The sequence below is a fragment of the Arthrobacter sp. P4_F11 genome, from assembly GCF_056401395.1.
In genome coordinates this window covers 112845-169272 of sequence record NZ_JBFUJK010000008.1, presented here as the reverse complement: position 1 = coordinate 169272, position 56428 = coordinate 112845, and the positions used below count along the sequence as shown (strand labels likewise).

Annotated in this window: 52 protein-coding genes and 1 tRNA gene (1 of these 53 running past the window's edge); 23 read left to right on the top strand and 30 right to left on the bottom strand. The window is 67.8% G+C overall.

All coding sequences use genetic code 11. The features are described 5' to 3' along the window. Positions 1-348 precede the first annotated feature (348 nt). The 3 genes from AC1DRO_RS11325 to AC1DRO_RS11315 all read left to right on the top strand — a co-directional run bounded on the left by AC1DRO_RS11325 (position 349) and on the right by AC1DRO_RS11315 (position 1999). The gene (locus AC1DRO_RS11325; protein ID WP_028275465.1) at positions 349-900 is read left to right on the top strand and encodes a YceI family protein; all 552 of its coding nucleotides are present in this window, start codon (positions 349-351) and stop codon (positions 898-900) included. A 142-nt stretch (positions 901-1042) separates the two neighbouring features. Further along, the gene (locus AC1DRO_RS11320) at positions 1043-1456 is read left to right on the top strand and encodes a YccF domain-containing protein (RefSeq protein ID WP_028275466.1); all 414 of its coding nucleotides are present in this window, start codon (positions 1043-1045) and stop codon (positions 1454-1456) included. 69 nt (positions 1457-1525) lie between these two features. Beyond that, positions 1526-1999 (top strand): SRPBCC family protein, encoded by a 474-nt coding sequence (locus AC1DRO_RS11315; RefSeq protein WP_476950868.1) that lies wholly within the window; start codon positions 1526-1528, stop codon positions 1997-1999. Positions 2000-2033: 34 nt separating this feature from the next. Here the strand turns inward: AC1DRO_RS11315 and AC1DRO_RS11310 are convergent, their stop codons facing one another. The 8 genes from AC1DRO_RS11310 to AC1DRO_RS11275 all read right to left on the bottom strand — a co-directional run bounded on the left by AC1DRO_RS11310 (position 2034) and on the right by AC1DRO_RS11275 (position 11087). After that, complete coding sequence (locus AC1DRO_RS11310) at positions 2034-2903, bottom strand: DUF4031 domain-containing protein (protein ID WP_476950867.1); 870 nt, start codon at positions 2901-2903, stop codon at positions 2034-2036. 73 nt (positions 2904-2976) lie between these two features. Further along, positions 2977-4314: an FAD-binding oxidoreductase gene (locus AC1DRO_RS11305; protein WP_476950866.1), complete on the bottom strand. Its 1338-nt coding sequence runs from the start codon at positions 4312-4314 to the stop codon at positions 2977-2979. 176 nt (positions 4315-4490) lie between these two features. Continuing rightward, positions 4491-4982 (bottom strand): carboxymuconolactone decarboxylase family protein, encoded by a 492-nt coding sequence (locus AC1DRO_RS11300; protein WP_476950865.1) that lies wholly within the window; start codon positions 4980-4982, stop codon positions 4491-4493. Between the two features lie 652 nt (positions 4983-5634). Further along, complete coding sequence (locus AC1DRO_RS11295; protein ID WP_476950864.1) at positions 5635-6660, bottom strand: glycerate kinase; 1026 nt, start codon at positions 6658-6660, stop codon at positions 5635-5637. A gap of 4 nt (positions 6661-6664) precedes the next feature. Then, positions 6665-7597, bottom strand: coding sequence for a 3,5-dioxohexanoate:acetyl-CoA acetone transferase (kce, locus tag AC1DRO_RS11290; protein ID WP_476950863.1), 933 nt, complete (start codon positions 7595-7597; stop codon positions 6665-6667). Between the two features lie 94 nt (positions 7598-7691). Then, positions 7692-8456: an SDR family oxidoreductase gene (locus AC1DRO_RS11285; protein WP_028275472.1), complete on the bottom strand. Its 765-nt coding sequence runs from the start codon at positions 8454-8456 to the stop codon at positions 7692-7694. 85 nt (positions 8457-8541) lie between these two features. Beyond that, positions 8542-9861: an MFS transporter gene (locus AC1DRO_RS11280; protein ID WP_476849780.1), complete on the bottom strand. Its 1320-nt coding sequence runs from the start codon at positions 9859-9861 to the stop codon at positions 8542-8544. A gap of 167 nt (positions 9862-10028) precedes the next feature. Continuing rightward, positions 10029-11087: a LacI family DNA-binding transcriptional regulator gene (locus tag AC1DRO_RS11275; protein WP_223913413.1), complete on the bottom strand. Its 1059-nt coding sequence runs from the start codon at positions 11085-11087 to the stop codon at positions 10029-10031. A gap of 429 nt (positions 11088-11516) precedes the next feature. On the opposite strand from AC1DRO_RS11275, the gene clpB reads away from it, so the two are divergent. Then, a complete protein-coding gene (clpB, locus tag AC1DRO_RS11270) occupies positions 11517-14186 on the top strand; it encodes an ATP-dependent chaperone ClpB (protein WP_476950862.1) in 2670 nt (889 codons plus the stop codon). Positions 14187-14202: 16 nt separating this feature from the next. Here the strand turns inward: clpB and AC1DRO_RS11265 are convergent, their stop codons facing one another. Continuing rightward, positions 14203-14973 (bottom strand): septum formation family protein, encoded by a 771-nt coding sequence (locus tag AC1DRO_RS11265; protein WP_476950861.1) that lies wholly within the window; start codon positions 14971-14973, stop codon positions 14203-14205. A gap of 293 nt (positions 14974-15266) precedes the next feature. Between AC1DRO_RS11265 and AC1DRO_RS11260 the strand changes: the two genes are divergently transcribed. Both AC1DRO_RS11260 and AC1DRO_RS11255 read left to right on the top strand, forming a co-directional pair. Next, a complete protein-coding gene (locus tag AC1DRO_RS11260) occupies positions 15267-15500 on the top strand; it encodes a DUF3073 domain-containing protein (RefSeq protein WP_018774150.1) in 234 nt (77 codons plus the stop codon). Positions 15501-15771: 271 nt separating this feature from the next. Beyond that, positions 15772-16554: a VOC family protein gene (locus tag AC1DRO_RS11255; RefSeq protein ID WP_476950860.1), complete on the top strand. Its 783-nt coding sequence runs from the start codon at positions 15772-15774 to the stop codon at positions 16552-16554. A gap of 51 nt (positions 16555-16605) precedes the next feature. Here AC1DRO_RS11255 and purM read toward each other — a convergent pair whose 3' ends face one another. The 3 genes from purM to AC1DRO_RS11240 form a co-directional block, all read right to left on the bottom strand. Next, positions 16606-17775, bottom strand: coding sequence for a phosphoribosylformylglycinamidine cyclo-ligase (gene purM / locus AC1DRO_RS11250; protein WP_476950859.1), 1170 nt, complete (start codon positions 17773-17775; stop codon positions 16606-16608). After that, positions 17772-19451 (bottom strand): amidophosphoribosyltransferase, encoded by a 1680-nt coding sequence (gene purF, locus AC1DRO_RS11245; protein WP_476950858.1) that lies wholly within the window; start codon positions 19449-19451, stop codon positions 17772-17774. Before purF ends, purM begins: the two co-directional genes overlap by 4 nt. Positions 19452-19515: 64 nt before the next feature. Beyond that, on the bottom strand, positions 19516-19899 hold the full coding sequence (locus AC1DRO_RS11240; protein WP_476950857.1) for a hypothetical protein: 384 nt from the start codon (positions 19897-19899) through the stop codon (positions 19516-19518). Positions 19900-19988: 89 nt separating this feature from the next. Between AC1DRO_RS11240 and AC1DRO_RS11235 the strand changes: the two genes are divergently transcribed. Further along, complete coding sequence (locus tag AC1DRO_RS11235) at positions 19989-20837, top strand: class I SAM-dependent methyltransferase (protein WP_476950856.1); 849 nt, start codon at positions 19989-19991, stop codon at positions 20835-20837. Positions 20838-20886: 49 nt separating this feature from the next. On the opposite strand, the gene bcp is transcribed toward AC1DRO_RS11235, so the two are convergent. Beyond that, positions 20887-21366, bottom strand: a complete 480-nt coding sequence (bcp, locus tag AC1DRO_RS11230) for a thioredoxin-dependent thiol peroxidase (protein ID WP_028275479.1) — start codon at positions 21364-21366, stop codon at positions 20887-20889. 264 nt (positions 21367-21630) lie between these two features. Between bcp and AC1DRO_RS11225 the strand changes: the two genes are divergently transcribed. Next, a complete protein-coding gene (locus AC1DRO_RS11225; protein WP_476950855.1) occupies positions 21631-22527 on the top strand; it encodes a serine hydrolase in 897 nt (298 codons plus the stop codon). A gap of 51 nt (positions 22528-22578) precedes the next feature. Here AC1DRO_RS11225 and AC1DRO_RS11220 read toward each other — a convergent pair whose 3' ends face one another. From AC1DRO_RS11220 to AC1DRO_RS11165, 12 genes are all read right to left on the bottom strand, one after another. Then, positions 22579-23076, bottom strand: a complete 498-nt coding sequence (locus AC1DRO_RS11220; RefSeq protein ID WP_243180658.1) for a peroxiredoxin — start codon at positions 23074-23076, stop codon at positions 22579-22581. 44 nt (positions 23077-23120) lie between these two features. Then, the gene (locus tag AC1DRO_RS11215) at positions 23121-23783 is read right to left on the bottom strand and encodes a winged helix-turn-helix domain-containing protein (RefSeq protein ID WP_476950854.1); all 663 of its coding nucleotides are present in this window, start codon (positions 23781-23783) and stop codon (positions 23121-23123) included. Between the two features lie 11 nt (positions 23784-23794). Next, a complete protein-coding gene (gene allB / locus AC1DRO_RS11210; protein ID WP_476950853.1) occupies positions 23795-25138 on the bottom strand; it encodes an allantoinase AllB in 1344 nt (447 codons plus the stop codon). Further along, a complete protein-coding gene (locus AC1DRO_RS11205; RefSeq protein WP_476950852.1) occupies positions 25131-26360 on the bottom strand; it encodes a glycerate kinase in 1230 nt (409 codons plus the stop codon). The genes allB and AC1DRO_RS11205 overlap by 8 nt, the downstream gene beginning before the upstream one ends. A gap of 1 nt (position 26361) precedes the next feature. Further along, entirely contained in the window at positions 26362-28152 is a 1791-nt protein-coding gene (gene gcl, locus AC1DRO_RS11200) for a glyoxylate carboligase (RefSeq protein WP_476950851.1), read from the bottom strand. A gap of 160 nt (positions 28153-28312) precedes the next feature. Continuing rightward, positions 28313-29191: a 2-hydroxy-3-oxopropionate reductase gene (locus tag AC1DRO_RS11195; protein ID WP_476950850.1), complete on the bottom strand. Its 879-nt coding sequence runs from the start codon at positions 29189-29191 to the stop codon at positions 28313-28315. A gap of 86 nt (positions 29192-29277) precedes the next feature. Then, complete coding sequence (locus AC1DRO_RS11190) at positions 29278-30078, bottom strand: hydroxypyruvate isomerase family protein (RefSeq protein ID WP_476950849.1); 801 nt, start codon at positions 30076-30078, stop codon at positions 29278-29280. Positions 30079-30357: 279 nt separating this feature from the next. Beyond that, positions 30358-30519, bottom strand: coding sequence for a glycine zipper domain-containing protein (locus tag AC1DRO_RS11185; RefSeq protein WP_162159054.1), 162 nt, complete (start codon positions 30517-30519; stop codon positions 30358-30360). A gap of 180 nt (positions 30520-30699) precedes the next feature. After that, entirely contained in the window at positions 30700-31512 is an 813-nt protein-coding gene (locus AC1DRO_RS11180) for a bifunctional allantoicase/(S)-ureidoglycine aminohydrolase (RefSeq protein WP_028275486.1), read from the bottom strand. Further along, positions 31509-32858: a DUF6986 family protein gene (locus AC1DRO_RS11175; protein ID WP_476950848.1), complete on the bottom strand. Its 1350-nt coding sequence runs from the start codon at positions 32856-32858 to the stop codon at positions 31509-31511. Before AC1DRO_RS11175 ends, AC1DRO_RS11180 begins: the two co-directional genes overlap by 4 nt. 3 nt (positions 32859-32861) lie before the next feature. Then, positions 32862-34460, bottom strand: coding sequence for a malate synthase A (gene aceB, locus AC1DRO_RS11170; protein WP_476950847.1), 1599 nt, complete (start codon positions 34458-34460; stop codon positions 32862-32864). A gap of 35 nt (positions 34461-34495) precedes the next feature. Next, positions 34496-35908: an NAD-dependent malic enzyme gene (locus AC1DRO_RS11165; RefSeq protein WP_476950846.1), complete on the bottom strand. Its 1413-nt coding sequence runs from the start codon at positions 35906-35908 to the stop codon at positions 34496-34498. 206 nt (positions 35909-36114) lie between these two features. Between AC1DRO_RS11165 and AC1DRO_RS11160 the strand changes: the two genes are divergently transcribed. Continuing rightward, entirely contained in the window at positions 36115-36870 is a 756-nt protein-coding gene (locus tag AC1DRO_RS11160; RefSeq protein ID WP_028275490.1) for an IclR family transcriptional regulator, read from the top strand. Positions 36871-36968: 98 nt separating this feature from the next. Here the strand turns inward: AC1DRO_RS11160 and AC1DRO_RS11155 are convergent, their stop codons facing one another. Together AC1DRO_RS11155 and pucL are read right to left on the bottom strand one after the other, a co-directional pair. Further along, positions 36969-38486 (bottom strand): nucleobase:cation symporter-2 family protein, encoded by a 1518-nt coding sequence (locus AC1DRO_RS11155; RefSeq protein WP_476950845.1) that lies wholly within the window; start codon positions 38484-38486, stop codon positions 36969-36971. A gap of 108 nt (positions 38487-38594) precedes the next feature. Beyond that, positions 38595-39503 (bottom strand): factor-independent urate hydroxylase, encoded by a 909-nt coding sequence (pucL, locus tag AC1DRO_RS11150; protein ID WP_476950844.1) that lies wholly within the window; start codon positions 39501-39503, stop codon positions 38595-38597. A gap of 382 nt (positions 39504-39885) precedes the next feature. Here pucL and AC1DRO_RS11145 point away from each other — a divergent pair, with 382 nt between their 5' ends. From AC1DRO_RS11145 to AC1DRO_RS11120, 6 genes are all read left to right on the top strand, one after another. Continuing rightward, on the top strand, positions 39886-40068 hold the full coding sequence (locus AC1DRO_RS11145; RefSeq protein ID WP_476950843.1) for a hypothetical protein: 183 nt from the start codon (positions 39886-39888) through the stop codon (positions 40066-40068). Between the two features lie 283 nt (positions 40069-40351). Further along, the gene (locus AC1DRO_RS11140) at positions 40352-40846 is read left to right on the top strand and encodes a nucleoside deaminase (RefSeq protein ID WP_476950842.1); all 495 of its coding nucleotides are present in this window, start codon (positions 40352-40354) and stop codon (positions 40844-40846) included. 17 nt (positions 40847-40863) lie between these two features. Continuing rightward, entirely contained in the window at positions 40864-42114 is a 1251-nt protein-coding gene (locus tag AC1DRO_RS11135; protein WP_476950841.1) for an XdhC family protein, read from the top strand. Beyond that, on the top strand, positions 42105-43067 hold the full coding sequence (locus AC1DRO_RS11130) for an FAD binding domain-containing protein (protein ID WP_476950840.1): 963 nt from the start codon (positions 42105-42107) through the stop codon (positions 43065-43067). The genes AC1DRO_RS11135 and AC1DRO_RS11130 overlap by 10 nt, the downstream gene beginning before the upstream one ends. 2 nt (positions 43068-43069) lie before the next feature. Beyond that, entirely contained in the window at positions 43070-45916 is a 2847-nt protein-coding gene (locus AC1DRO_RS11125; protein WP_476950839.1) for a molybdopterin-dependent oxidoreductase, read from the top strand. A 26-nt stretch (positions 45917-45942) separates the two neighbouring features. Continuing rightward, a complete protein-coding gene (locus AC1DRO_RS11120) occupies positions 45943-46926 on the top strand; it encodes an aldo/keto reductase (protein WP_476950838.1) in 984 nt (327 codons plus the stop codon). Positions 46927-47019: 93 nt separating this feature from the next. Here AC1DRO_RS11120 and AC1DRO_RS11115 read toward each other — a convergent pair whose 3' ends face one another. Next, positions 47020-47544, bottom strand: coding sequence for a DUF488 domain-containing protein (locus tag AC1DRO_RS11115; protein WP_243180674.1), 525 nt, complete (start codon positions 47542-47544; stop codon positions 47020-47022). A 91-nt stretch (positions 47545-47635) separates the two neighbouring features. Here AC1DRO_RS11115 and AC1DRO_RS11110 point away from each other — a divergent pair, with 91 nt between their 5' ends. Beyond that, positions 47636-48280: a uracil-DNA glycosylase gene (locus AC1DRO_RS11110; RefSeq protein ID WP_476950837.1), complete on the top strand. Its 645-nt coding sequence runs from the start codon at positions 47636-47638 to the stop codon at positions 48278-48280. An 8-nt stretch (positions 48281-48288) separates the two neighbouring features. Here AC1DRO_RS11110 and nboR read toward each other — a convergent pair whose 3' ends face one another. Together nboR and aceE are read right to left on the bottom strand one after the other, a co-directional pair. Continuing rightward, entirely contained in the window at positions 48289-48912 is a 624-nt protein-coding gene (gene nboR / locus AC1DRO_RS11105) for a nicotine blue oxidoreductase (protein ID WP_459385709.1), read from the bottom strand. 21 nt (positions 48913-48933) lie between these two features. Beyond that, on the bottom strand, positions 48934-51702 hold the full coding sequence (gene aceE, locus AC1DRO_RS11100; protein WP_476950836.1) for a pyruvate dehydrogenase (acetyl-transferring), homodimeric type: 2769 nt from the start codon (positions 51700-51702) through the stop codon (positions 48934-48936). A 436-nt stretch (positions 51703-52138) separates the two neighbouring features. Between aceE and AC1DRO_RS11095 the strand changes: the two genes are divergently transcribed. The 7 genes from AC1DRO_RS11095 to AC1DRO_RS11065 form a co-directional block, all read left to right on the top strand. Further along, a complete protein-coding gene (locus AC1DRO_RS11095; RefSeq protein ID WP_018773429.1) occupies positions 52139-52558 on the top strand; it encodes a DUF3052 domain-containing protein in 420 nt (139 codons plus the stop codon). Continuing rightward, the gene (locus AC1DRO_RS11090) at positions 52555-53070 is read left to right on the top strand and encodes a peroxiredoxin (protein WP_476950835.1); all 516 of its coding nucleotides are present in this window, start codon (positions 52555-52557) and stop codon (positions 53068-53070) included. The genes AC1DRO_RS11095 and AC1DRO_RS11090 overlap by 4 nt, the downstream gene beginning before the upstream one ends. 4 nt (positions 53071-53074) lie before the next feature. After that, positions 53075-54007, top strand: coding sequence for an NAD-dependent protein deacetylase (locus AC1DRO_RS11085; RefSeq protein ID WP_476950834.1), 933 nt, complete (start codon positions 53075-53077; stop codon positions 54005-54007). A 90-nt stretch (positions 54008-54097) separates the two neighbouring features. Continuing rightward, positions 54098-54173: transfer RNA gene (locus tag AC1DRO_RS11080), tRNA-Val, on the top strand. Between the two features lie 113 nt (positions 54174-54286). Then, on the top strand, positions 54287-54577 hold the full coding sequence (locus AC1DRO_RS11075) for a hypothetical protein (protein WP_476950833.1): 291 nt from the start codon (positions 54287-54289) through the stop codon (positions 54575-54577). A gap of 247 nt (positions 54578-54824) precedes the next feature. Further along, positions 54825-55655 carry a fumarylacetoacetate hydrolase family protein gene (locus AC1DRO_RS11070; RefSeq protein ID WP_476950832.1) on the top strand — a complete coding sequence of 277 codons (831 nt, stop codon included), beginning with the start codon at positions 54825-54827 and terminating at the stop codon, positions 55653-55655. Between the two features lie 167 nt (positions 55656-55822). After that, positions 55823-56428, top strand: partial view of an IclR family transcriptional regulator gene (locus AC1DRO_RS11065; protein WP_476950831.1) — the 5' portion only. 192 nt of this gene lie beyond the right edge of the window; 606 of the gene's 798 nt are visible here — the first part of the coding sequence; it begins with the start codon at positions 55823-55825; its stop codon lies off the right edge, out of view.

Sequence of the window (56428 nt, the reverse complement as noted above, 5' to 3'; positions counted from 1 at the left end):
CCCCAGGGACCTGGCCACGATTCCTCACATCATTTGGTTGATCAGGACTGTGTGAATAGTTCTGCGAAATTCGGTGATTGCCCGGCATTTATAGGCCAGAGTAACCCGCCCGTGGAGCGAAGGCCAGAGAACGCGTCGGCCCCGGACCGCTGGATCCGCCGCCGGAAATCCCGCCGCCGCCGCGCGACGCAGCCGCCCGGCGTGGCCGCTGGCGTGTCGCGTGCCGCGTGTCCCGCCTCAGGGCCGGTGGGACCTAGCCCGGGACGGGCTTCCTCGTTAGCATGCAGAGTGGGGAATACCCCGACCGCCCCGGCGGGACAGGCCCGCCACCGCTCGAAGGAGACCGTTGTGACTCTGCCCGAAGGTTTGACCCCCGGAGTGTGGACATTGGACATGTCCCACAGCGAAATAGGTTTCAGCGTCCGCCACGCGGGCATCAGCAAGGTCCGCGGCCGGTTCAACGAGGCCTCCGCCGAGGCAAGGGTGCGCGAGTCGCTGGCGGACGCAAGCCTGCACGCCACGGTCAAGACCGCCAGCTTCGATTCGGGCGACGCCAACCGCGACGGCCACGTCCGCGGCCCGGACTTCTTCGACGTTGAGCAGTTCCCCGACATGACTTTTCGGGCCACCGGGATCCGGGGTGAGGGGGAAGACTATGTGCTGACCGGCGAGCTCACAATCCGTGGCGTCACCAAGCCGGTGGAGCTCGAAGTCGAGTACACCGGCGTAGCGGTGGACCCCTTCGGCGCCACCCGGGCCGGATTCAGTGCCGAGGCGGACATCAGCCGGAAGGAGTTCGGCCTGACGTGGAACGCCGCCCTTGAAGCGGGCGGCCTGCTGGTCAGCGACAAGGTCAAGATCAACGTTGAGGCCGCCATGGTCAAACAGGCCGATACCTAAGCACCGACGAGGCGGGCCCAACCCGGCCGGGCACCCGTGGACCGGGCTCGTGGAAACCTGTCCGGGGTTGGGCGCGAAAGTCAGGGATCTTTCCGGGTAAACCACTGATCCGAATGTCACTCCTACGGGCGAGAATTAATCCATGAAGACACTCTTGAACATCATCTGGCTGCTCTTCGGCGGCCTGTGGCTTGCCTTGGGATATTTCCTGGCCGGCGTCGTCTGCTGCCTGCTGGTCGTCACCATTCCGTGGGGCCTGGCCTCGTTCCGCATCGCGTCCTATGCCTTGTGGCCGTTCGGCCGAATGGTGGTGGACAAGCCCGGCGGCAACGGCATATTCACCCTGGTGGGAAATGTCATCTGGCTGCTTGTGGCCGGGATCTGGATCGCGATCGCACACGTCGTTACGGCCTTCGCCATGGCCATCACGATTATCGGCATTCCGCTGGCGATCGCCAATCTCAAGCTCATACCCATCTCGCTGATGCCGCTCGGCAAACAAATCATCCCGAGCAACACCCCGTATGTGACCGCCTACAGCCCCGGCCGGCGCTAGGCGGCGGCAGCGCAGCCAGCAGGCCGGGGCACTTCGCCCGTCAGTTCAAGCAATCCGAAGGAGAGGACCATGAGCCAACCGGCATCCGGCGACACGGACCTCATGCTGGTCATTGTCCGCGAGTTCAGGGCGCCGATCCAGGGTGTGTGGTCGGCTCTGACGGACCCGGACCAGGCTCCGCAGTGGTGGGGTCCGCGCGGCTTCCACGTCCCGCGCGAGAGCGTCGACGCGGACCTCGAAGTTGGCGGCCTGTACCGCGCCTGCATGATCCAGGACAGTACCGGGCAGCAATTCTGGTGGAGCGGGGTGCATACCGATGTCGAGCCGCCGCACCTGTTCGTGTTCACCCATGCCTGGGACAGGCCGGACGGCACCCGCGGCTTCGAGACCGAGGTGACGATCCGGTTGGAGGAGATCGACGGCGGCACGCAGATGACCTTCACCCAGGGGCCGTTCGACTCCGCGGAAAGCCGCGACCGCCATGGGGAAGGGTGGCGCGAGTCCTTCGACCGGCTGGCGAATCACCTCAGCGTGGCTGCCTGAGCCGCCGGCCTCCGGCGGGAGGCCGGGACACGGCTCACGCGAGTTCGCCCTGCAGGTTCCGGCGGGCCGCGTCCAGCCACAGTGTCCGGCCACGGTCGGTGTGGAAGAGCGGATCGAGCTGCAGCAGCTGGCGGACGACGGCGGCGCGGCCGGCGGCGAAGTCGGCGTCGCCGATGTGGGCGAAATCTTCCCTCACGGCGGCGAGGTAGCGGGCGTAGGCCTCCGGTTCCCCTCCGAGGACGGAGAGGTCGGCGTCGCTGAGCAGGGCGCCGTCGTCGTCTCCGGGCTCCGGGCAGTGGTCGGCCGTCAGCAGCACCAGCCGCACCACTTCGTCCACCTCGGCGGCCGGGAGACCGGCATGCCTGAGCCGGTCGTCGGCCAGCCGCGCCGACTCTTCCTCGTCCTGGCCCGCAACGCCGCGGTACACGGCGTCGTGGAACCAGGCGGCCAGCAGCACGGTGCGGGGCGGATCGGCCGGATCGCACAGCAGGTCCAGGGCTTCCAGCACCGCCAGCAGATGGGTGCGGCCATGGTACTTCCGGTGTTCCTCGCCCCAGCGGTCCAGCAGGTCCAGGAAGAGGGCGTCGTGGCCCGGCAACGCCTCGTTCCAGCGGTTCAGGAGCGGGACCCGGAGGGCCTTGCCGCGCCGTCGTGCCGGGATCCGCAACCCGCTGGCGATCAGCTTTCGGACGAGGACCCGGCCCTCCACAGCAATGGCGCCGGCCGCCACCAGGGCCTCGTACCGGGCCTCGGCGACGTCGTAGTGGTCGCCGTCGAACGCTCGCCCGGGGATGCCGGCGGCTGCGGCGAAGGCGTGCAGTTCCGCCAGCGACGTGTCCGAGACCAGGTGGGAAAAGTGGGTTCCGTGGGCAGGCCAGAGTGGCGGATCGACGTAGACGGCCATGGTGGCAGTCTAGCCCCGACCCCGGACACGCGCGGCCCGGACTGCGGGCACCGGGCCGGCGCCGCCGTCGGGGTCATGCCGCGACGGCGGGTCGGATGTTCTGGTTGCCGCGGAACACGTTCCCGGGATCAAACTCGCGTTTCACTTCTGCCAGCCGGTTGTAGTTTTCGTCGCCGTAGGCCGCGCGGATCCGGGCCTGGCCTTCGTCGCCGATGAAGTTCAGCCAGACGCCCCCGGTCGCGTAGGGGGAGATGTCCTTGCGGAAGCGTTTGACCCATGCCTTCGCGTCCTGCCCGCCCTGCGGGGTGTCGCCCAGGCCGAACGGGTGACTCACCCAGTTGGCGGTCCGGTTCAGCAGCGGGGTGGCCGCGGCGGCCGGCCCGTTCACCGCCCCGCCCCAATGGGCGATCAGTTGCTGGGAGCTTGGTCCCGGGAGGTTCCGGGCCGAGTCGATGATGACGTCCAGGGCGTCGTCGGAGAGATCGTCGTGATAGTCCGCGCTCCAGTAGTTGTACTTGCCCGGCGGGTCGTCCAGGGAGCACTGGAAGTCCGCGTAGCCGGTATCTTCCACCAGGTCCACAACAGGGCCCAGTTCCCGGTATGCCTTGGCATGTTCTTTGCCTTCCCCGGCATCCCCGGCGAAGACATACACGACGTACACCGCCATCTTGCCCACCATGGCCGCGGGCACGAAGGGTTCCGCCGGTGCAATCCCGTAGATGAGGGTGGCGGACTCTTCGTTGGGAGCCGCGGAGGCCAGATCCCGGTATCCGCGGCTGAGTTCCGGGGCTGCGTCCCCGGGCCACATCAGCACCCCGGCATGCACGCTTGGCCCCAGCTGATGTAGGCCGAACGTAAACGAGGTGGCGACGCCGAAGTTCCCGCCGCCGCCGTGCAGGGCCCAGAAGAGTTCGGGATTCTCCTGGGCGCTGGCCGTCACCTGCTCGCCGGTGGCGGTGACCAGATCCACGGAGACGAGGTCGTCGCAGGCGAAGCCGAAGGCGCGCTCGAGCCAGCCGGACCCACCCCCGAGCGTGAAACCCGCGAGCCCGGTCGTGGAGACCCGCCCGCCCGTGATGGCGAGGCCGTACTCCTGGGTGGCTCGGTCAAACTCGCCGCAGGTAAGGCCCGCGCCCACCGTGGCAGTGCGGGCCTCCGGGTCCACCCGCACGGATTTCATCGGACGAACGTCGATCACGAGGCCGCCGTCGTTCATGGACATGCCGGCTACGGAATGGCCGCCGGCCCGGACGGCGACTTCGAAGCCGTGTGTCCGCGCGTACGCCAACGCCTCCGCCACCCCTTCCGGGTTGGCGCACGGGGCAATGACGGCCGGATGGCGGTCGATCATCGCGTTGAAGAGTCTTCGTGTTTCGTCGTACTCCGGGTGACCCGGCCTGACCCACCTCATGGCAGTGCTCCCTCGGTGACCGCGGCTCCGCCCCACTTTTCGAGCTTACGACTGCACGCCAGTTGTGGCTACGGCTCATTGCTTGGCCGTCCACGCACCGCCGGCGCGTTAGCCGCGGACACCTGTCCGCCGACCGGGTGTTCTGGTACCGGCGGCTGGCGGGAGTGGACGGTGGGTTAGCCGCGGGCGCCGCGGACCGGGTGCTGGCTGACGATGGAAACCCGGTTGAACGCGTTCATCGTAATCGCCAGCCAGCTGACGGCGGAAAATTCTTCGGCCGTCAGGTGCCGCCTGGCCTGTGCGCCTTCGTGGTCGCGGGTATAGGCGTCAGAGATGGTGGTGATGGCCTCGGCCAGCGTCAGGGCTGCACGTTCCTTTTCGGAGAACAGAGTGGTGTCTCGCCATGCGGGGAGGACGGCCAGGCGCTGGGCCGACTCGCCGTTCTTGACGGCATCGCCCACGTGCATGTCCAGGCAGAAGGCGCAGCCGTTGATCTGCGAAATGCGGACATTGAGCAACTCGATGAGTGTGTCGTCCAGCCCGGCCTCGGTGGCGGCTTCCTTGGCTTTCAGGCCCAGCCCGTTGAGTGCGCGCCAGGCAGCGGGGTGCGTCTTGTCAAGGAATATGCTCCGGTGCCCGGGATCCTGCGGTGCCGTCGTGTCATTCATGGATTCCACAATACCGACGGGCCTCGGCACGGCCCGGAGCGGCGTGTGACAATTTTGTCAAACCTGTGACAAGCTTTGGGGGTGGGAGTGTTTGGTTCGGCGGCCGGCTCCTTGGGGGACCCGGCCGCCGGACCGCTCCTCCTGAGCCCGGACTTTCGGGCAGCTACTTTCGAGCCGGCCTCACGAGCCGGGTCACCTTAACTGGGCCTCACTAACCCGGCCACTCCTTCTGAGCCGTGCCATCCGAGCCGGTCCAGGCTTCGCGCCACCGAGCTCCGCTAGGCCGGGCTTCACGAGTTGGTTTTCACCAGTTCCCGCTTGGGGACATGTCCAGTTTCCAGCCAATCGTGCGGCTGCGGGAGGACATGTCCAGTGGTCACGTCCGGCAGCGGGGGACATGTCCAGTCTTCAGGTCCGGGGATGAGCACAACGGGCCTATGTCCACTGGCAGAGGGCAGCGGAGGGCATGCCCGGTGGTCACACGTGGCGGGATGGGCATGTCCAGCTTTTGGGCAATTTTGCGGAGACGAGGGAGGGCATGTCCCATGGTCACGTCCGGCTGCGGGGGACATGTCCAGTATTCGGGCCCGGGGATGGACATAAAGGGAGTATGTCCACTGGCACGGGGCAGCAGAGGACATGTCCCGCGGACTCACAGGTGAGCAGGAGCAGCAGGAGCAGCACCAGCAGCATGGGAAGCCGCCGCAGCCGCACGGGCCAGTTCCGCCCCCGCCGCCTGCATGGCTGCCGGATCTCCGGCCACGATGATGCGGGCAAAGCTGTCTGCGTAGTCGCCGAGGTCCGCATCCACCGATCCCACCACCGCGTACACCGGAGTGGTGCCGGCACGGGCCAGGATGGCACCGACGATCTTCCCCTGGCCGGTCTGGGAATCCAGCCGGCCCTCGCCGACCACCACCGCGCTGCTGGCAACCAGCTGCGCGTCGAAGCCCAGCAAATCCAGGACATAGTCCGCCCCTGACACCAGGCGGGCGCCGTAACGGGCCCACATTCCGCCGGAGAAGCCACCCGCCGCGCCGGTCCGGTCCACCAAGCGGGGATCGCGGCCGTAGTCCCGGGCGAACTCCGCCGCGAGCAGCTCGAGTCTGTGTGTCAGCAGCTCAACCGCGGCCGGCCCGGCTCCCTTCTGCGGCGCGAACACGCGTGCGGCGTCGGAGAAACGCGTCGTGACATCACTCAGGATCACCAGTTCGGCGCCGCGGAGCCCGCCGCGTTCCTCGATCCCGGCGATGGCGCCGGCCCCGCCGTCGGTGGTGGCCGAGCCCCCTGCCGCCACCACGATGCGGCGTGCGCCGTGCCGGGCGGCCTCCGCGATCAGGACGCCGGTGCCGTACGTGCTCGCCGTCAGCGGGTCACGACCGCCGGCGGACGGCAGGTTGAGGCCGCTCGCGACGGCCAGTTCGACGACGGCGGTCCCGTCGGCGGTGAGCCCGACCGCTGCCTCGACGGGTTCGCCCCACGGCCCGACCGTGGTGAGAAGGACGGGCCGGGCGTCCAGACCGCGGGCCAGGGCATCGGTGGTGCCCTCGCCGCCGTCGGCCACGGGCAGCTCGCGTGCCGCCGCGCCGGCCGAGCGGATGCCAGCCGCGATGTGCCCGGCCACCTCGGCCGCCGTGAAGGTGCCCTTGAAACTGTCCGGGGCCACCAGGATGCTCATCGGCTCAGAACCCTACGTTTTCCCGGCCCTTGAGCTGCAGCATCTGCCGCGCCTCGTCGGGGGTGGCGACCTCAAAGTTGAGGGCTTCCAGGATGGTGCGGATCCTGGTGACCTGTTCGGCGTTGGACGCGGCGAGCTGGCCGGGACCGATCCACAGGGAATCCTCCAGGCCCACCCGGACGTGGGAGCCCATGGCGGCGCCGATCGTGGCGAGCGGCATCTGGTTCTTGCCGGCGCCCAGGATGGACCACTCGTAGTCCTCGCCGAGCAGGCGGTCCGCCGTGCGGCGCATGTGCATGAGGTCCTCGGGGTGCGCGCCGATGCCGCCGAGCAGGCCGAAGACCGACTGGACGAACAGCGGGCCCCTGGCCAGCCCGCGGCCGTGGAAGTGCGCGAGGTTGTTCAGGTGCGAGATGTCGTAGCACTCGAACTCGAAGCGGGTGCCGTTCTGGTTGCCGATGCCCAGGATGGTCTCGATGTCCTGGAAGGTGTTCTTGAAGACGAGGTCGCGGCTCTTTTCGAGCCCTTCGCGCTCCCAGTCGTGGCCGAACTCGGTGAAGCGGTCCAGCATCGGGTACAGCCCGAAGTTCATTGAGCCCATGTTGAGGGAGGCAAGCTCCGGCTTGAACAGCGCCGCCGGCTGCATCCGCTCCTCGACGCTCATGTGCGGCGAGCCGCCCGTGGTGATGTTGATGACGGCGTCGGTGTTGCGCTTGAGCTTGTCCAGGATCGGGGCGAAGTGCTCGGGGTCCTGGGAGGGGCGGCCGTCTCTGGGGTCGCGGGCGTGCATGTGCACGATCGCGGCGCCTGCCTCGGCGGCGCCGATCGCGGCGTCGGCGATCTCCTCGGGGGAGACGGGCAGGTGCGGGGACATGGACGGTGTGTGGATGGCGCCGGTGACGGCGCTGGTGATGATGACCTTGCGGGCAGCAGCCATGGGAATATCTCCTTGGTGGGCAGGGCGGGGCAGTGTGGGGGCGGGGCGGGCGGCGGGCTGGGGCGGACCGGCTCCCCAGGCAGTTCAGTTCAGGTCAGTAGAGCTTTTCGGTGTTGCCGTCCACGGCGAGAGCCTGGCCGTTGACGTTGCGGGCCATATCGCTGGCCACGAAGGCGGCCATGTTGGCGATGTCCTCGGCCTCGATCAGCCGACCCAGCGAGGACTGGTTGTGGTACAGCGCGGACACCTCGTCCGCCGGCAGCTCGAGCATCCGGGCTTTGGCGGCGATGACGGAGTCGATGCGTGGGCCGTTGACGGCGCCGGGGCAGATGGCGTTGACGCGGATGCCGTCCGGGCCAAGTTCGATCGCGAGGGTTTTGGTCAGCCCGACGACGGCCCACTTCGACGCCGAATAGGCGCTGCGGCCGGCCATGCCCAGCCGCCCGGCGGCCGAGGACAGGTTCACGATAGAGGCGCCGCTGCCCTCGCGCAGCAGGGGCAGGGCATGCTTGATGCAGAAGAACTGACCATGGATGTTGACGTCGAAGGTTGCCTTCCACGCCGCGGCGTCGAGGGATTCCAGGGGCCCGGTGGGCCCGGCGATGCCGGCGTTGTTGACGAGGACGTCGAGGCCGCCCATTTCGACCCGGACGGTGTCCATGAGTTCGCGGACCTGGCCCTCGTCCGAGACGTCGCTGACCGCGGCGAGGAGCCCGTTGACGCGGGCCTTGTCGACGGCGTCGGGGTCGATGTCGGTGACGAAGACGGTGGCGCCGAGTTCCCGGAACTTGCTGGCGATGGCCAGGCCGATGCCGTTGGCTCCGGCCGTGACGAGGATGCGCTTGGCGGTGAAATCCATGAGTAGTCCTTGCAGTGAGATGGCTTGCGGACCCGCTCCGAACGCGCGGCGGGGCGCGTCCGGAACGGGCGGTGGGAGCAGTGCGTCAGTGGGCGGCCGGAACAATCGCGGGCTTCTCCGTGCCGCGCTTGAGCAGCAGGGACAGCAGCGCGCCGATGACGCACATGCCCACGATGAACCACAGGCCGGAGAGCTTGGAGCCGGTGGCGTCCTGCATGAAGCCCATGACGTAGGGGCCCAGGAAGCCGCCGCAGAGGCCGATGGTGTTGACGAAGGCGATGCCGCCGGCGAGGGCGGCGCCGCTGAGGCGGGTGGCCGGGTAGGTGAAGAGGATCGGCTGCAGGGCGAAGAAATTGAAGGCGGCGAGGCAGAAGCCGATCATGCCCAGCAGCGGCCCGCCGACGGCGCCGAGGGCGAAGCCGGCGACGATGCCGGTCATGGTGCCGGTGACCAGCATCCGGGAGCGGCGGCCGTCGGTGGCGAAACGGGGGACCAGCAGGGCGCCCGCCGCGGAGAAGATCCACGGGATGGCCGTCAGCAGGCCGATCTGCAGCGGGCTGAGCTTGCCGTACGTGCCGATGATGGAGGGCAGGAAGTAGGACAGGGCGTAGACGGCGATCTGGTGGGTGAAGTAGACGCCGACGACGAGGAGGATCTGCTTGTCCTTGAGAACATCGCGGAGCAGGTGGTTGCCGGAGGCCGCGGCGCCGGCGGTCTCCTCGGCGGCGATGCGGGCCTCGAGATCGGCGGCTTCCTCGGCGGTGAGGAACGTCGCCATGCTGGGGCGGTCCGGGAGCTTCTTCCAGACGACGTAGGCGAGGACGCAGGCCGGGAGTCCTTCGACGAGGAACATCCACTGCCAGCCGTGCAGGCCGCCGAGCCCGTCAAAGGTCAGAAGCAGCCCGCCCAGCGGGGCCCCGACAATGTTGGCGATGGAGACGCCGAGCAGGAACATTCCGTTGGCCTTGGCGCGGTCCTTGACCACGAACCATTGCGTCAGGAAGTACATGACGCCCGGGAAGAGTCCGGCCTCGGCCACGCCTAGCAGCATCCGCATGATGTAGAAGGACCATTCGCCCTGGACGAAGGCCATGCCGGCGGAGATGATGCCCCAGGTGATCATGATCCGCATGATCCAGAACCGGGCGCCGACCTTGTGCATGATCAGGTTGGACGGGATTTCGGACAGGGCGTAGGTCAGGAAGAACAGCCCGGCGCCGATGCCGTACGCGGTGGCCGAGATGCCGAGGTCGATCTCCAGCCGGTCCTTGGCCATACCGATGTTGGTGCGGTCCAGGAAGGCCATGATGTAGGCGCCGATCAGCAGCGGCATGACGCGGCGTAAGATCACGCCATTGATTTCCTGTGGCGTGCGCATCTTCTTTGTTGCGGATACAACTGACATGGGTCGGGGTCCTTGGCTCGTTGGGGGGATAGGTGGTCAGGGCGGGCATGCGGAAAGGGCATACGGGAGGTAGGCGGCCGCGGCGGTGCGCGCGGCGCGTGGTTCGTCAGAGTCGCGGGAACGGGTAGGGCTGGCCGCGGACGGGCCGGCCCGCGTGTGGCGCGGCCTCAGCTGTCAGGGGGCGTGCAGCCGCACGTCCGCCCGACGTGCAGGCGGTGCCGGCACACTTTCGAGGTGTAGGTGGCGGACGGGGAATCGATGCGTTTGAGCAGCATGGCGAACGCCTCGTTGGCCATTTCCTGCTGCGGTTGGACAATGCTGGTCAGGTTGATCAGCCCGGAGCGGCTGTGCGGCAGCCCGTCACAGCCGGCGACGGCGACGTCGTCCGGGATGCGCAGGCCGCGCGACAACGCGTATTCCATGACGCCGATGGCAAGCTCGTCGCTGCCGCAGACCACGGCCTGCGGCGGCGTTCCGGCCGAGAAGAGCCGCTCCGCCGCCAGCCGGCCGCCCTCGTTGTTGACCCTGGTGCTGATCTTCCGGTCACCGCTGATCGTGATGCCCGCCGCGGCGGCTGTGCGGACAAACGCCTGTTCGCGGGCCAGGGAGGCCGTTGAGAACCGGGGGCCGATCACTGTGGCGATTTCGGTGAAGCCGTGGCTGAGCATGTGCTGCATCAGCGTGGTGGCTGCCGCGTCGTCGTCGATCCCGACGAAATCCGAGTCGAGGAAGTCCGCCCTGCGGGACAGGCACACGTAGGGGATGCGGGCCGCCCTCAGCGTGCGGAGCGCGGTGGCGTCGTCCCGGAGCGAGGCGGCCAGGATGATGCCATCGACGTTGCGGTGCGCGAGTGTCGAGGTGACCTGGGCGAGCACCTCCGGATCGTCCTGGGTAGTGGCGACGAACACTTCGTAGCCGGACTCCGCCGCGGCCGTAATGACGCCCTGCGCCCAGCGCGGAAACATCGGATTGATGATGTTCGGCAGGATCAGCCCGATGACCCGGGTCCGCTGCGGGTCGGTTGACTGCGACGGCTTACGGGGCCTGAAGCCGAGCTCGTTCGCCACGTGGATGATGTGGCGCCGGGTCTCGGGCGAGACGCCGCCTTTGCCGTTGAGGACGTAGGAAACCGCAGCCGAGGAAACCCCTGCAGCGCGGGCCACGGCAGCGGCCGAAACCGGCGGTACGGGGCCGTCGACGGTGGCGCTTATGGCGTGTTCGTGCATGTCCGGCCCTCCTTCGCGTCGGTTCGTTTTGCTGTGACCCCAGTTACAGTAAGGAGCCCGCCGATCGTTAAGCAACGTTAAGTCATTCACGCGGGCCGCGCAGGCTAAGGGCCGCCGGGCATGCTCATTGTTCACGCCCGGCCCGAGGGGACATGCCCAATGTTCGTGCCCGAGCCGGGGGGACATGTCCAGCCGTGGACCCGGGCGCTGGGCATGGTGGGGCTATGTCCACTCTTCGGGCGCGCTGGAGGGCATGTCCCGCGGCGGGGGCGCGCGAGGGTGTGCTGCGGGGGCGTCCGGGTGGCCGCGGGCGGCCGGCCCTAGACAGGCGTTTCGCTGTCGGCAAACATGGAGCCAGCCTCCCTCATTTCAAACTTGAGCGATGTAGACTCAACTTTGATATCAGGACCATTCCGGAAGGAGCCCTCGTTGGACGCCAAATTCACCACCAAGAGCCAGGAGGCCCTCGCTGCGGCCTCCATGAACGCCTCGACTGCGGGCAACCCGCAGCTCGAGCCCGCTCACTTGCTCAAGGCCCTCATGGACCAGCGGGAGGGCGTCGCCGTCGCGCTGCTCCGCGCCACCGGCGCCGACCCGGACGCCGTCAGTGTCCAGGCGAGCACCGCCATCAAGGCCCTTCCGTCGACCTCCGGGAGCAGCGTGCAGCAGGCGCAGTTGTCCCGGGCAGGGCTGCAGGCGATCAAGAATGCCCAGAACGAGGCCGAGCGCCTTGGCGACACCTTTGTCTCCGCAGAAATCCTGCTGCTGGGGCTTGCGGCCGGGAGCGACGGCGTCGGGAGGCTTCTGCGCGAGGCCGGCGCCTCGCACGAGGCACTGCTGGCCGCCCTGCCGGGCTTCCGAGGCGGCCGCAAGGTGGACAACGCTGACCCCGAAAACTCCTTCCAGGCGCTGGAGAAGTACGGCACCGACCTGACTGCGATTGCCCGCTCGGGCAAGCTGGACCCTGTGATTGGCCGCGATGCCGAAATCCGGCGGATCATCCAGGTCCTGAGCCGCCGCACCAAGAACAACCCCGTCATCATCGGCGAGCCCGGCGTGGGCAAGACCGCCGTCGTCGAAGGACTTGCCCAGCGGATCGTGGCGGGCGACGTCCCCGAAAGCCTGCGCGGCAAGACGCTGATCGCCCTGGACCTCGCCTCGATGGTGGCCGGGGCGAAGTACCGCGGCGAATTCGAGGAGCGGCTCAAGGCTGTCCTGGAAGAGATCAAGAACTCTGAGGGGCAGATCGTCACGTTCATTGACGAGCTCCACACGGTGGTGGGTGCCGGCGCCACCGGGGACAGCTCCATGGATGCCGGCAACATGCTCAAGCCCATGCTGGCCCGCGGCGAGTTGCGCCTCATCGGTGCGACCACGCTGGACGAGTACCGGGAGAACATCGAGAAGGACCCCGCCCTGGAACGCCGCTTCCAGCAGGTCTTTGTCGGGGAGCCCAGCGTGGAGGACACCATCGGCATTTTGCGCGGTCTCAAGGAGCGCTACGAGGCGCACCACAAGGTTGCCATCGCCGACTCCGCCCTGGTTGCCGCCGCCACGCTCTCCAATCGGTACATCTCCGGCCGGCAGCTGCCGGACAAGGCGATCGACCTCGTGGACGAGGCCGCGTCCCGGCTGCGCATGGAGATCGATTCCTACCCGGAGGAGATTGACCAGCTGCGCCGCTCCGTGGACCGCCTGACCATGGAGGAGTTAGCCCTCGCAAAAGAGAAGGACCCTGCCTCCGTGGAGCGGCTGGCTACACTCCGCGCGGACAAGGCGGACAAGAATGAAGAACTGGCCGCGCTGAACGCCCGCTGGGAAGCCGAGAAGGCCGGCCTCAACAGAGTGGGAGACCTGAAGGCCAAGCTGGACGAACTCCGCTCGGCAGCGCAAAAGGCCCAGCGCGAAAGCGATTGGGAGACCGCGTCGAGGATCGAGTATGGCGATATTCCTGCCCTTGAGCGGGAACTCAATGTGGCCGCCGAAGCGGAGTCGGCCCGGGTGGCCGGCGGCGGGGCCAAGCAGGATCTCATGGTGGCCGACGAGGTCACCGCCGACGACATCGCCGAGGTGATTTCGGCCTGGACCGGCATCCCCGCGGGGCGCATGCTCCAGGGCGAAAGCCAGAAGCTGCTGAACATGGAGCACGTGCTGGGCGAGCGGCTGATCGGCCAGACGAAAGCCGTCGCCGTGGTCTCCGACGCCGTGCGCCGCGCCCGCGCCGGGATCAGCGACCCCAACCGGCCCACCGGCTCCTTCCTGTTCCTCGGCCCCACCGGCGTCGGCAAGACCGAACTCGCCAAGTCCCTCGCGGACTTCCTGTTCGACGACGAGCGCGCGATGGTGCGGATCGACATGTCCGAATATTCGGAGAAGCACTCCGTCGCCCGGCTCGTCGGGGCGCCTCCCGGGTACGTCGGCTACGAGGAGGGCGGCCAGCTTACCGAGGCCGTGCGGCGGCGCCCGTACTCCGTGCTGCTGCTCGACGAAGTGGAAAAGGCCCACCCGGAGGTCTTCGACATCCTCCTGCAGGTACTCGACGACGGCCGGCTCACCGACGGGCAGGGCCGCACCGTGGACTTCCGCAACGTGATCCTGGTGCTCACCTCGAACCTGGGCAGCCAGTTCCTCGTGGACCCCAACCTCGACGCCGCGGCCAAGAAGAACGCCGTCATGGCCACGGTCAACGCTTCTTTCAAGCCGGAGTTCCTCAACCGGCTCGATGAAGTCGTGCTGTTCGATCCGCTGAGCGTGGAGGAGCTCTCCCGGATCGTGGAACTGCAGGTCAAGGAGCTGGGCGAGCGGCTCAAGGGCCGCCGGCTGAACCTCGAAGTTACCGAGGGTGCCCGCGCCTGGCTGGCCGTATCCGGCTTCGATCCCGCGTACGGCGCGCGGCCGCTGCGCCGTCTGGTGCAGCGCGAGATCGGCGACCGGCTGGCAAAGGCCATCCTGACCGGCGAAATCGCCGACGGCGACACCGTCCTGGTGGACACCGCGCCGGACCTGATGGAACTCACCATGGGCGGGCTGGGGGACAGGGAGCTGACCAGCGGCGGCGCGGCCACGGGCACCGGGCTCTCGGTCCGGCGCAAGGAGTAGGCGCCGCCGGGCAAGCCTAGGGAAGCAGGGACTCCTTGATGACGTTTCCGCCGTTCGTCGCGGCGTAGCAGTCGACCCGCCGGTCGCCCATCTCCCAGCTGCGCGGGCTCGGGTAGGCCAGCTTGTAGCTCAGGTCGTAGTCGCCGGCCTTTGCCGTGAGCGGAGCCGCCTTGCAGGCATCGCGTGCCTTCTGCTTGAGCTGGTCCCGGCCCGGGTACGAGTCATCTGGCCCGTATTTTTCCACGGCGACCAACTGCGCCGAGTGGCCGGTGGCGCAGTCCACGACGGTGGACTGTTGCGCATCCGGGTCGAAGTCCTTGAAGCAGTCCCGCAGCTGGAAGTCCAGGGGGCTGACGCCTTCCAGTGGCAACGCCCCGCGGCTGGCGGGGGCGGACGCCGACGAAGCGGCGGGGGCCGGGCTGTCGTTTTCCGGGGAGGCCTGGCCGCTGCCGGCAAATGCGGCCACAGCCCACCAGACCAGAAGCGCAAGCACCACGAGGACGGCCGCGGCCACGCCGAGCCGCTTTGGCCCCTGCCGGCGGATCCGGCGGACCAGGGGGCGTGCCCGCCGTGAGAGAGCCTTCTTGGTGCGTGAGAGCGCTTTCCTGGCGCCGGCGAACGCGGTGCCGGCAAGGACCGGGCGCGCGGGTTTCGCCGCTACGGGTGCCGCCGCAGGATTCGTGGGCCGCCCACGGTCGGCTGTGATGACGGGCAGGGCGGACGTCGGCGGCCTCGAGGGCGGCGGCGGGATAGTCCCGGCGTCGTTCCTTGGATTCTCTTCGGTCACTGAGAAATTCACCACTTCCGTGCGTCTTTGCCGAGGCTGGAAGCCCGGCGTAGCGGCCCTTTTCTGGGCGCACATCACGAAACTCTATCGAAGATGCGCGGCACCGCGCATGCGCCAGTGGCAGCGCCCGCCGTTGCGGGAGGCGCCACACTGTCCACAGGGGGCGGGCCGGCGAGCAGTTGGCGCCGAAAGCATGTAATCTAGGTGTACGACAAATTGACCAAACATTCCGGGGCCTCACCGATCGCCAAAAGGTGACCACCTCCGGTCCAAGTACAAAAGGGGGTCACGCCATGGGGCGCGGCCGTCAAAAGGCAAAAGCTACCAAGCAGGCTCGGGACATCAAGTACTACTCCCCGAACACTGACTATTCGGCCCTTCAGCGCGAGCTCACGGGCCCGGGAAGTCGTGCCACGAGCCACTTCGCGGATGACCCGGTTGAACCGGATTATTCAGCGTATGTGGATAAGTACGCGGACGATGTGGAAGACGACGACGACGAGGTTGATTCCCGTCGCATAGGTTAGTCGGCGCTTCCTTCCGGCAGTTTTCTCTGGGGGATCCATCCGGCACCGCGGTGCCAGCCAAAGATTTTCGGGCCGCCGGCCACACCTGTAACAGGCGTGGCCGGCGGCCTTTCTTGTGCCCGCAGCCGTCCCTATCCGGGCCGGCCGGCTGGCTGGCTGGCCCGCGCTGCGCCGCGGATGAGCCGGCGCAGTTGTCACCGGCGGGGCGCCGGGCTAGGTTGTTCGTGCCGGATTTTCCCGGACGCCACACCGATGCCCCGGAAGGACTGCCATGACCATGCGCAAAGGATTCGCCGAGGGCGAGCTCTGCTGGACGGACCTCCAGACCCCCGACGTGGAGACGGCGAAGGCCTTTTACTCGGAGGTCTTCGGCTGGCGGTTTGAAGACCTGCCCACTCCGGACGGACGCAGCTACGCGAAAGCCTTCCTGGGCGACGACCTGGTTACCGTGCTCGCGCCGCAGAACCCCCGGCAGGAAGCCGCGGCCGAACCGGGCCGGTGGAACGTGTACTTCGCGGTCGACGACGCGCGGGACCTGGCCACCGAACTGGCCCATTCCCCCGGGCACCTTGAATTCGGCCCCGAGGAGATCGGTGACACCGGCGTCATGGTCTTCTTCGCCCCGCCCGGCGGCGGAACCACCGGGGCATGGCAGGCCGGCAGCCACATCGGGGCCGGCCGGAGCCAGGAGGCGGGCACCTTGGCCTGGGCCGAACTGCTCACGCCGGAGCCGCAGGCCGCCGTCGGCTTCTTCCAACAGCTCTTCGGGCACGACGTCACCGAATACCCCCAGGACGACGGCGGCACCTACACCACGCTCATGGTGGGCGGCGCCGAGGTGGCCGGCATCGCCCGGGTCCCCGGCGACGCGCAGGACACGCTCGAGCCGGGGTGGCAGGTCTACTTCGGCGTCTCCGACGTCGCGGCGGCGGTGCAGGCTGCGGTGGCCGCGGGCGGCGTCGTGCTGATCGAACCGGACGAGATCGAGGAAGCCGGCACCATCGCCACCCTCAAGGATCCCCAGGGCGGCGTCTTCAGCCTGCTCGAGGTCTAGGACCGATAAAACACGTCGAGTGCGGGAGCACTCGACGTGGGTCGGGCCCGTTTAGGCGTAGGCGTTGACCAGCCGGACGGCGCCGCCGTCGACGCCCTTGGCGCCCTGGACGTAATTCGGGCCGGTTTTGAGGACCGCATCCGAGTTCTGCTCGACGGTGCCCATGATCCAGGACGGCAGGCCGCGGTCGTTGAGCCGGTTCACGGCCGCGTCGGCCGCTTCCGGCGAAACAATGGCGACCATGCCCACGCCCAGGTTCAGGGTGCGCTCGAGGTCGGCCAGCGGGACGTTGCCGAGCTCGGAAACCAGCTTGAAGATGGCCGGGAGCTCCCAGGTGGAGCGGTCGACGGTGGCCAGCAGGCCCTGCGGGAGGACGCGGGCGAGGTTGGCTGCGAGGCCGCCGCCGGTCACGTGGCTGAAGCCGTGGACGGCCTTGCCGCCCGCGGAGCCGTTCACCGGGAAGGTGCGGGCGAGGTCCAGGCAGTCCGCGGCGTAGACGCGGGTGGGCTCGAGGAGCTCCTCGCCCAGGGTGCGGCCGAGCTCGGAGACCTGGCGGTCCAGGGCCCAGCCGGCGTGGTTGATGACGCGGCGGACCAAGGAGTAGCCGTTGGAGTGCAGGCCGGAGGAGGCCATGCCGATCACCACGTCGCCGGCGCGGACGCGGTCCGGGCCGAGCAGCTGGTCGGCCTCGACGACGCCGGTGGCGGCCCCGGCGACGTCGTACTCGTGCTCCCCGAGCAGGCCGGGGTGTTCGGCGGTTTCGCCGCCCACCAGGGCGGTGCCGGCGACCGAGCAGGCGGCCGCGATGCCGCGGACGATGTCGGCGATGCGCTCCGGGACCACCTTGCCGCAGGCGATGTAGTCGGTCATGTACAGCGGTTCTGCGCCCACGACGACGATGTCGTCCACCACCATGCCGACGAGGTCGTAGCCGATGGTGTCGTGGATGTCCATGGCCTGGGCGATTGCCACCTTGGTGCCGACGCCGTCCGTGGAGGTGGCCAGCAGCGGGCGCCTGTAGGTCAGCAGCCGGGAGACGTCGTAGAGGCCCGCGAACCCGCCGACGCCGCCGATCACCGAGGCGTTGTGGGTTGCCTTGACGGCGTCCTTCATGAGTTCGACGGCGCGGTCTCCCGCTTCGACGTCGACGCCGGCGGAGGCGTAGGTGATGCCGGCGTTCTGGGCGGCGTTCATGTCAGCGGCCGGGGAGGCGGAAGTCATACTGGCTCTTTCTTGTCGGCTGTGGTGACGCGGTCGGCATCGGTGAGCAGTTCTTCGAATTCGGAGTCCGGCCCCGGATCGCAGCCGGTGGCGCCGGCCTTCTCGGCCGGATCGTCGGAGATCGACGTGCCGGGTTCGGCGTCGGACGCTGCGGAGGCCGCGGGCGCCGCGCCGGAAGCAGCCGTGCCGGCGGCGGGCGGGAGGCCGCCGAGGTCGGTGCGTTCGAGCAGGTTCTTGCCGAGCTTGTCCGCGCCGGGCAGCTCGATCGGGTACTTGCCGGTGAAGCAGGCGGTGCAGAGACGCTCGCGCGGCTGGCGGGTGGCGTCGATCATGCCGTCTTCGGAAATGTAGGCGAGCGAGTCGGCGCCGATGGCCTGGGTGATCTCGTCGATGGTGGCGCCGTTGGCGATCAGTTCCGCCCGGGAGGCGAAGTCGATGCCATAGAAGCAGGGCCACTTGACCGGCGGGGAGGAAATCTTGATGTGGACGCTTGCGGCGCCCGCCTCCCGGAGCATCCGCACGATGGCGCGCTGGGTGTTGCCTCGGACGATCGAGTCGTCCACCACCACAACACGCTTGCCGCGGATCACGGATTCTAGGGCGTTGAGCTTGAGCCGGATGCCGAGCTGGCGCAGCGTCTGCGAGGGCTGGATGAACGTGCGGCCCACGTAGGAGTTCTTGACGAAGCCGTGCGCGAAGGGGATGCCGGATTCCTCGGCGTAGCCGACCGCCGCGGGCGTGCCGGATTCCGGTACGGGGATGACGATGTCCGCTTCCTGGGTGTTTTCGCGGGCCAGTTGGCGGCCCATTTCGACGCGGGATTCGTACACCGAGCGGCCCGCAATGGAGGCGTCCGGGCGGGCGAGGTAGACGTATTCGAAAACGCAGCCGGCCGGCGTCGCCTCGGCGAAGCGCTGCGAGCGGACGCCGTCCTCGTCGATCGCGATGAACTCGCCGGGTTCGATTTCACGGATGAAGCTGGCGCCGACGGTGGCGAGGGCGGACTGCTCGGAGGCAACCACCCAGCCGCGTTCAAGCCGGCCCAGGCACAGCGGGCGGATCCCGTAGGTGTCGCGGGCCGCGTAGAGGGTGCCCTCATCCATGAAGACGAAGCAGAAGCCGCCCTTGATCTTGGGCAGCAGCTCCATGGCCGTCTGCTCCAGGGACTTGCCCTCTTCGCCCTCCAGGAGCGCGGTCACCAGCGCGGTGTCCGAGGTGTTGCCCTGCTTCATCTCGCCGCTGAGGTTTCCGCCGTTGCGGTCCTCGATCATCGCCTTGAGCTCGGCCGTGTTGGTCAGGTTGCCGTTGTGGGCCAGGGCCACGGTGCCCGTGGACGTCGCGCCCAGGGTGGGCTGGGCGTTGGCCCAGTGGCTCGCACCGGTAGTGGAATAGCGGCAGTGGCCGACGGCCAGGTGCCCGGTCAGGGTGTTCAGCGTGGTCTCGTCGAAGACCTGGGAAACGAGGCCCATGTCCTTGTAGACGTTGATCCGCTTGCCGTCGCTGGTTGCTATGCCAGCCGACTCCTGACCGCGGTGCTGCAGTGCATACAGCCCGTAGTAGGTGAGTTTTGCTACTTCTTCACCGGGTGCCCAGACCCCAAAGACGCCGCATGCGTCCTGAGGGCCTTTTTCGCCTGGGAGAAGATCATGAGAAAGTTTTCCATCGCCGCGTGCCACTGGTCGATTATCTCACGATGTGCGCTAAGACTTTTCCGGCGGCCGGTTTATGACCTGACGCCCTTCAGCGGAGGTTCCCGCCGCGGCCCTCGTCGTCGTCGGCGTCCGGTGCGGATTCGACGACGGCGTGCTCGGCGCGGCGGACGCTCCGGCGGTCCAGGACCAGGGCGATCGCGGCACCCACGATGACGCCGCCGGCCGCGCAGAGGACCATGAAGAAGCCGAAGACCGAGGAGCGGTCGAAGCTCGGGTCACCGGGCAGGGCGTAGGCGATGATGGCCGCGACGGCCACGCCCAGGAGCCCGCCCAGGATCAGGAAGGGAACATATTTCGGGGCCCGGCGGACGGTGACCTCGCGGCGCTCCGGAACGCCGCCCTGAACGTTGCCCTGTGCCGGTTCCCGCTGGGGGTCGTTGCCTGCTGCGCCGGGGGTTTCGTGGGGAGACATGCCGTTAAGCCTACTGCCCTTCGACTCATTGCCGCGGACCGCATCCCAGAGCAGACTAGGGCTAGGTACAGACGAGCTAAGGATCCGCCATGTTAGCCTCAGCCGACCGTGTTCGTGAGGAGCAGCGCTTGCTCTGGGATGAGTTCTCGGCGGGCTGGAAGAAATGGGACGCGGAACTGCTCGGCTGGCAGGCCCCGTTCGGCGACGCCCTCCGCCAGGAGCTCCGGCTCCGCCCCGACTCAGAGGTGCTGGACGTCGCGGCGGGCACGGGGGAGCCCGGCCTCAACGTGGCCGCGCAGGTGCCGGAAGGCCGTGTGGTCCTGACTGACATTTCGGCCGGAATGCTCCGGGTGGCAGAAGAGAAGGCATCGGCCCGGCGCCTGAACAACCTGGACTTTCAAGTGTGCGATTCGGCCGCCCTGCCGTTCCGCAACAACACGTTCGACGCCGTGTACAGCCACTTCGGTTTGATGTTCTTCCCCGTGATGTCCGCGGCCATGGCAGAGATGGCGCGCACCGCGAGGCCGGGCGCCCGGGTGGGCGCCGTCGTCTGGGGACGCGCGGCCGCAAACCCCTGGGCCAGCCTGATCCTGGGCACGATTGCCCGGCACCGGGAACTGCCCATTCCGCCCGCCGAGACCCCCGGGCTGTTCCGCTGCGCACCAGCCGGTTTCATGACCCGCATGTTCAAGGAGGCCGGGCTGGCCGAGGTGGCCGAGCACCAGGTCAGCACCGACCTGGTGCACGAATCCCCGGAGAGCTACTGGGAGTTCATGACCGACATCGCGACCACCGTGGCGATGGGCCTGGCCAAGGCGGACGCGGAGTCGCGGGCCCTGATCCGCTCGGATGTGTTCGCGCTGCTGGGCCGCTACGAGCACGACGGCGCGATCCGGCTCCGGTCCACCGCCACCGTGGTGGCGGGGACCAAGGTCTAGCCAGGCGGGCGGACCCGGACTGTTGGCGACGCTGCGGAGCGGTGCGTCGTCAGACGCCCAGTGCTTCCTTTAACGACGCCACGTGGCCCTGTGCCTTGACCTGGTACTGCGCCAGTTTGACCTTGCCCTCGGGGTCCAGCACCACGGTCGAGCGGACGATGCCCTCCGTGACCTCGCCGTGGACCAGCTTCTCGCCCCACGCGCCGTAGGCGAGGGCGACAGCGTGGTCCTCGTCGGCCAGGAGCGGGAAGGTCAGGGCGAAGTCGCCGGTGAAGTGGGCCAGGGCTTCGGGGGCGTCGGGGGAGATGCCCAGGACCTCGTAGCCGGAGCCCTGCAGAGACGCGAGGTTGTCGCGGAAATCGCACGCCTCGGTCGTGCAGCCCGGGGTCGCGGCCTGCGGGTAGAAGTACACAATGACGTTCTTGCCGCGGTAATCGGCCAGGGCAACCGGCTTGCCTTCGGCGTCCGGCAGGGTGAAATCCGGGGCCGGCGTGCCGGGCTGAAGCTTGACGGTCATGTTTGCGCTCATGATGATCCTTCGGGGAGGGGACAATGGGTCTGTGATGCACAACATCGTGGACCCAGGCTGTATTCCGCCGGCTGAGCCTGGCAAGGACCCGTCCGGGGCGGCTTTGGCAGGCTTGGGGCCAACAGCTTTTTCATAGCTCCGGCATAGCTGCCGTAGCTAGATTGAAGTCATTATGGAACAGCAAAATCCACAGCAGCGACGATTTGGATTCGGGCGCACTTCCGGCCGCGGGCGCGTCGAGTGACCGTCCGGCCACGGACCCTGATGGTTGCGGTCTGTGCAGCAGTGCTCGCGGTCGTCCTGGCAGCAGGTATCTATTCCTTTGCGCAAGCCCGCTTGACGGCGGCGAATCCCACGACGACGTCGGTCGCGCCGTCTGCCGCGACGACGGCTGAGGCCGGTGCTTCGCCGTCAGCCAGTCTCAATGCTGCGGTCCAGGCATCCGGCCCGGCGTCGAGCGCGGTGGACGCGGCCCTGGACGCGCGCATCCAGGCCATTCTCGCTGCCAACAGCCAGTACCAGATCGGCGTGGCGCTGGTCGGCCTCTCCCAGGGCGCCGGTAGCGCGGACGTCCACGAATACGGTGTCCGGGAGAAATTCGTGGCCGCGAGCACAGCCAAAGTCCTGGCCGCGGCGGCCTACTACCACTTGGTCGAAACCGGGGCGGCCAGCCTCGATGACCCTTTGGGGAGCTACACCGCCGGCTTCCAGCTCCGGGAGATGATCCAGCAGAGCGACAATGACTCGTGGTCGCTGATCATGGACGCAGTGGGCCACGAGGAACTGACAGAGTACGCGGCGTCGCTGGGTGTGAGCTATGACCCGGAAACCAACACGCTGACACCTGCGGAAATGGCGACCATCGTCTCCCGCCTCTACTCCGGGACGCTCCTGAACGCCGACCACACCGCCGAGCTGTTGTCCTATATGCAGGACACCAACTACGAAACGCTCATTCCCGCCGCCGTTCCGGACGGGATCGCGGTCTTCCACAAGTACGGGCTCCTGGGCGGTGAACTGCACGACGCCGGCATCCTCGCCCGGGACGGCACCGCATACGCGCTGGTGATCTACACCAAGGGCCACGACCTGAGCGACGTCCCGGAACGCACTGAAGTGATCCATCAGCTGACGCAGGCGGTGGCGGACGTCCTCTTCTAGGCCGTTTGCAGCCCGCGCATGTCCGGGTCCGCCCGCATGGTGTCCGAGCCCCTAAATGCCGAGCTCCTCCCGCAGCGCCCGCACGTGGCCCTGCGGACTGACGTGGTATTGCGCCAGGACCACGTTGCCATCGGGACCGACAACCACGGTGGACCGGACCGTGCCTTCGCGGACCTCGCCGTCCATCAGCTTCTCGCCCCAGGCGCCGTACGCGAGGGCCACAGCGTGGTCTTCGTCCGCGAGCAGGGGGAACGTGAGCGCATGTTCCGCGGCAAAGGCGGACAGGGCCTCCCGGGCGTCGGGTGAGATGCCAAGGACCTCGAAGCCTGCGCCGTGGAGGGCAGCGAGGCTGTCTCGGAAGTCGCAGGCCTCGGTGGTGCACCCGGGAGTGGCTGCGCGGGGGTAGAAGTAGATGATGACGTTTTTGCCGCGATAATCGGCCAGGGAGATCCGGCGGCCCGCAGCATCTGGCAGCGTGAACCCGGGTGCTGGATCTTCGCTGTGCAGCTTAGTGATGGCGTGCAGCTTGGTGGTCACGGTGGATTGCATGCAGTTCCTTCGATCGAGGGTCGGGATGGTTGTGGCAGCGGAGCTCAGATGCTGTATTCCGCTGGTCCGCGGACCGTCGCCCGCGGACCGGGGACGAAGCGGTAGCCGCCGCTGCGGACGGTGACGACGGCGTGCCGGCAGCCCTTGAGTTTCCGGCGCAACCGTCCGACGTACACGTCGATGGACCGGGTTGCCGCGCCCGGGGTGTCGAACGCGTCGAGGCAAAGCTGCAGCTCCTGCCGGCTTACCGTGCGGGAGCAGTTCTGCACGAGACATCTCAGAAGCGTGAACTCCAGATCCGTCAGGGGCACCCGCTCTCCATCCAGCCTGGCGTCTCCGGCCGCGAGGTCGACGGCGAGCCGGCTGATGCTGCCGGGGACGGGCTCCAGGCCCGCCCCGCCGGTGTCCCCGCCGGTGTCCCCGGCGGGATCTGCTGTTCCCGCCGGGGTGCCGTCGTCTCCGGGGGACCGGACGACGGCGGATGTTGCGGCTCCGGCGGCGGGCCTAAAGTGGACTTCCGCCTCCGGGGCACATCTGAGGGCGCGGCCGAGCACGAGTTCGGCCGCGCGGGCCAGGCACACCGGGTCAACGTCGGAGTCGTCCGGCACCGTGACCCAGACCGCCAGTCCCTTCGCGGTGAGGCCGGCCTGCCGTGCCTGCCCGTTATTCCGGGCCCGTCCGTGAACGGCGGGCGGGGTGCCGGCCACGGCCGCCTGGCTCACACGCCGCCGCGGCGGATCAGCTTGCCGGTCGGGGTCCGGCCGTCGATCAGGGTGCCGCGGAGGTAGGTCTGCCGGACGACGCCGGAAAGCGCCTTGCCGTCATACGGGGTGATGGGGTTCTTGTGCTTGAGCTTGGAGACATCCACAACGAAAGCCTCGTCCGGGGCAAATACGGCGAGGTCGGCGTCGTATCCCAGCGCCAGTTGGCCTTTATTGCCCAGGCCGGCGAGTTGGGCCGGCTTTGCCGCCATCCACGAGAGAACCTGCTCGAGCGGGATGCCGCGGTGCCGGGCCTCGGTCCAGATCAGCGACAGGCCCAGCTGCAGCGAGGAGACGCCGCCCCAGGCCACGGCGAAGTCACCGTTTTCCAAGTCCTTCAGGTCCAGGGTGGACGGGGAGTGGTCCGAGACGATGCAGTCGATGGTGCCGTCCTGCAGGCCGGCCCACAGCAGTTCGCGGTTGGAAGCTTCGCGGATCGGCGGGCAGCACTTGTAGGCTGTGGCGCCGTTCGGGATTTCCTCGGCCGTCAGCGTCAGGTAGTGCGGGCACGTTTCCACGGTGAGGCGAACGCCGTCGCGCTTGGCGGTGGCGATCATGGGGAGCGCGTCGGAGGAGGAAAGGTGCAGGATGTGGGCGCGGGCTCCGGTCCAGCGGGCCCGTTCGATGACCTCGGCGACGGCCTTGTTCTCGGCCCCGCGCGGGCGGGAGGCCAGGAACGTGGAGTAGTGGTCGCCGCCGGGGTGGGGCGCGTGGTCGATCGCGTGGGAGTCCTCGGCGTGGACGATCATGAGCGAGTCGAAGGACTTGAGCTCGGCCATGTCCTGTTCCATTTCGTCCGCTTCCAAGTGCGGGAACTCGTCCACGCCGGAGTGCAGCAGGAAGCATTTGAAGCCGAAAACGCCCTCGTCGTGCAGCGGCCGCAGTTCGTTCTTGTTGCCCGGGACGGCTCCGCCCCAGAAGCCGACGTCCACGAACACCTGGTCCCCGGCCACCTCCCGCTTCAGTTTCAGGGCCTCCACGGTAGTGGTGGGCGGGATGCTGTTCAACGGCATATCAATGATGGTGGTGACGCCGCCGGCCGCTGCCGCCCGGGTGGCGGACGCGAATCCCTCCCACTCGGTCCGGCCGGGCTCATTGACGTGCACGTGGGTGTCCACGAGGCCCGGCAGGAGGGTCTCGTCGTCGGCGAGTTCAATGACTTCACGGCCGGAGAGGCCGTTGCCCAGCGGCTCGATCGCGACAATCACGCCGCCGCGGATGCCGACTTCCCGGGCGGCGATGCCGGCGGTGGTCAGCACCCGCTGCCCGCGGAAGACGACGTCGTAGGTTTCTTCAGACACTGAGGGTCTCCTTTCCCGGAGCACTGTCCAGGGTGCGGGCGCCCTGGACGGAGTGCGCCACGTTGGCCAATTGCTCGCCGAGTTGCCGTCCGAGGCGCTCCAGCAGCGCCGCGGCGTCGGTTATACATGTGTCTACATTGCTTTCCAGCTCCGTCAAAGCGTGGACTGCGAGGAACCCGGAACTGCTGATCTGCTCCGGGGTCAGGACGGACCGGCCGCACACCGCGACCACCGGAACCTTGGCGCGGCGCGCCGCCCGGGCAACGCCCACCGGAGTCTTGCCCAGGAGGGTCTGTTCGTCGAGGCTGCCTTCGCCGGTGATCACCAGATCCGCGCCGGCCAGCCGCTCGGCCAGCCCGGTGAATTCGAGGACGACGTCGATGCCGGGCCGGCGGGTCGCGGCCAGCACCGCGATGGCTGCGTAGCCCACGCCGCCGGCAGCCCCGGCACCCGGAGCGTCCGCAGCCTTCCGCGCGCGGGGCCCGATTTCGGCGCAGAGCACGTCCACAAAGCGGGCCAGGGCGGCGTCGAGGGCTGCTACGTCCTCGGGGGTGGCGCCCTTCTGCGGGCCGAAGATCGCAGCGGCGCCTTGGGCACCAAGCAACGGGTTGTCGACGTCGCTGGCGAGTACGAAGCGTGCGCCGTCCAGGCGGGAATCGAAGTTGGAGAAGTCGATCCAGTCCAGCCGGGCCAGGGCCGCACCGCCGGGCGGAAGTTCGTTGCCGTCGGCGTCGAGGAGCTTGGCACCGAGTCCCTGCAGGACCCCGGCGCCGCCGTCGGTGTTGGCGCTGCCGCCGACGCCCAGGATGATCTGCCGGCACCCGGCGTCGAGCGCGGCCCGGATCAGTTCGCCGGTTCCCTTGCTGCTGGCGCCATTGGCGGAGGCGGAATCAGGGCGGCCGCCCCTGCCGCCGGGCAGGACGGCGAGGCCGGACGCGGCGGCCATCTCAATGACCGCCTCGCGTCCGCGGACCGCGAACTCCGCCCGGACCGGCGCGCCGGTGGGGCCGCTGACGACGGCGCTGCGGCGGGTGAAGCCGGAGCCGACGGCGGCATCGAGGGTGCCCTCGCCGCCGTCGGCCACGGGAATCCGCAGTACCTCCAGATTACTGATCTGTCCGCTGTCGCGGGCCGCCGCGTGCAGCCCTGCTTCGAGGTGCCGGGCGACGTCCGGGGCCGAGAGCGATCCCTTGAACTTGTCCGGCGCTATGACGACGCGCATCTCAGGCCTGCAGGGCCAGAATGGCGGTGGGGGCGTCCTCGGCGGTCTCGGCCAGGGCCTCGAACTCGTTGACAGCGTTGATTTCGGTGCCCATGGAGATGTTCGTGATCTTCTCCAGGATGACTTCCACCACCACCGGAACCCTGAACTCGCCCAGGAGCGCCTTGGCCTTGTCGAACGCGGCCGGCAGGTCCTCCGGGTTTTCCACCCGGATCGCCTTGCAGCCCAGGCCCTCGGCCACCTTTATGTGGTCCACGCCGTAGCCGCTTGCGGTTGCGGAGAGATCCGTGGAGTTGATGTTCTCGAACGCCAGGGACACGTTCTGTTCCATGTTGAAGCCGCGCTGGGACTGGCGGATCAGGCCCAGGTAGGAGTTGTTGACCACAACGTGGATGTACGGCAGGTTGAATTGCGCGCCCACGGCCAGTTCCTCGATCATGAACTGGAAGTCGTAGTCACCGGAGAGGGCAACCACGGTCTGGTCCGGCTTGCCGCGGACCACGCCCAGCGCGGCGGGGGCGGTCCAGCCCAGCGGGCCTGCCTGTCCGGCGTTGATCCACTTGCGCGGGCCGAACACGTGCAGCATCTGGGCGCCGGCGATTTGCGACAGTCCGATGGTGGAGACGTACGTGGTGTCCTTGCCGAATGCTTTGTTCATTTCCTCGTACACGCGCTGCGGCTTGATCGGCACGTTGTCGAAGTGGGTCTTGCGGTGCAGTGTGGCTTTGCGCCCGGAACATTCGTCAACCCAGGCGGTGTAGTCCGGCAGGGACCCGGCGTCCAGGCGTTCCCGGGCCAGCTCCAGCAGCCCATCCAGGGCGGCGCCGGCGTCGGAGGCGATGCCGAAGTCCGGGGAGAACACGCGGCCGATCTGGGTCGGCTCGATGTCGATGTGCACGAACGTGCGGCCGGCGGTGTAGGTGTCCAGGCCGCCGGTGTGGCGGTTGGCCCAGCGGTTGCCGATGCCGATCACGAAGTCGCTGCGCAGGAAGTTCTCGTTGCCGTACCGGTGGCTGGTCTGCAGGCCCACCATGCCGGCCATGAGTTCGTGGTCATCCGGGATCGCGCCCCAGCCCATCAGGGTGGGGATCACGGGGACGCCCAGCAGCTCGGCCAGTTCCACGAGCTGCGCCGAGGCTCCGGCATTGATGATGCCGCCGCCGGCCACGATCAGCGGGCGCTCGCCTGCGGTGAGCATGTCCAGTGCCTTTTCCAGCTGCTTCCGGCTGGCCCTGGGCTTCTCCACGGGCAGGGGCTCATAGGTGTCGATATCGAATTCGATCTCGGCCATCTGCACGTCGATCGGCAGGTCCAGCAGGACCGGGCCCGGGCGGCCGGAGCGCATCAGCTGGAAAGCTTTCTGGAAGGCTCCGGGAACCTGGCCGGGTTCAAGGATGGTCATGGCCAACTTGGTGACCGGCTTGGCGATGGACTCGATGTCCACGGCCTGGAAGTCCTCCTTGTGCAGCTTGGCCACGGGTGCCTGGCCCGTGATGCAGAGCATCGGGATGGAATCGGCCCACGCCGCGTACAGGCCGGTGATCATGTCCGTGCCCGCGGGGCCCGAGGTGCCGATGCAGATGCCGATGTTGCCGTCCTTGGCCCGGCTGTAGCCGTCGGCCATGTGGCTGGCGCCTTCAACGTGGCGGGCCAGGGTGTGGCGGATGCCGCCGTGGGCCCTCATGGCCGAATAGAACGGGTTGATCGCCGCGCCTGGCAGGCCGAACGCCTCGGTGGCGCCCTCCTTTTCCAGGATGGCGACGGCTGCGTCTACAGTGCGCATTTTCGTCATGGTGTGCTCCTTGAAAGTCTGTTTTTGGGTGTGCTGAAGGCAGGCCCGGCGAATCGTCGCGGGCACCTCTTGTTGGGGGGAGGGCGGGCCGCCGTCGTAAATCCCGACGCCGGCCGGTGCGTTCGTGTCGAAATGCCCCTTGACGGGGCGGCAGCGCCGCTTAGTTGCGGCCGCTGAGCTTCAGGACCTGCTTGAAGAGGCCCGAGTGGTCCAGGCCGCCGTCGCCCTGGTTGACGGTGGCGGCGACGAGCTGCGCGACGATGGCGCCGAGGGGGACGGCGACATTGGCCTCGCGGGCCGCGGAGGTGACGATGCCGAGGTCCTTGTGGTGCAGGGCCAGGCGGAAGCCGGGGTCGAAGTTGCGGTCCAGCATCTTCTGGCCCTTCTGCTCCAGGACCTTGGAGCCGGCCAAACCGCCGCCGAGGACCTTGAGGGCGGCGTCCGTGTCCACGCCGTAGGCCTCGAGGAAGGCGATCGCCTCGCCAAGGACTTCAATGTTGACGGCCACGATCAGCTGGTTGGCTGCCTTGACGGTCTGGCCGGAGCCGGAGGGCCCCACGTGGACGATGGTCTTGCCGACGGCGGCCAGGACATCCCGTGCCGCCTCGAAGTCGGCGGCGTCACCGCCCACCATGATGGACAGCGCGGCGTCGATGGCGCCTTGTTCGCCGCCGGAGACCGGGGCGTCGAGGGGACGGATCCCGGCGGCCCGGGCGTCGTCGGCGAGGCCTTTGGCGACGTCGGGGCGGATGCTGCTGGCATCAACCCACAGGGCGCCCGGCTTGGCGTTGGCGAACACGCCGTCGGGGCCGCTGACCACGCCTTCGACGTCGGGGGAGTCCGGCACCATGGTGATGACCACGTCGGCGTCCCTGACGGCCTCCGCGATGCTCGCGGCACCCTTGCCGCCTTCGGAGACGAGCTTGTCGGTCTTGTCCTGGCTGCGGTTGAAGCCCGTGACCGTGTGGCCGGCCTTGACGAGGTTGATGGCCATGGGCAGGCCCATGATACCGAGGCCGATGACTGCGATGTTGCTCATTGTGGTTCTCTTTCTGACGTCTTTGTGTGCGTTTTAGCGCGGGTGTGCTTCTTTGCGCTGGTGCGGACTGAGGGAGCGGGTGGGGATTACTGCGAGACGCGCTGGCGGATGGCCCAGCTGAATGCGGTCCCCGCGGGTTCCTTGTATTCGAGGCCGATGTAGCCCTCGTAGCCGAGTGCGCGGCTGCGGGCGATCCATTCGCCGAGGGGAAGCTGCCCGGTTCCGGGAGCCCCGCGGCCGGGGTTGTCGGCGATCTGGATGTGGCCGAAGTCCTTGGCGTGCTTTTCGATGACGGCGGCGACGTCGTCACCGTTCACGGCCAGGTGGTAGAAGTCCGCGAGGAGCTTGATGTTCCCGGCGCCGGATTCCTGCTTGACCCGGGCGATCACATCGAGGGCATCCTGTGCCTTGAGCAGGGGGTACCGGGGGGCGCCGCTGACGGGTTCCAGGAGGACCGTGCCGCCGATGCGGGCCACGCCGGCAGCCGCCGCCGCGAGATTTTCGGCGCCAATGGCGTCCTGCTGCTCAGCGGATTCGCCGTCAATGCGGTTGCCGTAGAGGGCATTGAAGGCCTTGCAGCCGAGGCGCTCACCGATGCCGGCGACGACGTCGATGTTGTCCTGGAATTCGGTGGAACGTGCCGGCCAGGAGACCAGGCCGCGGTCGCCGCCCGGCATGTCGCCCGCGTTGAAGTTCAGGCCCGTCAGCTGCACGCCGGCGTCGGTAATGGCGTTCTCAAACCGGGCAACCTCGACGTCGGTGGGGACGGAGGTCTCGAAGGGCCACCAGAATTCTACGGCGTCAAAACCGGCGGCCTTCGCGGCGGCCGGGCGTTCCCAGAGGGGGAGCTCCGTCAGGAGGATGGAGCAGTTCACGGTGTACGTCATTGTGGGTTCCTTCCGGTGTGGGCGGGAGCTGGATCCCGGGCACCTTTGCCTTGCAGATCCTTGCTTGTTTTCCGCTTTGTGGAATTAAGATTCTGCTTTATGAAAAGTGTAGGGAAGGTTGGGCCGGGGAGTCAAGGGGTGAGCGAATGGGGGTGTGGCTGCGGGGTGAGGCGCGAGGGACCCCGATATTCTTGCCCCGGCACCTCGGAGCGCGGGAGCCTAGGGGAGTTCAGGCTCCGGCAGTTCAGGGCACGCGGGCAGCAGATGCGGCGAAATTCCCTACCGCTTCGTTGGGTCCTTGCGGATACCCAGACCCACGAGTGCGCCGACCCCGAGGCCGATCAGGAGGCCCGTGAATGGCTTGTCGACGGTGGTGACCCCGATGGCGAAGCCGAGGGCCGCGCCAAGGAGCATTCCGATCCACAGGGATTCGTACTTCACAGCCTCAGGCTAGCAAGCATCGCCCGGGCCGCAAGGGCTCCGGGCTGGGTGACCAGAATTGGCGCGGAGGCGCGACCGGCGGAACCACGCAGGAGTCCGCCCTCACAGACGGGGCGGACTCCACTGCGTGGATCGGTATTGGTGGGTCGGTATTGGTGGATCGGTATTGGTGGATCGGTCTTAGGTCAGGCGGATCTGGCGGTTGACGTCCTTGTACAGCAGGTACCGGAAGTTGCCCGGACCGCCGGCGTAGCACGCCTGGGGGCAGAAGGCGCGCAGCCACATGAAGTCGCCGGCCTCCACCTCCACCCAGTCGTCATTGAGCCGGTAGACGGCTTTTCCTTCCAGCACGAAGAGGCCGTGCTCCATGACGTGGGTTTCCGCGAAGGGGATGGAGGCGCCGGGCTTGAGGGTGACGATGTTGACGTGCATGTCGTGGGCGAGGTCCTCCGGGTCCACGAAACGCGTGGTGGCCCAGGCCCCGTCGGTGTCCGGCATCGCCCGCGGTGCGACGTCCTGGTCGCGGGTTACAAAGGATTTCGCCGTGTAGCCGTCCAGCGGCTCGTAGGCCTTCCGGATCCACTGGAAACTGGCGATCTCCCCGGACTCGTTCGCCACGGACCATTGGGCCCCCGCGGCGAGGTAGGCGTAGCCGCCCTCGCCCAGCCTGTGGATTTCCCCCTCGAGGGTCAGTGCCAGGGCGCCCTTGGTCAGGAAGATGACGCCTTCGACGCCGGCCTCCGGCTCGGGCTTCTCCGAGCCTCCGCCCGGTCCCACCTCGACGATCAGCTGCGAGAACGTCGTGGCAAAACCGGCGATGGGCCGGGCCAGGATCCAGGAACGGGTGTTGGTCCAGCCGGGCAGTTTGCTCGTGACGATGTCCCGGAGCACGCCCTTCGGAATGACGGTGTAGGCCTCCTTGACCACGGCCCGGTCGGAGAGGATCTGGGTCTGCGGCGGAAGCCCGCCTTCGGGGTAGAAATAGTTGCTCATGGGTGCGTTCCTTTTGCTGAGGGAGTGGAGGTGTTGGCCAGCCGGGGGTGGGCCAGCGCGGTGAGTTCGGGGAGCCCGACGCCGGCCAGCGCCAGGACTTCTTCGGTGCCGACGGCGCCGCACTGGACGCCGCGCAGCACGAAGGCTGCCAGAGCCCGTGCGGTGGCGGGTTCGTCCAGAACGCCGCCGGCGGTTTGGTCCATGTAATTGCGGAGCCGGGCAGCGGCGGCCGGGAGCCCTTGCCGGTAGAAGGCGTAGGTCGCGGCGAACCGGCTGGGCAGCTGGGCGGGGTGGAGGTCCCAGCCCTGGTAGTAGCCGCGTTCCAGCGAGCGGCGGACCAGCCGGCCGTGGAGCTGCCAGGCCTGCTCCACGTTCCCGCCCACCGGGATGATGTTGGTGGAGCCGTCGGAGAGCCGGATCCCGGTGCCGGCCGCGGCAAGCTGCATGACTTCCTTGGCAAAGTCCGCCACGGGATGTTCCATGGACTGGTATTCGGCGGAGATCTGCAGCGATGCTGAGTAGTCGTAGGTGCCGTAGTGCAGCCCGCTGATCCGGCCGGGCACCGCGTGCGGCAGGCGCGCCACCGGCGAGGTTCCGTCCGGGCCCAGGATGAGCTGCGGCGTTTCCACCTGCACCTCAAAGCGGAGCCGGCCCGCGGGGAGCGAGTGGACTTCCTCGAGCCGGGACACGGCGAAGGCCATGGCCTCCACCTGCGCCACCGTGGTGACCTTGGGCAGGGTGAGGACGAGCCCGTCCGGCAGTTCGCCGGCCGTGGCCAGCTGCGAGACGAAGAGATCCAGGGTCCGCAGACCCCGGGCGCGGGTGGCAGCCTCGAAGCACTTGAAGCGGATCCCGATGAACGGCGGCGCGGTACCGGCGGCGACGGCGGCGGCCACGGCGGATGCCGCGGCGACAGCGGCGGCGTCCTCGGCGTCGTCGCCCCGGTCCCCGAACCCGTCCTCAAAGTCCAGACGGAGGTCCTCGATCGGCTCGCGTGAGAGCTTGGCCCGGACCCGCGGCGCGACGGCGGCGGCCAGTTCGGTTTCCTGGCCCTGCAGCGCGCACAGGCTTTCGACGCCGCCGCGGGCATCCACCGCGGCGAGGGCCTGGGCGCCCCAGTCCGCGGCGAACTCCGGGCTGAAGCGGTCGGCCGGAACGTAGACGGTGTGCACCGGCTGGCGGGAGCCGTCGTCGCCCGGGTAGCTGCGCTCCAGCAGCCGGTCGGTGTCGGCGAGCTGCGCATCGATCCGGGCGAGGTCGGCCCCGGAGAGGGCCGGCGTTACCGGACCCTGGCTCTGCAGATGGCTGCGTGCTTGCGGCCTGGCACTGGCGGAGGTGGCTGCCATGCCTCAGCCCACCAGCTCGTACGCCGGCGTGGTGAGGAAGTCCGTGTAGTCCTCGGACAGGCAGATGTCGCCGATGAGCTTGCTGGCGGGCAGGTAGTGCTTCATGAAAGCGTCCTCGCCCACCTCGCCCCGGAGCTTCTCGGTTTCCTCGGCCAGGATCCCGGATACCAGCTCGCGGGTGACGGTCCGGCCAGTGTCGGCGAGCACAGAGTGGTTGCGGATCTGCTGCCAGACCTGGGACCGCGAGATTTCCGCCGTCGCCGCGTCCTCCATCAGGTTGTGGATGGCGACCGCGCCATTGCCCGAAATCCACACCGCTGTGTAGGCGACGGCAACGTACAGGTTCAGGCGCATGCCTGCCTCGGTGACCGTGCCACGGGCGGAGGCGACGTCCAGGAGCTGGTCCGCGGTGACCGAGACTTCCGGGCGCTGCCTGTCCAGCTGATTCGGCCGCTCGCCCAGGACGGCGTCGAAGACGTCCCGGCAGACCGGCACCAGGTCCGGGTGGGCCACCCAGGAACCGTCAAAGCCGTCGTTCGCCTCACGGGTCTTGTCCGCGCGCACTTTCTCGAACGCCTGGGCCGTCACCTCGGGTTCGCGGCGGTTGGGAATGACGGCCGCCATGCCGCCCATGGCGAAGGCGCCGCGGTGGTGGCAGGTCTTGACCAGCAGTTCGGTGTAGGCACGCATAAACGGCGCGGTCATAGCCACGGTGGCGCGGTCCGGCAGCACAAAGCGCGAGCCGGCGTCACGGAAGTACTTGATGATGCTGAACAGGTAGTCCCAGCGGCCAGCGTTCAAGCCGGAGGCGTGGTCGCGGAGTTCGTAGAGGATCTCGTCCATTTCGAATGCTGCGGGGATGGTCTCGATCAGGACGGTCGCGCGGATGGTGCCTTGCGGAATGCCGAGGTAGTCCTGGGCGAAGACGAAGACCTCGTTCCACAGCCGGGCCTCGAGGTGGCTCTCCATCTTGGGCAGGTAATAGTAAGGGCCATGGCCATTCTTCAGCAGCTGCCTGGCGGTGTGGAAGAAGTGCAGGCCGAAGTCCACCAGGGCGCCTACGGTGTGTTCGCCGTCGATCAGCAGGTGGCGCTCTGCCATGTGCCAGCCGCGCGGGCGGGCGACAACGACGGCCAGCGGGGCATCGGTCCGGAGCGTATATTCCTTGCCCTCGGGGGACGTGTAGGCCAGGGTTCCCGCCGCGGCGTCGCGGAGGTTCAGGATTGATTCGATCACGTTGGACCAGGTGGGAGTGCTGGCGTCCTCGAGGTCCGCGAGCCAGACCTTGGCCCCGGAGTTCAGGGCATTAATGGCCATCTTGGCCGGTGCGGCCGGACCCGTCATTTCCACCCGGCGGTCCTGCAGGGCTGTCGGGGCCGGGGCCACCGTCCAGTCGCCTTCACGGATATCACGGGTTTCCGGCAGGAAATCGAGCCGGCCGGTGCGGGCCACCTCGTCGCGTTTGACCGCGCGGGCCTTGAGCAAATCCACGCGGGTGGCGGCGAATCGCTGGTGCAATTGCTCAATGAAGGCCAGCGCCTCGGGTGTGAGGATCTCCTCCGCGCGGTCAACGGGGCGGCGGGCTGAAATGGTGAGGGCCATTGTGGTCCTTCCTGGTCGGTGAAGCAGGCGGCGAATCAGGCGTGGGTCAGCGCGGCGGCCGGGACCGTCGCATGGGCAGCCGCGACAACCGCCGCGGCGACGTCGGCGGCAACGTGGGGGTCGAAGACGCTGGGAATGATGTAGCTGGCATTGAGCTCGTCGTCGGCGACCCGGTTGGCGATCGCCGCGGCGGCGGCCACCAGCATCTCGGGGGTGATGTCCGCCGCCCCCGCGTCCAGCAGCCCGCGGAAGAACCCTGGGAAGGCCAGGACGTTGTTGATCTGGTTGGGGAAGTCGCTGCGGCCGGTCGCCACCACAGCGGCGTGCCGTGATGCGACCACCGGGTCGATTTCCGGCGTGGGGTTGGCCATGGCGAACACAATAGCGTCGTTGGCCATGGATGCCACCTGTTCTTCGCCGATCACGTGCGGTGCGCTGACGCCGATGAAGACGTCGGCTCCCTTGAGCGCTTCGTGCAGGGTGCCCGAGAAACCCCGTTCATTGGTGTTCTCGGCAATCCACGTGCGGTGCTCGTCGTCGTACTGTTCGCCGAAGTGGATCGCTCCCGATCGGCCGGCGGCGATGATGTTGCGGGCCCCCTGTGCCTTGAGCAGCGCGATGATGGCGGAGCCGGCGGCGCCGACGCCCGAAACGACAATCCGGACCTCGGAGAGTTTTTTGTCCACCACGCGCAGGGCGTTGGTCAGGGCTGCCAGCGTGACGATTGCGGTTCCGTGCTGGTCGTCGTGGAAGACCGGGATGTCGAGCTCCTCGCGGAGCCGGGTTTCGATCTCGAAGCAGCGCGGAGCGGCGATGTCCTCAAGGTTGACCCCGCCATAGACCGGGGCGAGCGCCTTGACGATCCGGATGATTTCCTCCGTGTCCTGGGTGTCCAGGCAGACCGGCCAGGCGTCGACGTTGGCGAACTGCTTGAAGAGCGCGGCCTTGCCTTCCATGACCGGCAGTGCGGCGGCCGGGCCGATGTTGCCGAGGCCCAGGACGGCGGAGCCGTCGGTGACGACGGCGATGGTGTTGCGTTTGATGGTCAGGTTCCGGGCGGCCTCAGGGTTTTCCGCGATCGCCAGGCAGACGCGGGCGACGCCGGGGGTGTAGGCGCGGGAGAGGTCGTCGCGGTTGCGCAGCGCGACCTTCGGCACAACTTCCAGCTTGCCGCCGAGGTGCATCAGGAAGGTTCGGTCCGAGACGTTCCGGACCGTGACGCCGTCGAGCGCGTTGAGCGCGTCCTTGACACGTGCGGCGTGCTCGTCGTCCGTGGTGTTGCAGGTGACGTCGACTACCAGGGTCTCATGGTGGGATTCGGTGACGTCCAGGGCCGTGATCGCGGCGCCGGCCGCACCGACGGCGGCGGCCAGTTCGCTGGTGGCGGTGAAGCTCGAGGGCGCCTCCACGCGCAGGGTGATCGAATTTCCGGGGCTGGGATTCGCCATTGAATTTTCCTCCTAGTCGGCCCGCGGACGGGCTCTTACTGCACTCACTTATTTCGTATGATGGATATTATTATCTACTTTGTGGAAATACAAGCCCCCAGGGGTCCGTCGGCGGCGGGGGCGGTACTGTATCTTGTGTCCACTAGGCACTTTTTTCACGATGTGGATAAAATTTGTCGTAAGCAACCCCTCAGGAGAGCAAAGTTATGGCGGAAAAAGCCCCCGGAGGCGTGCAGTCCGTTGAACGCGTCTTCGAACTTCTGGAACTGATCACCGATGCCGGCGGCGACGTCACCCTCAGCGAACTCTCGTCCTCCACCGACCTGCCGCTTCCCACCATCCACCGGCTGCTGCGCACCCTCGTCACCCTGGGCTACATCAGGCAGCTGCCGAACCGCCGCTATGCCCTGGGCCCGCGCCTGATCCGTCTGGGCGAGGCGGCGAACAAGCAGCTCGGGGCGCTCGCCCGGCCGCAGCTCCAGTCCCTCGTGGAACGGCTCGGGGAAACCGCCAACATGGCTGTGCTGGACTCTGACATGGTGATGTACGTGGCCCAAGTCCCGTCCCTGCACTCCATGCGGATGATCACCGAAGTGGGCCGCCGCGGTTACATGCACGCCACCGGCATGGGCAAGGCGATCCTGGCCCAGCTGGACGATGAGACGGTGCGTGGCATCGTGACCCGGAAGGGCATGCCCACACCCACACCGAAGAGCATCGGCGACGTCGAATCCCTGCTCGCCGACTTGAAGCTGATCCGCAGCCGCGGCTATTCGATCGATGAGGAAGAGCAGGAGATCGGCGTCCGCTGCTTCGCGATTGCCATCCCCAACGCGCCGACCCCCGCGGCGATTTCCGTCTCCGGGCCCGTTTCCCGGGTGGACGAGACTTTCGCGGACCGGGCTGTGCCGTTGCTGCGCGAGGCAGCCCTGGCGATCTCCCAGGACCTCAACAAGAGCTGACATCCAGCGGCCGTGCCGCAGTCCGCCAGGCCAGATTGCGGCCCCTTTTCCTTCACGGGGAGGGGCCGCAACGCTCATGCCGGTGGTGTCTTGGGGGACTAGTGTTCGGATGTCGCGGCGGACTCCACCGGGACTTCCTTGCCGTCGCAGTCGATCAGTTTGCCGTTCTCGTAGCGGTCGCCCTCGGCAAGGCACTGAAGGTCTTCCTCGCGGATGACCCGGCCCGTTCCGGCCACAAAGACCGACTGGTTCTCCGAGTTGCCCTTCTTCAGGTGGTTGAAGAGCAGGTTCAGCGCGATGGCCATGACCGCTGCGGAGCTGATGCCGGAATGGAAAATCGTTGCGAACCAGCTGGGGAACTTGTCGTAGAACGTGGGGGCGGCGATCGGGATCATCCCGAAGCCGATGGAGGCGGCGACGATGATCAGGTTCATGTTGTTCCGGTACTCCACCTTGGCCAGGGTCCGGATGCCGCTCGCGGCCACCGTGCCGAAGAGCACGATTCCCGCACCGCCCAGGACGGCTGTGGGGACCGCCGCGACCACGCGGCCGAGCACCGGCAGCAGGCCCAGCAGCACCAGGATGACGCCGCCGGCCGCCACCACATAGCGGCTCTTGATCTTGGTGACGGCGACCAGGCCAACGTTCTGGGCGAACGCGCTCTGCGTGAAGGAACCGAAGACCGGCGCCACGAGGCTGGAAACCATATCTGCCCGCAGGCCCGCGGCGATCCGCTTCGAATCGACCCGGGTGCCCACGATTTCGCCGACGGCCAGGATGTCGGCCATGGTCTCGGTCAGGATGACCAGGACCACGATCAGCATGGAGATGATGGCGGCAGCCTCGAAGGTGGGTGCGCCGAGGTGGAACGGTGCGGGGAAGGCGACGATCGGGCCGTCACCAACCTTTGAGAAGTCCGCCATGCCGGTCACGACGGCGACCCCGGTTCCGGCGACCATGGCCAGCAGGATGGACAGGCGGGAAATGGTGGCGCTGCCGACCTTGCTCAGCAGGAGCACGAGGGCCAGGGTGATGGCCGCCAGCCCGATGTTGGCCACGCTCCCATAGTCCGCCGCCTTCTTGTTCCCGCCCATCGCCCAGTTGGCCGCCACGGGCATCAGCGTGAGGCCGATGGTGGTGATGACTGTGCCGGTGACCACCGGCGGGAAGAACCGGACAATCTTGGAGAACACCGGGGCGATCAGCAGCCCGATGGCTGCAGAGGCAATGACAGCGCCGAAGACGGCCGGGAGACCGCCGCCGCCGGTGACGATGGCGACCATGGTCGCCACGCTGGCGAAGGAGACGCCTTGGACCAGGGGGAGCTGGGAGCCGAAGAACGGCACGCCCAGGGTCTGGAGCAGCGTTGCCAGGCCGCCCATGAAGAGGGCCGCGGCGATCAGGACCCCGACGTCGGCCGGGGCCAGGCCGGCGGCCTGGCCGACGATCAGGGGGACGGCGATGATGCCGCCGTACATGGTCAGGACGTGCTGGAAGCCGTAGGCGAAGCTGCTTCCGACGGAGAGCCGTTGGTCCTCGGGGCGGGGAGTGCCGCCGGTGCCGCCGGTGCCGCGGGTGCGTGGCAGCCGGGCGGTCGATTTTTTGCGTGCGTTCATGGCAGACCTTCTTGGTTCATGGCGGACGTCGTTGTCCGGCTAACAATGTCTGGCTAACGGGTGCCGGAGTGCCGGCGCCGGAGGCCCGGGCCGGCCGGCCCGGGAGTCCTAGCAGAAGCCGGCGATCCCGGACCAGGCGATTTCTGCGGGGCTGGCGTCTTCACGCTGGACAGTGGCCTCGATCAGGCCGTAGGGGCGGTCGGCGGCGAAGAAGACCTCGTTGGGGTTGTCGAGGCCAAAGGGCGAGAGGTCGACGAGGAAGTGGTGCTTGTTGGGCATGGAGAACTTGATCTCGTCGATCTCGGTGTGCGCTTCCAGGACCTTGGCGCCCATGTCGAAGAGGGTCTGCTGCAGGGCGTGGGAGTAGTTTTCGCTGAAGCCCTCCAGCAGCAGGCTCTTGACGTCCTCGTAGCTCTTGTTGAAGTCGAACGTGCCGAAATCGGTGCCGGTCCTGAAGCGCCAGCGGGCCGATACGTCCGTGGCGAGGATGCGGTCGGACGTTTCCGGGAGGGTGGTGTACTTGTCCCGCGGGAAGCCGCTGAACCCGGACTGGGTCGACTTCAACACGGTGAGGTCCTTGAGCCCGGCGATGAGGTGCTCGGTACCGCTGTCGCGGACAAGGACCGCGGTGCGGACGTCCTGGCCGCTGCGGACGAAGGAGTGGTCGTGCCCGGTCCCGTGGGCCTGGATCCGGTCCCATTTGTAGGATTCGGCTGCCCAGCGGCCGCCGGTGACCCAGTCGAAGTTCGAGGTGAAGTGCTTGCCCAGCCGCAGCAGGAAGGCTTCCGGGGAGCCGATGCCGTCCCGGGCGAAGGCATAGATGGTGTTCTTTTGGGTGTCCGTGGCCACCACATGGCTGTTGTCGCCTTCGAGGTGGGCAGCCGCGAAGTCCCCGCGCAACTGCGAGGTGACATTCAGGTCTTCGATTTCATGGCGGTCGGTGTCCCTGGTGATCTTGACGACCCGGACTTCGGCTTTTCCGTACTGGTTGTGGCCGAGGACGATCTTGTTGCTCATGGTCTGATTCCCAACTTCAGGTATGTGGCACCAAAGTCCCACATAGAAATTAAGCGCGTGTTTCCCGCGCGTTTCTCATTCCGTCGGCCCACAAAAAAGAGCCGACATCAGTTGATGCCAGCTCATTACGACCCTGCCTGCTGCTCCCAGGTTACGTGACCTGCGCCACGAATTGGGATTAAGCGTAGCCCGGTCCGGGCGTGGTGTACATCACTTTTCGAAAAAACGGTTTGTGACCGCGGCGGCCAACGCTCTTGACCGCCGGCTCCGCCCGCCCCTACTCTTTTCCACATAACAATAAATCATTTCCAAATTGTGGAACTCTTCCGCGTGCTTCGACTCGGTGCGGAGAAGCGCCCACGCAATGCATGAGGAGGAATCCATGAACTCGGAGGAGACGGACAGTGCCGTTGAATTTCCGGCGCCCGGGGTGGAGCTGTACCTGCCGTTCGCCGCCACGGACTTCGGCGCCACGGACCCAGACTTCTACATTCCGGCCGACTGCGAGCGGAGGGACCGCGGCTTTTCCCGGTGGCTCCGCGCGCTGCCGCTCTTTGGCCGGTAGGCGTTTTTTTGGGCGGTTGGGCGGTTGGGCGGTAGGGCGGCGTTGGCGTGAAGACCCGGAAATAGAGATTTCACATAACGAAAACAGGCTTCCCTCAAATAGGGCGCGCCGCGCGGACATCCCGGTGCTACTGTCGATCTTGCCAACGGCGGGCAGCCCGGGATCCGGGAAGCTATCTACCAGGCGCAACCTTCAAGGCACATGCTGAAGACTGGTCACCGTCGCATACGGCCCTTGCGTACCCGTCACGGTGTACAGGCTTCCGCAGGTAGGGAGTGGCGGCATGACTACAACCGATACGGCCCAGAAGTTCCTGGCGAGATCCATCGAGTTGGCCACGGCCAACGTCCTGAACGGCGGCGGCCCGTTCGGCGCAGTGGTGGTCACTGCGGACGGGCTAGCGTTCGACGGCGTCAACCGCGTCACCGCCACCAACGATCCCACGGCGCACGCCGAGGTCACGGCCATCCGGCAGGCCTGCAGCGAACTTGGCACTTTCGATCTCAGCGGAGCCACGCTCTACTGCAGCTGCGAGCCGTGCCCCATGTGCCTGGCGTCCGCACTGTGGGCGCGGGTGTCACGCGTGATGTTCGCCGCGGACCGGCACGATGCCGCGGCTGCGGGGTTCGATGACGCCGTCTTCTACGAATACTTCGAAAACGACCAGCGCGACACGCTCATGCCGGTGGGCAGGCTGCAACTGACAGACCCGCAAGCGCCCGCGGCATTGGATCCCTTCAAGGCCTGGAACTCGCTTGAGTCCCGGACCGACTACTAGCGCCGGGGACTGCGGCCATGTTGGATCTGCTCCCGCACCTGGGCACATGGCGGCCGGCCGCGTCCGGGCAGCTCTGCGCGGTGGCCACCGTCGTGGGCACTGCCGGATCAGTGCCGAGGCCCGTGGGCACCACCATGCTGGTCTCGGAGACCGGCGAGGTGCTGGGCAGCCTGTCCGGTGGATGCGTTGAAGGGGCCGTTGTGGAAGCGGCCCTGGAGGCAATGCGCGACGGCGGGACGCGCCGAGAGGTCTTCGGATACAGCGCCGAGGACGCGTTTGCCGCCGGGCTGACCTGCGGCGGCAGGCTGGAAATCCACATCGAACCCCTGGGCGCAGGGCCCGGCCGGCTGCGTCTGGACAGCCTGCAGGCCCTGGCCGGGAGGCATCCGGCCGGGGCCGCGCTGATCCGCAGGATGGACGCCGGCGGACGCGGCGCCGTCGTGGTTCCTGACCCGGCGGCCTTCCGGGTACTGCAGTCGGCCGAACTCGCCGCGCTGCTCGGGGCGGGCGGGTCCGCCGGTGCCGGGCGCATGCTGCCGGCCGCGGCAGCCCAGCTGGAACCGCTGCTGAGGGGAGGCCGTACCGGGCTGATCCGGCTCGCGCCCGCGGGGGAGTGCCAGCCGGAACCCGTCAGCCTGCTGGTGGAGAGCCGGCTGCCCGCGGCGCGCCTGCTGATCTTCGGCGCCAATGACTTCGGTGCGGCGCTCGTCCCGGCCGCGAAACTCCTTGGCTTCCACGTCACGGTGTGCGACGCGCGCCCGGCGTTCGCGCAGCAGGACAGGTTCAGCGCCGCGGACGAGGTGGCCACGGCCTGGCCGCACCGGTACCTGGCGGACCAAGTGCTGGCCGGCCGCACCGACGCCCGGACGGCCATCTGCGTGCTCACACACGATCCGAAATTCGATGTCCCGCTCCTGCAGGCCGCGCTCGGCCTGGACGTGGACTATGTCGGCGCCATGGGGTCCAGACGAAGCCACCGCGGGCGGATCGATGCCCTGCGGCAGGCCGGCGTGGCCGACGGCGACCTGGCCCGGCTGCACTCACCCATCGGCCTGGACCTCGGGGCCGTCACGCCGGAAGAGGTCGCGGTCTCCATCACGGCAGAACTCGTGGTCAACAGGAGCAAGGCCGCCGGGCTGGCCCAGGGCAGCGTGTCCCTGAAGGATGCCAGCGGCCCCATTCACCACTACGCCCGCAATCATCACGACAGCAACCATCACGACAGCAGCGCCGGCATGCCGGAACGTCAGGAGGCCCAGTGGACCTGAACACCATCGAGGCCGTGGTCCGCACCGCGGATCCGGCGCAGTGGCGCGAAGGGGACGCCTGGCTCGCGGGGGGCACCGTGCTTTTCTCCTCCGGGAGCCCCGGCGCCGGACAGGAACCGCTCCGGCGCCTCCTGGACCTTGGCTCCACGGACTGGACACCCATAGCGGTGTCGGCGGCCGGCATCGAGCTGGCGGCAACCTGCACCATCGCGCAACTGTATGCATTCCCGGATGAGGATGCCGGCTCGGACGCCGGCCGGGGGCTGGCCGGGAACTGGCCCGGCGTGGAACTCGTCCGCCCCTGCTGCGAGTCCTTTGTGGCCTCCTTCAAGGTCTGGACCATGTCCACGGTGGGCGGCAACCTGTGCACTTCCCTGCCGGCCGGGCCAATGATCTCGCTTTGCGCGGCGCTCGACGCCACGGCCACCATTCTGGGCCCCGGCGGCGCCCGCCGCACGCTCCCGGTGCTGGACTTCGTTACGGGCGACGGGACGAACTGCCTCGCTCCCGGCGAGCTCCTGCGCAGCGTGAGCCTGCCGGCGGCGGCCCTGTCCTCCCGGGTGGCCTTCCGCCGGTTGTCGCTGAGCAACCTGGGCAGGTCAGCGGTGCTGCTGATTGGAAGGCTCGACGTCGGGGGCGCCCTGGTCCTGACCGTCACCGCAGCCACCAAGCGCCCCGTGCAGCTGCGCCTGGAGTCCTCCGCGGCGGCGCTCGCCGGCGCCCTCACTGATGCTCTCTCCGAGGCCTTGGATGCCGCCATCCCCGATGAGCTGTACCACGACGACGTCCACGGCCTGCCCGCCTGGCGCAAGGACATGACATACCGGCTGGCCCATGAAATCCAGGCCGAACTCACCACCCCGGCAGACCGCGACCCGTTACGCATATCCTGTGACTTCTGGCCGCCGCGGGGCGGGACCCTGAACGGTGGACCCCGGACGGAAGGTGCCTGAGCATGAGAATTGAGATCAACGGCATCCCGGCGCAGGCCGAACCCCGCCCCGGCCAGTGCCTGCGCACGTTCCTTCGCGAACAGGGGAACCTGGGCGTGAAGAAGGGCTGCGACGCCGGCGACTGCGGCGCCTGCACGGTGCACGTGGACGGGGTCCCGGTGCACAGCTGCATTTATCCCGCCGTCCGCGCGGAAGGCCGGGCGGTCACCACGGTGGAAGGATTGGCCGCCGCCAGCGCCGCCAGCGCCGCCGGCGGGCCCGGTGACCCCAACAGCACCGCGCTTCATCCGATGCAGCAGCAGTTCCTGGACCGGCAGGGCTTCCAATGCGGCTTTTGCACGGCCGGCATGGTGATGACGGCAGCGACGTTCGATGAGGAGCAGAGGGCGGACCTGCCGCGGAACCTGAAGGGCAACCTGTGCCGGTGCACCGGGTACACGGCCATCGAGGACGCCGTCTGCGGGAGGGGGAGCCGCCCGGACACCTCAGCCCCGGACACCTCTTCTGAGGGGCACGGCCGGCCGGAGCCGCGCCCCGGACAACTGGGCGACGACGCTCCCGCGCCGGCGGGCCTCGCCATCGTCACGGGGCAGGCCCGCTACACCCTCGACGTCCCGGCCGAAGAACTGCCCGGGCTGCTGCACGCGAAACTGCTGCGCTCCCCGCATGCCCACGCCCGGATCCGCTCCATCGACGCAGCAGCCGCGCTAGCGATTCCCGGCGTCGCGGCGGTCTTCACCCATGAGGACTCCCCGGCGCAGCTGTTTTCGACCGCGCAGCACGAGCTCTACACCGACGACCCGGACGACACCCGAGTGTTTGACGACGTCGTGCGGTTCACCGGCCAGCGCGTCGCCGCCGTCGTCGCCGGGACGGTGGCGGCGGCGGAGGCAGGCGTGCGGGCCCTGAAGGTCGACTACGAGGTGCTGGATGCGGTCTTTACCCCGGAGAACGCCATGCTCCCCGGCACCCCCGCCCTCCACGGGGACAAGGACGCAACCACGGCCCGCATCAGCCGGCCGGAGCGGAACGTCGTCGCGGAACTGGATTCCGAGCTCGGCGATATGGCGGCCGGGTTCGCCGCGGCGGACTTCATCCACGAACACACGTACCGGACTCAACGGGTGCAGCACATGGCGCTCGAAACCCATGCCTCCATCGCCTCCATCGGCGGTGACGGGCGCCTGCTGATCCGCACCTCCAGCCAGGTCCCGTTCCTGGTGCGGCGCACCCTGGGCCGGGTGTTCGGCCTGCCGGAAGAGCAGATCCGGGTGGTTGCCGGACGGGTGGGCGGCGGTTTTGGCGGCAAACAAGAGGTGCTCACCGAGGACGTCGTGGCTCTGGCGGCCCTGAAGCTCAACCGCCCCGTGCAGCTTGAATTCACCCGGACCGAACAGTTCACCGCCGCCACCACCAAGCATCCCTTCACCATCCATCTCAAGGCCGGCGCCAGCCGCGACGGGAGGCTGACCGCACTGAAGCTGGAGGTGCTCACCAACACCGGCGCCTATGGCAACCACGCCACCGGGGTCATGTTCCACGGCTGCGGCGAGTCGTTGGCGGTGTACAAATGCGCCAACAAGAAAGTGGACGCCCACGCCGTGTACACCAACACCGTGCCGTCCGGTGCCTTCCGCGGCTACGGGCTCAGCCAGATGATCTTCGCGATCGAATCCGGCATCGACGAGCTCGCGGCAGGGATCGGCATGGACCCCCTGGAGTTCCGCCGCCGGAACATGGTCCGGGAAGGCGACGACATGCTGTCCATCCGCGACGAGCCCCAGGAAGACGTCCGCTACGGCAGCTACGGCCTGGACCAGTGCACGAAGCTGGTGGAGGACGCCCTGGCCCGTGGACGGGAACGCTGGCGTGCGGCCGGCCTCGACAGCCCGGGACCGGACTGGGTGGTCGGGGAGGGGACTGCCCTGTCCATGATCGACACCGTCCCGCCACGCGGCCACTTTGCCCACTCCAGGCTCCGGCTCCTGCCCGACGGGACCTACGCCGCCGACGTCGGGACGGCAGAATTCGGCAACGGCACCACCACCGTCCACGCGCAGCTCGCGGCCACCGCGCTGTCTACCTCTGCCGCCCGCGTCACCCTCCGGCAGTCCGACACCGACCTCGTGGACCACGATTCCGGCGCGTTCGGATCTGCCGGCACCGTGGTGGCCGGCAAAGCGACGCTGGCCGCCGCAGAGGACCTCGCCCTCCGCATCCGCGCCTTCGCCGCCGGCCTCCGCCGCGTGCCGCCCTCCGGCTGCGTCCTGGACATGGACGCCGTGGTCTGCGAGGGAACCCTGGTGCCCCTGACGGAAATTTACGGCGCCGCGGAGCAGGCCGGCGTCGAGCTCGCCGCCGAGGGGCGTTGGGGCGGGACGCCGCGCTCGGTGGCGTTCAATGTCCAGGGCTTCCGGGTGGCGGTGAACACCGGGACGGGGGAGCTGCGGATCCTGCAGAGCGTGCAGGCGGCCGATGCCGGCGTGGTGGTCAACCCGCGCCAGTGCCGCGGCCAGATCGAAGGCGGGATCGCGCAGGCCCTCGGCTCTGCGCTCTACGAGGAGGTCACAGTGGACGACGCCGGCCGCGTCACCACCGACGTCCTGCGGCAGTACCACGTCCCCTCCTTCGCCGACGTGCCGCGCAGCGAGGTGTACTTCGCCGACACCAGCGACAAGCTGGGCCCGCTGGGCGCGAAATCCATGAGCGAGAGCCCGTTCAACCCGGTGGCGCCGGCGCTCGCGAACGCCATCCGGAACGCCACCGGCGTGAGGTTTTCCCAGCTGCCCATCTCCCGGGACAAGATCTACCTGGGCCTGAAAGAGGCAGGGCTGGTTCCCCCGCTTTGAGGCCGCTGACGGCCTATAGTCGGACGATGGAACAACGAATCTTGGGCAAAACCGGACGAAACGTCTCCACCGTCGGGTTGGGGACCTGGCAGCTTGGCGCGGACTGGGGCAACGTGGACCCCGCGCAGGCGCAGGCCATCCTGGCGGCCTCCGTCGAAGCGGGCGTCACGTTCTTCGACACCGCGGACGTCTATGGCGACGGCCGCAGTGAGCAGGCCATCGGCGCCTTCCTGGCCGACAACCCCGGCCTGGACATCACGGTGGCCACCAAGATGGGCCGGCGGGTGGAGCAGCGGCCGGAGAACTACAACCTCTCCAACTTCCGCGAATGGACCGACCGGTCGCGGCGCAACCTGGGCGTCGAGCAGCTGGATCTGGTCCAGCTGCACTGCCCGCCCACCGCCGTGTACAGCAACGACGAGGTCTACGACGCGCTGGACACGCTCGTGGCCGAGGGCGTCATCCGCAACTACGGCGTCAGCGTGGAGCGGACCGAGGAAGCCCTCGAAGCAATGCGCCACGACGGCACCGCCACCGTGCAGATCATCCTCAACGCCTTCCGGCTCAAGCCGCTGGACAAGGTGCTGCCCGCGGCTGAGGCCGCCGGCGTGGGCATCATCGCCCGCGTCCCGCTCGCCTCCGGGCTGCTCTCCGGCAAATACACCGCGGATACGTCCTTTGCGGAGGACGACCACCGGAACTATAACCGCACCGGATCGGCGTTCGACGTCGGAGAAACCTTCTCCGGCGTGGACTTCGGCCAGGGCCTCAAAGCGGTGGCCGAGTTCGAGGAACTGGTGCCCGACGGCGTCAGCACCGCCCAGGCGGCCATCGCCTGGATCGCGGCGCAGGACGGCGTCAGCACGGTGATCCCGGGCGCGCGGAACGTGGACCAGGCGCGCGCCAACGCCGCCGCGGCGGGTGTTAGCGGCATTGACGCAACGTTCGACGTCGGCGTCCGCGAAATCTATGACCGCTACTTCCGCGAAACCATCCACCCGCGCTGGTAGACCCTCCTCAAACCAATGCAGGGTCAGAAACGGCCCATGGCGGCGTGGTTCAGGGCCGTAGCTGACCTCGCGTTGTAGTTGGCGTAGCCGACGTTAGGCCGGCGGGTACCACACCCGCTTCCCCTCAACGCGTGCGAAGGAAGTCAGGGTGTGGGGTTTCGCGGACTTTTCCGTCATGATGTCCAGCACCCCGACATTCCGGACCAGGAGCGCGTCACCGATCAGCGAGCGGTGGCAGCGCCACGGGACGGCTTCCGCGCACATGATTGCGGAATCGTTGGCCCGCCCGCGGTCCAGCAGCTGGTCGATGGCCGCGGAGAATTCTTCGGTCTGCATGTAGTCCGCATATCCCCGAAACGACGCGTTGCGCCAGGCGCCGTTGGGGCTGTCCTTCCGGGCGTGCCGCAGGCCACCGAGGGATTCCATTCGCCGGTAGGTGATTCCGCTGGCCCGCACGCTCGCGGCCAGCGCGTCCCCGTTGAACTGTGGATTGTGGCGCGACTTCGGGACGGTGCGCACGTCGATCAGCTTCTTGACGCCGTGGGCCTGCAGGATGCCGATGAATTCGCCAATGGGATGAGTGGAGTGCCCCACCGTGAAGATGGTCATGTCCGTCATCCCCCCATGCTAAAGCGGCACGCCTGCGCCGCCAGTGTAGCGGCCCGGATATTCTGGAGGACCTACCGGCTGTCAACGAAACGGGTACGGAATGACTTCATCCTCCATCGATGGCTTTGTTGACCGTCTTGCGGCTGTGGAAACAGGGCCGGGGTGCAACAACTTCTTCGATCGCACCGTGCCGGGAAATGCGCAGCGCCGGCGAAACCTGACCATCTACCTGCGTGAGATGCAGGACCGCGACCCAAACGTCCTGCTCGTGGGGGAAGCCCCCGGTTACAGGGGCATGAGGATTACCGGGGTTCCCTTCACGAACCGCACCATGTTCGAGGGCCCCGCCAACGAGTTTGGGCTTTTCGGGCCGGGGAAGGGCTACGTGCTCCCGGCGGATGCTGCGGGGATCGCTGCGGAGCCGACGGCCACGGTGATGTGGCAGGTGCTGGCCGAGCTGGAATTCCTGCCCCTGCTGTGGAGCGCCTGCCCGTGGCACACCCACGTGCCCGGGCGGCCGCTGTCCAACCGCACGCCAAAGGCTTCCGAGGCTGCGCTGGGAACTCCGTTTTGGCAGGCGCTCGCTGAGGCGTTCCGCATCGACACCGTGGTGGCCGTGGGCAACGTGGCCTACCGCAGCCTGCAGCGCAGCGGCATGGACGTGCCGAAAATCAGGCACCCGGCGCACGGCGGCCGGTCCGGGTTCAAGCGTGGACTGCAGGAGTTTTTGGCTCACTCGCGCTAAAACCGGCGCTAGTCGAGGAGGTGCAGCTGGTCGGCAGAGTCGAGGTCCTCGCCGCCGGAGAGGTCACTGCAGTCCACCAGATAAACCAGGTCCGGGTTGGCCCGCAGGAAATGCCGGGCGCCGGCGTCGCCCGTAGAGGATTCCGCGGCTTCGGCGCGAAGTCCGGCATCGAGCAGCAGCGGATGTCCCCGCTGCAGTTTCCCGTCCGCGTCGCGGTAGGCGGCCGCCGTCACCCGGCCTGGCCGGTGCGACGTCAGCAGCCGGGTGACGGTCTCCCTGGTCAGGCCGGGCTGGTCCACCAGCGCAATGAGCACATGGTCCTGCGGGGCCGCCGCGGCGATACCGGCCCGGAACGAGCTGCCCATCCCGCTGGCCCAGTGCGGGTTGTCGATGACCCGGTGCCGGCCGAGGTCGGTGGCGGCGCGGACCCTTGCCGCATCCGCGCCAAGCACCACCACCACCTCCCGGCAGCCGCCCGCGAGCAGCACGTCAGCGAGCACTTCCACCAGCGTGCGGCCATGGAAGGGGAGCAACGCCTTGGGCCCGAGCCCCAGCCGGGTCCCGGCTCCGGCGGCCAGCAGCACCGCCGTCGTGCCGCCGGATCCGGTGCCGTGCGCTCTGCTGTCGCTCATTTGCCCACCATAACGCGCTTCTCAGGCGTCGCCGCCGGTTCCGCCGGTGGTCCCGGCGTTGACGTCCAGGAGCTTGTAGCGGTCTATCGCGTAGGCGGGCGCCCCGCCGTCGACCTCTCCGCGCGAGGCCAGCAGCTGGAGGGTCTTCACTACAATCGAGTGGATGTCGTTCTTGAAGAAACGGCGGGCCGCGGCGCGGGTGTCGGAGAAGCCGAAGCCGTCCGCGCCGAGTGAGGCGAACTGGTGCGGCAGGAACTGCCGGATCTGGTCCGGCACGGCCTTCATGTAGTCGGTGACCGCGACGACCGGCCCGGTGGCACCGGCGAGCTGCTGGGCCACGAACGGGACGCGGGCGGGCTGGCCGGGGTTCAGGAAGGCCTCTTCTTCTGCCGCGAGGCCGTCGCGGCGCAGTTCGGTCCAGGAGGTCACGGACCAGACGTCCGCGGAGACGCCCCAGTCCTCGGCGAGGACCCGCTGGGCTTCGAGGGCCCACGGAACGGACACGCCGGAGGCCAGGATCTGGCTTTTAGGCCCTTCAAAGTCCGACGCCGACACCCGGTAGATGCCTTTCAGGACGCCGTTGACGTCGAGGTTTACGGGTTCGGCCGGCTGGAAGATCGGCTCGTTGTACACCGTGAGGTAGTACATCACGTTCCGCGACGGATCGTTGTCGGCAATTTCTTTCCCGGCTTCGCCGGGCCCATACATCCGCTCCAGGCCGTCACGCATGATGACGCCCATCTCGTAGCCGTATGCCGGGTCGTAGGTGACGACGGCCGGGTTGGTTGCCGCCAGGATCGGGGAGTGGCCGTCGGCGTGCTGCAGGCCTTCGCCGGTCAGCGTGGTGCGGCCGGCGGTGGCGCCGATGATGAACCCGCGGGTCATCTGGTCGGCGGCGGCCCAGAAGGAATCGCCGGTGCGCTGGAAGCCGAACATCGAGTAGAAGACGTAGACCGGGATGAGCGGTTCGCCGTGCGTGGCGTAGGACGTTCCGGCGGCGGTGAAGGCCGCCACCGCCCCGGCTTCATTGATGCCCGGGTGGATCAGCTGGCCCTGGGCCGATTCCTTATAGGCAAGAACGAGCTCCCGGTCCACGGAGAGGTAGCCCTGGCCGTCCGGGTTGTAGATCTTCGCCGTCGGGAAGAACGCGTCCATGCCGAACGTGCGGGATTCGTCCGGCACGATCGGGACAATGCGGTGTCCGAACTTTTTGTCCCGGAGCAGGTCCTTGAGCAGGCGTACAAAGGCCATGGTGGTGGCTGAGCGCTGCTTGCCGGAGCCTCGCCTGGCGATCCCATAGGTTGCGGGATCGGGCAGTTCCACGGGCGCATGGTCCGGCCGCCGCTCGGGGACGAAGCCGCCGAGTTGCTTGCGGCGGTCCATCAGGTACTGGATCTCGGGGGAGTCCATGCCGGGGTGGTAGTACGGCGGCCGGTAGAGGTCCGCTTCGAGCTGGTCGTCCGTGATCGGGATGCGCAGGTGGTCGCGGAAGGCCTTGAGGTCCGCGAGGGTGAGCTTCTTCATCTGGTGGGTCGCGTTGCGGCCCTCGAAGTGGGTGCCCAGGCCGTAGCCCTTGACCGTGTGCGCCAGGATGACCGTGGGCTTGCCCTTGAACTCGGTGGCGGCCTTGTAGGCGGCGTAGACCTTGTTGTAGTCGTGCCCGCCGCGCTTGAGGTTCCAGATCTGGTCGTCGGTCAGGTCCTGGACCATTTCCTTGGTCTGCGGGGTCTTGCCGAAGAAGTGCTCRCGGACGAACGCGCCGGAYTCGGCCTTGTACGTCTGGTAGTCCCCGTCGACGGTCTCGTTCATGATCTTCACGAGCGAGCCGTCCTCGTCCTTGGCCAGCAGGTCATCCCACTCCCGGCCCCAGACGACCTTGATGACGTTCCAGCCGGCACCGCGGAAGAACGCCTCGAGTTCCTGCATGATCTTGCCGTTGCCGCGGACGGGACCGTCGAGGCGCTGGAGGTTGCAGTTGATSACGAAGTTGAGGTTGTCGAGCTTGTCGTTGGCCGCCAGCTGCAGCAGGCCGCGGGACTCGGGCTCGTCCATTTCGCCGTCGCCCAGGAACGCCCAGACCTGCTGGTCCGAGGTGTCCTTGATGCCGCGGTTGTGCAGGTACCGGTTGGACTGGGCCTGGTAGATGGCGTTCATCGGGCCGATGCCCATCGAGACGGTGGGGAATTCCCAGAACTCCGGCATCAGGCGCGGGTGCGGATAGGAGGACAGGGCGTGCCCTTCCTTGGACTTCTCCTGCCGGAACCCGTCCAGGTCCTCCTCGGAGAGCCGGCCTTCCATGAAGGCGCGGGCGTACATGCCGGGGGAGGCGTGGCCCTGGAAGAASACCTGGTCGCCGCCGCCGGGGTGGTCCTTGCCGCGGAAGAAGTGGTTGAAGCCGACCTCGTACAGGGTCGCGGCGCCGGCGTAGGTGGAGATRTGGCCGCCGACGCCGATGTCCGCCCGCTGTGCCCGGTGCACCATCACGGCGGCATTCCAGCGCAGCCAGGCRCGGTATTTGCGTTCGATCTCTTCATCGCCGGGGAATGCCGCTTCCTGGTCGACCGGGATGGTGTTGACGTARTCCGTGGTGGTGACCATCGGAACACCCACGSWCTGCGCGCCGGCCCGCTGGAGCAGGCTTCGCATAATGTACTGGGCACGTTCGGTGCCTTGTTCCTGAATCAGGGTATCCAGGGACTCCAGCCAYTCGGCGGTCTCTTCCGGATCACGATCAGGCAGCTGGTTTGTCAACCCGCTGAGGATATGGGAGGTATCTTCTCCTGCAGCCACGTCCAACCTCTCTTTGAGCGCATCTATCGGCACCCTCAGCTCCGGGCAGGGTGACTGCCTGGCGTGAACGCGACGTGTGCGACATATCGGTTACATCAGCCCGGTCGTATGCGCCGGGCAAGGTCCAATCACGGTACGCCTGCCTGTATTAGCCGGGCGGTTGCCCGCGCAGGCGTAGTCGTCATCAGCCACTCTAGCCGTGTGGGCTGATGGATGCGTAGCCGCCCTATGGACCCGTCCCCGTATTTCACGGGCATACTGGTTGTGTGACGAAGCGCTGCCCGGCAGCCTCCGGATCGGTCTGTGTGACGCAGAATATGGCGGATCGCGGTGCCAACAGCTTGAAGCGAGAGCTCAAAGGGTGTTGGCTTGGAGTAATGGAAATCACTAGTGCCATTGAAAACATGAAGCAATTCAAAAAGCATAGGAGCAACACGTGAGCGAGGCCGACGCCGCCACTTCGGTAAATGTGGCGGAGAAACTGGGTTTCAAAGACGGGGACCTGATTCAGGAATTCGGTTATGACGACGATGTCGACTTCGACTTGCGGGACGATATCGAAGATCTCACGGGCTCTGAGCTTCTCGATGAGGACGATCACGAGGTCGTCGATGCCGCCATTCTCTGGTGGCGGGCAGGTGACGGAGACCTCGTGGACACGCTGGTCGATTCGCTGACCACTCTCACCGAGGGCGGCGTTGTCTGGGTCCTGACTCCCAAGTCCGGCCGGGACGGCTACGTCTCGCCCGCCGACATCCAGGACGCCGCGCCCACCGCAGGGCTCCACTACACCACCTCCGCCGGCGTCTCGAAGGACTGGAGCGCCACCCGGTTGGTCACGCGGAAGAACAAGTGACCCAAGCGGTCCAGCACGAGGGCTCCGCCGTGAGTCCTGTTCCCGGCGCCGTTCCTGGCATCGGCGATGCCGCGCCGGATTTCGAGCTCGCCAATCAATTCGGGGAACCGGTGCGCCTCTCGGACTTCCGCGGCCGCAACGTCGCCATAGTCTTCTACCCGTTTGCCTTCTCCGGGATCTGCACCGGGGAACTGTGTGAAATCCGGGACAACCTGGCACTGTTCGAGGATGCCGACGCCGCCGTGCTGGCAGTCTCGGTAGACAGCAAATTCGCCCAGCGTGCCTATGCCGAAAAGGAAGGCTACGGCTTCGATCTGCTGGCCGACTTCTGGCCGCACGGCGCCGTGGCCTCGGCTTACGGCGTGTTCGACCCTGACAGCGGCATGGCGCTGCGCGGCACCTTCATCATCGACGCGGCGGGAATCGTCCGCTACGTCGTGGTGAATCCGCGCGGCCAGGCCCGGGACTTCGCCGAATACCGGGCGGCCCTCGCGGGACTCGGGGGGAGCTGATCCGGTGAGGCAGCGGCGGCCAGGAATCGGCATGACCGGGTTTGCCAGCCTCCCGCCGGTTACGGCAGCCGGGAGCGCCGCGGAACTCCAGCGCACCGAGTTGGAGGCCCTGCAAGGCATCCACGGCCTCCTGTCCGGGGAGCAGTTCGCCGTGCTGACGGGCGCCGGCCTGAGTACGGATTCAGGCATCCCGGACTACCGCGGGCCCGGCGCCGCACCGCGGACCCCCATGACCTACCAGGAATTCATCGGCGAGCCGGGAAACCGGCAGCGCTATTGGGCCCGCAACCACATCGGCTGGTCACATCTGCGCAGGGCGGATCCGAACGATGGCCATGCCGCTGTAGCCCGGCTGGAGCAGCGGGGGCTTCTCACCGGCCTCATCACCCAAAACGTGGACCGGCTCCACGAGGACGCCGGCAGCGTTAACGTCGTGGACCTTCACGGCAGGTTCGACCAGGTGGTGTGCCTGGACTGCCACCGGCGGTTCAGCCGCCGGATGCTGGCCGGTGTCCTGGAAGAACTCAACCCCGGGTTCCTGGAACGGGCACAGGCGGCCGGGGTGGTTGAAATGGCACCGGACGCCGATGCCGCCGTCGAGGACACCGAACTGATTGGATCGTTCATCGTCGCCCGCTGTCCGGCCTGCGGCGGCACCCTGAAACCGGACTTCGTGTACTTCGGGGAAAACGTGCCCAAGGACCGGGTGGAGCGCTCCTACGCCATGGTCGACGCAGCCCGGGCGCTCCTGGTGGCGGGCTCGTCGCTGACCGTGATGAGCGGCCTGCGTTTTGTCCGCCACGCGGCGAAGCAGGGCAAAGCCGTGGTTATCATCAACAGGGGACCGACCCGCGGGGACGGCCTCGCCACCATCAAGCTGGAGGCAGGCGTCAGCGGGGCCCTGACCTGGCTCGCCGCCGAGCTGCCGCCCCTGTAGCGATGGCCGGGCCGATTGGCGCTTGGCCGGTGATGTCCGGTACAGTAGCTGTTCGTTGGTTGAAGCGCTGAGGCGCGGATACCGCGGTTTGGGTCTTTAGCTCAGCTGGTAGAGCGCCACGTTTACACCGTGGATGTCATCGGTTCGATCCCGGTAGGACCCACCACAGAAAACCCCGCCTTTACGGACCACTCGGTCCGGAAGGCGGGGTTTTGTGCGTCCCGGCGGGGGATGCTGCGCGCCCCGAAAATGTCAGGGCTCCGCCCTACTGTGACGGGCATGGAACACGTGATGGTGAAAACAGGCCCGGACGGGCGGCCCCTGGCGGTAGTGCGCGGGGGAAGGGAGTGGTTGATCGGGGCCGAGCCCGTGCGTTGGTTCGAGCGGGTCAGCTGGTGGGAGGCCGAGCGCCGGATGCCCAAGGGCCTGAGCCGTGTGGATGTCGAGGTCTGGCAGGTCCAGGCGAGGCTCGGCCGCAACCGCGGATCTGCCCTGACCACCATGGACCTGATCCGGGACGGCCTCGGTGGGGGCTGGCGGCTGCGGGGGGCCGTTGCGGACGCCGCATAGGCTGCCTGAGAGGGCAACAATCGCCCGGCCCGGCCCGCTCAAAAGGGGACCCCGGACCGTGGTATCACCCGGGCATTGGAAAAGCCTTCCACCGCGACTATTGGGGGATGCCGCGGTGGAAGGCTTGTAATGAATATACCGTGAACGCTTGGAAATGTGAAACACCGGCGGCGTTTCTGCGCGCCAAAATTACGCCAGTCGATGGCCTAATCGCGGGCCCCGCGAGCCCGCCGCCTAGGATGTTTTCATGACCGCCACGAGTGCCCGCCGAATCGCCAGAGTCCGCCCGCTTTCCCCGGCTGCCGGGGACGAATACTTCTTCGTCGCCAACGACGCAGCGGACTTTGGCAGTGCGGCGGGCAGGGTGTGGACGGTGACACCCTCTCCGTTCCCGGGTTCTGCCGCCAATGCCGGCAGCCTGCCCCGCAGAGGTTGGGAGGTCGGCGCGAGGGTGGAGGAAGCGTCGTTCACGTTCCTCGCGCCCTGTGTCCCGGCCAACGTCCTGGGCATGGCGCACAATACCGGTGCCGCCGGTCGCGGGCTTCCGCCGCAGGCCTTCCACAAGGCGTCCACCAGCGTGGTCGGCCCGGGGGACGCGGTTGAACTCCGGCCGGGCGTGGGCCGCGTCGAGCCGGAGGCCGAACTGACCCTCGTCATCGGGAGCAGGGCCCGCGGACTGACGCCCGGCAACGCCATGGGCGCGGTCCTGGGCTACACCATTGGAAATGACGTCTCCGCCAGGAACCTGCAGGAATCCGATGAGCTGTGGATCAGCGCCAAGAGCCAGGACACGTTCACGCCCGTGGGGCCCTGGATCGTCACGGACCTGAACGGTGACGACCTGGCGATCGGCATCAAACACAACGGTCAGGAACTCCAGGCAGCCAGCTCCGCCGACCTTGGCTGGAATGTCGAGGAAATCCTCACCTATCTCACATCCTTCATGACCCTTCACCCGGGTGACCTGGTGCTGACGGGATTCCCCGCCGAGTGTGCGCCGATCGTCCCCGGCGACACCGTCACGTGCCACATTGCCGGCATCGGCGAGCTGACGAACCCCGTGGTATCTGCCGCCTAAGGGACCGGCGGTCCCCGACGAGGCCCGCCGACGGGGGAGCAATGGATGCACGGGCCCTGCCGGTCCCGGTTCAAGGCGCCAGACATTATGATGGTTAGTGTTCAGCTGACTGGACGGCATTCGAACGAGTGGCGCGGCGACTTGCGCGCGATACCTGAAGGAGAATCATGGCCGATTCCCGAGTTTCCCGACCCTCCGACGGATTGGGGAGCGCGTCACCCGCACCGGCTGTCACCCGTGCCGCCGCCGTGATGGAAGCCCTGGCGGCATCCGCGACCGGACGCCTCACGCTCAGTGACCTGTCCCGGGAACTGGGAATCCCGAAGTCCTCCACCTCCAACCTCCTGCTCGCGCTCGAGGAGGCGAGGCTGATCAGCCGCCAGGGCGCGGAGTTCACCCTCGGCCGGAAGTTGGTTGAGCTCGGTGCTGCCTACCTCAGCCGCCTCGACGAGGTCCAGGAGTTCTACCGCTTCTGTGAACAAGCCCCGACGCTTTCGGGAGAGACGGTCCGGATCGCCATGCTGGACGGAACAAATGTCATTTACCTCGCCCGCTACGAAGGGCACCCGGCGGTGCGCCTGACGTCCAATATTGGCGACAAGATGCCCGTGTCCCTCTGTGCTGTGGGCAAGGCACTGATCGCGCGGCTGCATGACCACGACGTCGACGAGATGTTTCCCGACGACGCGACTCTTCCGGTCCTGACGCCGAAGTCGCTCCGCACGGGTGCCGAGCTCAAGGCGCAGCTCACGCTCATCCGGGAGCAGGGGTAT

Coding starts and splice junctions, on each gene's coding strand:
- AC1DRO_RS11320 (WP_028275466.1), top strand. CDS start 1,043: ATGAAGACACTCTTGAACATCATCTGGCTGCTCTTCGGCGGCCTGTGG.
- AC1DRO_RS11315 (WP_476950868.1), top strand. CDS start 1,526: ATGAGCCAACCGGCATCCGGCGACACGGACCTCATGCTGGTCATTGTC.
- AC1DRO_RS11310 (WP_476950867.1), bottom strand. CDS start 2,903: ATGGCCGTCTACGTCGATCCGCCACTCTGGCCTGCCCACGGAACCCAC.
- AC1DRO_RS11305 (WP_476950866.1), bottom strand. CDS start 4,314: ATGAGGTGGGTCAGGCCGGGTCACCCGGAGTACGACGAAACACGAAGA.
- AC1DRO_RS11300 (WP_476950865.1), bottom strand. CDS start 4,982: ATGAATGACACGACGGCACCGCAGGATCCCGGGCACCGGAGCATATTC.
- AC1DRO_RS11295 (WP_476950864.1), bottom strand. CDS start 6,660: ATGAGCATCCTGGTGGCCCCGGACAGTTTCAAGGGCACCTTCACGGCG.
- kce (WP_476950863.1), bottom strand. CDS start 7,597: ATGGCTGCTGCCCGCAAGGTCATCATCACCAGCGCCGTCACCGGCGCC.
- AC1DRO_RS11285 (WP_028275472.1), bottom strand. CDS start 8,456: ATGGATTTCACCGCCAAGCGCATCCTCGTCACGGCCGGAGCCAACGGC.
- AC1DRO_RS11280 (WP_476849780.1), bottom strand. CDS start 9,861: ATGTCAGTTGTATCCGCAACAAAGAAGATGCGCACGCCACAGGAAATC.
- AC1DRO_RS11275 (WP_223913413.1), bottom strand. CDS start 11,087: ATGCACGAACACGCCATAAGCGCCACCGTCGACGGCCCCGTACCGCCG.
- AC1DRO_RS11260 (WP_018774150.1), top strand. CDS start 15,267: ATGGGGCGCGGCCGTCAAAAGGCAAAAGCTACCAAGCAGGCTCGGGAC.
- AC1DRO_RS11255 (WP_476950860.1), top strand. CDS start 15,772: ATGACCATGCGCAAAGGATTCGCCGAGGGCGAGCTCTGCTGGACGGAC.
- purM (WP_476950859.1), bottom strand. CDS start 17,775: ATGACTTCCGCCTCCCCGGCCGCTGACATGAACGCCGCCCAGAACGCC.
- AC1DRO_RS11240 (WP_476950857.1), bottom strand. CDS start 19,899: ATGTCTCCCCACGAAACCCCCGGCGCAGCAGGCAACGACCCCCAGCGG.
- AC1DRO_RS11235 (WP_476950856.1), top strand. CDS start 19,989: ATGTTAGCCTCAGCCGACCGTGTTCGTGAGGAGCAGCGCTTGCTCTGG.
- bcp (WP_028275479.1), bottom strand. CDS start 21,366: ATGAGCGCAAACATGACCGTCAAGCTTCAGCCCGGCACGCCGGCCCCG.
- AC1DRO_RS11225 (WP_476950855.1), top strand. CDS start 21,631: ATGGTTGCGGTCTGTGCAGCAGTGCTCGCGGTCGTCCTGGCAGCAGGT.
- AC1DRO_RS11220 (WP_243180658.1), bottom strand. CDS start 23,076: ATGCAATCCACCGTGACCACCAAGCTGCACGCCATCACTAAGCTGCAC.
- AC1DRO_RS11205 (WP_476950852.1), bottom strand. CDS start 26,360: ATGCGCGTCGTCATAGCGCCGGACAAGTTCAAGGGATCGCTCTCGGCC.
- gcl (WP_476950851.1), bottom strand. CDS start 28,152: ATGACGAAAATGCGCACTGTAGACGCAGCCGTCGCCATCCTGGAAAAG.
- AC1DRO_RS11195 (WP_476950850.1), bottom strand. CDS start 29,191: ATGAGCAACATCGCAGTCATCGGCCTCGGTATCATGGGCCTGCCCATG.
- AC1DRO_RS11190 (WP_476950849.1), bottom strand. CDS start 30,078: ATGACGTACACCGTGAACTGCTCCATCCTCCTGACGGAGCTCCCCCTC.
- AC1DRO_RS11180 (WP_028275486.1), bottom strand. CDS start 31,512: ATGAGCAACTATTTCTACCCCGAAGGCGGGCTTCCGCCGCAGACCCAG.
- AC1DRO_RS11175 (WP_476950848.1), bottom strand. CDS start 32,858: ATGGCAGCCACCTCCGCCAGTGCCAGGCCGCAAGCACGCAGCCATCTG.
- aceB (WP_476950847.1), bottom strand. CDS start 34,460: ATGGCCCTCACCATTTCAGCCCGCCGCCCCGTTGACCGCGCGGAGGAG.
- AC1DRO_RS11165 (WP_476950846.1), bottom strand. CDS start 35,908: ATGGCGAATCCCAGCCCCGGAAATTCGATCACCCTGCGCGTGGAGGCG.
- AC1DRO_RS11160 (WP_028275490.1), top strand. CDS start 36,115: ATGGCGGAAAAAGCCCCCGGAGGCGTGCAGTCCGTTGAACGCGTCTTC.
- AC1DRO_RS11155 (WP_476950845.1), bottom strand. CDS start 38,486: ATGAACGCACGCAAAAAATCGACCGCCCGGCTGCCACGCACCCGCGGC.
- pucL (WP_476950844.1), bottom strand. CDS start 39,503: ATGAGCAACAAGATCGTCCTCGGCCACAACCAGTACGGAAAAGCCGAA.
- AC1DRO_RS11145 (WP_476950843.1), top strand. CDS start 39,886: ATGAACTCGGAGGAGACGGACAGTGCCGTTGAATTTCCGGCGCCCGGG.
- AC1DRO_RS11140 (WP_476950842.1), top strand. CDS start 40,352: ATGACTACAACCGATACGGCCCAGAAGTTCCTGGCGAGATCCATCGAG.
- AC1DRO_RS11135 (WP_476950841.1), top strand. CDS start 40,864: ATGTTGGATCTGCTCCCGCACCTGGGCACATGGCGGCCGGCCGCGTCC.
- AC1DRO_RS11125 (WP_476950839.1), top strand. CDS start 43,070: ATGAGAATTGAGATCAACGGCATCCCGGCGCAGGCCGAACCCCGCCCC.
- AC1DRO_RS11120 (WP_476950838.1), top strand. CDS start 45,943: ATGGAACAACGAATCTTGGGCAAAACCGGACGAAACGTCTCCACCGTC.
- AC1DRO_RS11115 (WP_243180674.1), bottom strand. CDS start 47,544: ATGACGGACATGACCATCTTCACGGTGGGGCACTCCACTCATCCCATT.
- AC1DRO_RS11110 (WP_476950837.1), top strand. CDS start 47,636: ATGACTTCATCCTCCATCGATGGCTTTGTTGACCGTCTTGCGGCTGTG.
- nboR (WP_459385709.1), bottom strand. CDS start 48,912: ATGAGCGACAGCAGAGCGCACGGCACCGGATCCGGCGGCACGACGGCG.
- AC1DRO_RS11075 (WP_476950833.1), top strand. CDS start 54,287: ATGGAACACGTGATGGTGAAAACAGGCCCGGACGGGCGGCCCCTGGCG.
- AC1DRO_RS11070 (WP_476950832.1), top strand. CDS start 54,825: ATGACCGCCACGAGTGCCCGCCGAATCGCCAGAGTCCGCCCGCTTTCC.